This window comes from Paeniroseomonas aquatica, from assembly GCF_030409335.1.
Classification (GTDB): Bacteria; Pseudomonadota; Alphaproteobacteria; order Acetobacterales; family Acetobacteraceae; genus Belnapia; species Belnapia aquatica.
In genome coordinates, this window is record NZ_JAUFPN010000110.1 from 1 (window position 1) to 55,558 (window position 55,558).

The following is a 55,558-nucleotide window of genomic DNA, read 5'->3' on the forward strand; positions in this document are numbered from 1 at the left end:
GACCAGCAGCAGCAGCCGGCGCCGCCGGCCGAGCGCCGCCAGCCCCCGCAGCACCGCCGGCGCCAGGCCGCGGGCCACCACCGCGGCACCGGGCGGCAGGCGGCCCGCCGCCGCCCGCGGATCCGCCAGCCGGACCGGATCGCTGAACAGATACAGCCGCGGCAGCCCATCGCGCGGCTTGAGCCGGCGCGCCGCGGCCTCTAGCGTCCGCATGGCATGATGGAACGCCACTCCCCCTCCTCCGGCATCGCGGCCAACCTCGCCCGGATCAAGGCCAGGATCGCCGAAGCCGTCGCCCGCGCCAACCGGCCCCCCGATGCCGTCACCCTGGTGGCGGTGTCCAAGACCAACCCGGCCGAGGCGGTCGCCGCCGCCCTGGCCGTCGGCCAGATGGTCTTCGGCGAGAACCGGGTGCAGGAGGCGGCGGGGAAATTCCCGGGCCTGCGCGCCGACTGGCCGGCGCTCCGCCTGCACCTCATCGGCGGGCTGCAGACCAACAAGGCGCGGGACGCGGTCCGGGTGGCGGACGTGATCGAGAGCCTGGACCGGCCGAAGCTGGCGGTGGCGATCGCCGAGGCCATCGCCCGGGAAGGCCGCACGCCCGCCCTGCTGGTGCAGGTGAATACCGGGGACGAGCCGCAGAAGGCCGGGGTGCCGCAGGCCGAGGCCGAGGACTTCCTCCGCGCCTGCCGCGACGACTGGGGCCTGGCGGTGCAGGGCCTGATGTGCATCCCGCCGGCCGAGGCCGACCCCCGGCCGCATTTCCTCTATCTGGCCGAGCTCGCCGCCCGCCACGCGCTGCCGGTGCTGAGCATGGGCATGAGCGCCGACTTCGAGGCGGCGATCGGCTGCGGCGCCACCCATGTCCGGGTGGGCTCGGCCATCTTCGGCGCCCGCGGCTAGCCCGGGTCGGTCCCGGGCTGCTGCCCGGCCGGGCCCTGCCGGCTGGAGAGGACCATGATCAGCATGCCGGCCAGCATGAAGGCCGCCGCGCCGGGCGTGCCGAGCCCGGCGAGGGCCAGCGCGACGCCGATCAGGGCGAGCACCGCCACCGTCGCCCAGGGCCGGGCCAGGATGGTGTGGAAGAATTGGGTCATCGTCCGAGTCTCCCGCGGTCCCCGGTCGGGGCCGGGGCTTCTTGCTTGCGACGCCGCGGATCTTGGTCGGGATGGACGATTTATGTCCAGCAGGAAATCATTCGGCCACCTCGATGGCGGCGAGGCCGCCGGCCAGCAGCGCCCGCAGCGCGGATTCCGGCAGGGCGATGCACCCCTCGGTCGGCGCCAGCCCCGGCCGCGCCAGGTGCAGGAAGATCGCGCTGCCGCGGCCGCGGGCGATGGGCTCGCCCTCCAGCCCGTCGTTCCAGCCGAGCACGCCGATGATGTCGTAGACATGATCCTCGCGCCACAAGGCCTCGTGCCGCGCCTCATGCGGCAGGGTGACGTGGCGGTTGTAGTCGCGGTGGCCGGGGTCGTCGCACCAGCCGTCGCTGGCGGCGATCGGCTCCACCGGGACCCGGCATGCCGGCTGGGCGAGGCGGTCGGCGCGGTAGAAGACGCGGCGCAGCGGCAGCAGGCCGACCGGCGTGGCGCCGTCGCCCTCCCGCTTGTCGCGGCGGATGCCGCCCTTGCCGAGGGCGCAGCGCCAGACCTGGCCGGCGAAGCGCAGCAGCCCGTCCGGCCGCACCAGGGCAAGGCCGGCCGCAGGGTCGCCGCTCATGCGAGGAGGTGGCCGAAGCGGCGCGCCTTGGTCTCGAGGTAGTGGTCGTTCACGCCGTTCGGGGCGAAGGCATGCGCCTCCCGCCCCTCGACGCCGATGCCGCAGGCGGCCAACGCCGCCAGCTTGTCCGGGTTGTTGGTCAGCAGCCGGACGCGGGGGATGCCGAGCTGCTCCAGCATGGTGGCGGCGACCAGGAAGTTGCGCTCGTCGGCGCCCCATCCCAGGGCGCGGTTGGCATCCAGCGTGTCGAGCCCGGCATCCTGCAGCGCATAGGCCCGCAGCTTGTTCACCAGGCCGATGCCGCGGCCCTCCTGGGCCAGGTAGATCAGCACGCCGGCGCCGGCCTCGCCCATGCGCAGGAGCGCCCCGCGCAGCTGCGGGCCGCAGTCGCAGCGCAGCGAGCCGAGCAGGTCGCCGGTGAAGCATTCCGAATGGATCCTGGCCAGCGGGGCGCCGCCCCCGGCCGCCAGCGCCTCCGGCTGGCCGACCAGGATGGCCAGGTGCTCGATCCCGCCATCGGCGGCGCGGAAGGCGACGATGCGGCTGTCGGGCGCCCCGTCCAGCGGCACCTGGGCCTCGGCGACCTTGCGCAGGGCGGTGGCGGCGGCGGCGGGGTAGGCTAGCACGTCGGCGGCCTCGACCGACAGCAGGCCGTCCCGCGCCAGCAGGGCATGCGGCGCGGCGATGACGGCGGGCAGCAGCCGGGCCAGCTTGGCCAGCGCCAGGGCGGCGGCGGCCAGCGGCGGGACGGGCAGCCGCTCGGCGCGGGTGCCCTCGGGCAGCCGGTCCGCCGTGGGGTCGGCCAGGCTGCGGAGCAGGGCCGGATCCAGCAGGCTGGGCGGCAGCCGCAGGGCGACCGGCGCCTCCTCCGCCCCCGGGACGGGTCCCCCCAGGACCGGGCGCAGGGCCGGCAGCGGCGCCACCGCGGCGGCCCGGCTCGGCGCCAGCAGCAGCACCGCCGGGCCCTTGGCCAGGGCGGCGAGCTCGGCGAGGCCGGAGGCGCCCACCGACTCCGCCGCGGCGAGGACGAGCGCATGGTCTCCCCCCCGCAGCAGCACGGGGGTCCCGCGCCGCAGCTCCGAGGCGGCGCGGTGGACGGCGCGCAGGGCGAGGGTCGCCGCATCCGGAAGGCCGGCGGCGGTGCTGTCATGCGGGACGGGGGCAATCGAGAGGGGCATGGTCATCAATCTAGGTCCATCGTCGCCGCATGGCGCCCCATGAATGTGGCGCGGAAACGGCGGCGGACAGCGGGGCAACCGAATGTTGATCCGGGGCGGCACCGGTATCGCGCCGGTCGGCGGTATCGCTTGACAAGGCCGCCACAGCTTCGCCATCGACGGCGATTAATGTTAGCACGGTAAGAACGTCGACCCCTGGGAGATGGCATGGCCGGTCCGCGCCCACTGCTGATCGTGGATGACGATGTCGCCCTGCGGGCGACATTGGCGGAGCAGCTTTCGCTTGATGGCGAATTCGAACCCTCGGAAGCCGCGACGGCCGCCGAGGCCGAGGCGATGCTGGCGGCGGGAACCGCGCGGTTCGACGCGGTCCTGCTCGATATCGGCCTGCCCGACGGCGACGGGCGGGAGCTCTGCACCCGGCTGCGCCGGCAGGGCGTGAAGATTCCCATCATCATGCTGACAGGGGCGGATGCGGAGCAGGATGTCGTGCGCGGCCTCGATGCCGGGGCGAACGACTACATCGCCAAGCCCTTCCGGCTGAACGAGCTGCTGGCCCGGCTGCGGGCGCAGCTCCGGGTCTACGACAACTCCGAGGATGCCGTCTTCCCGATCGGGCCCTACAGCTTCCGGCCGTCGTCGAAGCTGCTGCTCGAGCCGCAGCGCAACCGCAAGATCCGGCTGACCGAGAAGGAATGCGCGATCCTGAAGTACCTCTACCGCGCCGGCAGTCGGCCGGTGGGCCGGCAGATCCTGCTGAACGAGGTCTGGGGCTACAACAGCGCCGTCACCACCCACACGCTCGAGACCCACATCTACCGGCTGCGGCAGAAGATCGAGCCCGATCCGACGAATTCGCGGCTGCTGCTGACCGAGGGCGGCGGCTACCGGCTGGACCCGGCGGCCGGCGTCGCCCAGGGCTGAGCGGCTATTCCAGGCGGGCGGCCTCGTCGAAGCTCAGCCGCGGGCTGCGCGGGAACAGGCCGCTCTCGTCGCCGTAGCCGAGGTTGACCAGGAAGTTGGACTTCCAGCCGCTGCCGGCGAAGAAGGCCTCGTCGACCTTGGCATTGTCGAAGCCGCTCATCGGCCCGGTGTCGAGGCCGACCGCGCGCGCCGCCATGATGAGATAGGCGCCCTGCAGGGTGCCGTTGCGGAAGGCCGTGACCTCGGCCAGCGCCGCGTTGCCGGCGAACCAGGAACGCGCATCCGCATGCGGGAAGAGCTTCGGCAGTTCGTCGTAGAAACGCGGGTCGTGGGCGACGATGACGATGACCGGGGCGGTCATGGTCTTGGCGATGTTGCCCTCGGAGAGCGCGTCCTTCAGCTTCGCCTTGCCTTCCGCGGTGCGGACGAAGACGAAGCGGGCAGGGGAGCTGTTGGCGCTGGTCGGGCCAAGCTTCAGCAGGTCATAGAGTTCCTGCAGCTTGGTGTCGGGGACCGTGCGGTCCTGCCAGGCATTGGCGGTGCGGGCGCTGCGGAACAGCTGGTCGAGGGCGGGGGCATCGAGGGTCATCGGGGGCTCCGGGTCGCGTTGGGCCACCGATATCGCGCCCCGGGCCGGGGCGCCAATGCCCTCCCCGGGATCGCCGCCATCACCGGTGGTGATGGCGGCGGGTCGGGTTCAGGCGTCGACCTGCTCGACGGCGACGACCTCGGGGACGTAGTGCTTCAGCATGTTCTCGACGCCGTGCTTGAGCGTGGCGCGCGAGGAGGGGCAGCCGGAGCAGGCGCCCTGGAGGTGCAGCTTCACCACGCCGTCGCGGAAGCCGCGGAAGACGATGTCGCCGCCATCGCCGGCGACCGCCGGGCGCACCCGCGTATCCAGCAGCTCCTTGATCTGGTCGACGATCTCGGTATCGGCGGGGTCGAATTCCTCGTCCTCCGCGTCGCCGTCGCTCTCGAGCACCGGCTGGCCGGCCATGAAGTGGTCCATGATGGCGCCGAGCACCTGCGGGCGCAGGGTGAACCATTCGGCGTCATCGGTCTGCGTCACGGTGATGAAGTCGCCGCCGAGGAAGACCCGGGCGACGCCGCCCAGGGCGAAGATGCGGGCCGCCAGCGGGCTGCGGGCGGCCGAGGTGGCGGAGGCGAAGTCGGCCGTGCCCTTCGGGCCCATGACTTCCCGCCCGGGCAGGAACTTCAGGGTCGCGGGGTTCGGGGTGCCTTCGGTTTCGATGAACATGGGTCAGGATCCTGCCAAAGCCGGCTGGGTGAATATATCCGTACTAACGTGGTCGGCTTTAGCTCGGGATGCAACCCGCCCACCTCATTCCGTTGGGTTCACTCGGCTGCGACGGCCGGGGTGCCGCCATGCTTGGCGCCGCGGGCCTTCTTGCCCTGCGGCGGCTCGTGCGCGATCTCGGCCATGGTCTGCTCGACGTGCCGGCTGAAGACGAAATCCGCCTTCCGCTGGTTCGAGAGGTCGATCTCGGGCGCCATCTCGCCGGTGGTCTTCGGCCCGCTGATCTGCCGGGCGATCGCCTTCCAGGGGTGCTTCACGCTGTCGATGACGGCGGTCGCCTCGAAGCCCGAATGGACCATGCAGTCGGCGCATTTCTCGTAGTTGCCGACGCCGTACTTGTCCCAGTCGGTCTCGTCCATCAGCTCGGCGAAGGTCTTGGCATAGCCCTCGCCCAGCAGGTAGCAGGGGCGCTGCCAGCCGAAGATGTTGCGCGTCGGGTTGCCCCAGGGCGTGCAGTGGTAGGTCTGGTTGCCGGCCAGGAAATCGACGAACAGCGGCGAGTTGCCGATCTTCCAGCCGCGGTCCTTGCCGCGGGAGAAGATGCCGCGGAACAGCTCCTTCGTCTTCTTGCGGTTGAGGAAGTGCTGCTGGTCCGGCGCCCGCTCGTAGGCGTAGCCCGGCGAGACCATGATGGCGTCGACGCCCATGGCGGTGACGTCGTCGAAGAACTTCGCCATGCGCTCGGGCTCGGCGTTGTCGAACAGCGTCGCGTTGATGGCGACGCGGAAGCCGCGGGCCTTGGCGTCCTTCAGCGCGGCGACGGCGCGCTCATAGACGCCCTTCTGGCTGACCGCCCAGTCGTGGTGGTCCTTGTCGCCGTCCAGGTGGATGTCCCAGGTGAAGTTCGGATGCGGCTTGTACTGCTCGATCCGCTTCTCCAGCAGCAGGGCATTGGTGCAGAGGATGACCACCTTGCCCTTGGCCAGGATGCCCTCGACGATCTGCGGCATCTCCTTGTGCAGCAGCGGCTCGCCGCCGGCGATGGCCACCACCGGCACGCCGGTCTGGTCGACCGCGTCCAGGCATTCCTCGACCGAGAGGCGCTTGTTCAGGATCGGGTCCGGATAGTCGATCTTGCCGCAGCCGGAACAGGCCAGGTTGCACTTGAACAACGGCTCCAGCATCAGCACCAGCGGGTAGCGCTTGCGCCCGGCCAGATGCTGCTTGACCACGTAGGCGCCGACCTTGATCTGCTGCCGCAGCGGGATACCCATAGTCGCTCTGCTCCTCAGCTCGCCGCGCTGGCTTCGGGCTCGACCAGAGCCGCGGGCAGCTTGAACGATATATCCTCGACGATGCCGGGCAGGGCCGAGACCTCGACGGGGCCGAGCCGGCCCAGCGCCGCGATCACGTCCTGCACCAGGCTTTCCGGGGCGGAGGCCCCGGCCGTGATTCCCACCGTCTCCGCCCCCCGCAGCCACTCCGGGCGGAGCGCCGCGGCATCCGGGATCAGGTAGCAGGGCACCCCCTGCTCCGCCCCGATCTCCTGGAGGCGGTTAGAGTTGGAACTGTTGGCGGCCCCTACAACCAGCAACAGGTCGACCCGCCCGGCCAATTCGCGAACCGCGGTCTGGCGGTTCTGCGTGGCATAGCAGATGTCCCGCGTATCAGGGCCGATGAGGTCCGTGAAGCGCCGGCGCAGCGCCTCGATCACCAGGCGGGTGTCATCGACGGAAAGTGTGGTCTGGGTGACATAGGCCAGCGGCCGGTCCGCCGGCAGCGGCAGGGCGGCGACGGCGGCGGCATCGCCGACCAGATACACCTCCCCGGCGATCTGCCCTAGGGTCCCTTCCACTTCCGGGTGTCCGGCATGGCCGATCAGGATGACGGTGCGGCCCTGGGCGACGTAGCGCCGGCCCTCGGCATGCACCTTGGACACCAGGGGGCAGGTCGCGTCCAGCACCGGCAGCCCGCGGCCGGCCGCCTCGGCCTCGACCCGGCGGGAGACGCCATGGGCGCTGAAGACGGTGACGGCGCCGGCCGGAATCTCCCCGAGCTCCTCGACGAAGCGGGCGCCCTTGGCCTGCAGCGTTTCCACCACCCGCTGGTTGTGGACGATCTCGTGCCGCACGTAGATCGGCGCCCCGTACTTCTCCAGCGCCCGCTCGACGATGTCGACCGCCCGCACGACGCCGGCACAGAAGCCCCTCGGCTGCGCCAGAATGATCCGCATCAGCACGCCCCCTGCTCGACCAGCCGCCCCGGCGCTGGTCTCCCCCGCATCGCAGCATCTTGCGCCCTCCAGGTTTTGCTGCACTTTGCCGCCACGTTGCAACCCGGGAGTGGGACCGCGCCCTTGCCGCGCCGGCCCCGCCCCGACCGGAGGCCCGCTTGCGCCACGCCCTGCGCCCGACCTTGCCGCCAGCCCTGCCCCTGCGGCGATTCCTGGCGGGGCTCCTGGGCCTTGCCCTGATGGCGCTCGCCGCCGGCCCCGCCGCCGCCCATGCCGTGGTCGTCACCTCGGACCCCGCCGCCGGGGCGGCCCTGGCCGCGGCACCGGCCGGCGTGACAATTCGTTTCAACAGCCGGCTGGATCATGGCCGCAGCCGGCTGCTGCTGATCGGCCCCGACGGGGCGCAGCAGCCGCTGCCGATCGCCGCCGACAGCGAGCCGACCGTGCTCGCGGCCCCCGTCGCCTCCGCCGGTCCGGGCCAGTGGCGGCTGCGCTGGCAGGTGCTGGCGGTCGATGGCCACATCACCCGCGGCGACATCCCCTTCAGCATCCGGGCCCGCTAGGTGGAGCAACTCCTCGACCTCTATGGCTTCGCCAGCGTGGTCCTGCATGCGGCGGAGCTGGTGGCGCGCACCGTGCTGCTCGGCAGCGTGGTCTTCTGGGTGCTCCTGGCGGTGCCGGCGGGGCGGCTGATGCCGCCCGGCGATGCCGACCGGCTGCACGGCATCGCCCGCCGCGCCGTGCGGCTGGCGGCCGTCGCCGCCCTCGTCACCACCCTGCTCGGCGGGCTGCTCGGGCTGGCGGCGCTGGCGGCGACGCTGGAGCTGCGGGCGGGCGCGCTGATCGGCGCCGATTTCATCGCCCTGATCGGGCTGGCGCTGCTGGCGATGCTGGCAGTGCTGGTCCTGGCCGCCCCGCCCGGGGTGCCGGGGCCGCGGCGCCGCTGGGCCTTGCTCGGCGCCGCGGCGGCGGTGCTGCTGGCGGTCACCTTCGGCAGCCATGCCATCGCCCGGACCGAGGAGCGGCCGATGCTGCTGCTGGCGACCGGGCTGCATCAGGCCGGCGCCGCCTTCTGGCTGGGCGGGCTGCCCTGCCTGCTGGCGGCGCTGCGGCTGACGCCGGCCTCGGCCCGGCTGGTCGGGCAGCGCTATTCATGGGCGGCGGCGGGCGGCGTCGGGCTGATCCTGCTCGGCAGCGCCGGCTTCTGGCTGGGCTACATCGGTGCGGTCGAGGCTGTGTATGGCACCGCCTATGGCTCGATGGCGGCGACCAAGCTCATCATGCTCGGGCTGCTGCTGCTGCTGGGCGCCGCCAATTTCCGGGCGCTGCATGGGGTGGCCCCGATGGGCCAGGGCCTGCCCCGGCTGCGCCGCTTCATCGAGGCGGAGATGGCGATCGGCATCGCGGTGCTGGCCGTCGCCGCCTCCCTCACCTCGGTCCCGCCAGCGGCCGACCTGCCGGACGACCGCGTCACCTGGGCCGAGATCACCGAGCGCTTCACGCCGCAGCTGCCGCGGCTGAGCAGCCCGGACCATGCCGACCTCGCCATCCCGGCCTTGCAGGCGCAGCTCGATGCCGAGTGGCAGCAGCGCCAGGCGGCGCAGCGGCCGCAGGCCTTCACCCCGGGCGAGGGGCTGCTGCCGCCGCGCAACGCCACCGACATCGCCTGGAGCGAGTACAACCACCACTGGGCCGGCATCATGGTGCTGCTGGTCGGGCTCGCGGCGCTGCTGGACGCGACCGGGCGGGTGCCGCTGGCGCGGCACTGGCCGCTGGTCTTCCTCGGCCTCGCCGGCTTCCTGCTGGTGCGCTCGGACCCGGAGGCCTGGCCGCTCGGCGACATCGGGCTGCTCGACAGCCTGCGGGACCCGGAGGTGGTGCAGCACAAGCTCGCCTCGCTGTTGGTGGTCGGCTTCGCGCTGTCCGAGTGGAGCGTGCGGCTGGGGCTGCTGCGGGGGCGCGTGCGCTTCGTCTTCCCGGTGGCGATGCTGGCGGGCGGCGTGCTGCTGCTGGCGCATACCCATGCCATCTCGAACATCAAGGAAGCCCAGCTCATCGAGCTGTCGCACCTGCCGCTGGCGGTCTTCGCCGTCATCGGCGGTTGCGCCCGCTGGACCGAGCTGCGCGGGCCGGAGGCGCTGGCGCGGGTGGCGCGCTGGCTCTGGCCGCTGTGCCTGGTGATGATCGGCCTCCTGCTGCTGCTCTACCGGGAATCCTGACCTTGGCCGAAGCGGCTGTCGGGGCGCTGGCGCGCGGTTGCGGCGCGCTGGCCGGGATCTGCGCCCGCTGGCCGCGGGTGGTGCTGGCGCTGGCCCTCGGCGTGGCGCTGCTGGCCGGGGCGGTGGTGTCCCAGCGCTTCGAGATGAACACCGACACCGATGCGCTGTTCCCGGCCGACCTGCCCTGGCGGCTGACCGAGGAGCGCATGGCGGCGGCCTTCCCGCAGCGCGAGCAGGTGATCGCCGTGGTGGTCGATGCCCCGACCGGCGATGCGGCGGACCGCGCGGCGGCCGGGCTGGCCGCGGCGCTGGGGCGTCGCCGCGACCTGTTCCGCAGCGTGCAGCGGCCGGATGCGCTGGAATTCTTCCGCCGCAACGGGCTGCTGTTCCTCGATGAGGCGGCGGTGCGGGAGACGACGGAGCGGGTGATCGCCGCCCAGCCGCTGCTCGGCACCCTGGCGGCGGACCCCAGCCTGCGCGGCATCGCCGCCGCCTTTGGCCTGGTGCTGACCGGGGTGGAGCGGGGCGAGGCGACGCTCGGCAGCATCGCCGCGCCGCTCGCCGCGCTGGCTGGCGCGGCGGAGGCCGCGGTGGCGGGGCAGGTGGCGCCGCCGGACTGGGGCCGGCTGTTCACCGGCCGCGCGCCGGAGCCGATGGAGCTGCGCCGCTTCGTGCTGGTGCAGCCGCATCTCGACTTCTCCGCCCTCAGCCCGGGGGCGACGGCCGCGGAGGCGATCCGCGAGGCCGCCCGCGACCTCGAGATCCCCGGCGTCCGCATCCGCATGACCGGCGAGGTGCCGATGGCGGACGAGGAATTCGCCAGCGTGGCGGATGGGGCGGTGCGGAACACGCTGCTCTCGCTCGGGCTGGTGGCGCTGCTGCTGTGGCTGGCGCTGCGGTCCTGGCGGCTGATCCTGCCGGTGCTGGCGACCCTGCTGCTCGGGCTGCTGGCGACGGCGGCCTTCGGCGCGGCGGCGATCGGCGCCTTCAACCCGCTGTCCATCGCCTTCGCGGTGCTGTTCATCGGGCTCGGGGTCGATTTCGGCATCCAGCTCGCGGTCTGCTACCGGGAGCAGCGGCAGCGCTTCGACGACCTCGCCGCCGCCATCGCCGCGGCCGGGGAGGTGGCGGGGCCGGGCATCGCCCTGGCGGCGCTGGCCATCGCCGGGGCCTTCCTCGCCTTCCTGCCGACCGAATACCGCGGCGTCTCCGAACTCGGCGCCATCGCCGGCTTCGGCATGCTGGTGGCGGCGCTGCTCTCGCTCACGGTGCTGCCGGCGCTGCTGCGGCTGACCTCCCCGCCGGCCGAGGCGGCGGAGGTGGGCTGGGCCCGGCTGGCGCCGCTCGAGGCCTGGCTGGCGCGGCGGGCCTGGCGGGTGACCGCCGGCCTCGCCCTCCTGGCGCTGGCCGCGGCGGCGGTGCTGCCGCTGCTGGTCTTCGACTTCAACCCGCTGAACCTGCGCGACCCCAGGTCCGAGGCGGTGGCGACCTTCCGCGACCTGATGGGCTCGGCCGAGACCACGCCGAACACGCTGAGCGTCCTGGCCCCCTCCCTCGAGGCGGCGCAGCCCCTGGCGGCGCGGCTGGAGGCGCTGCCCGAGGTCGCCCGGGTGATGACCCTGGCGAGCTTCGTCCCCGAGGGGCAGCCGGCGAAGCTGGCGCTGATCCAGGATGCGGCCGACCTGCTGGGCCTGACCCTGGCCCCGCCTGCGGTGGCGCCGGCACCCGACGATGCCGCGGTGGCGGCGGCGCTGGCCGGGCTCGCCGCCGCGCTGCGGCGGGAGGCGGGCGAGGCGGGGGATGCGCCCGCCGAGGATGCACGGCGGCTGGCCGCGGCACTGGCCGGCCTGGCGGCCGAGGGCCGCGGCCGCCTCGCCGAGGCGCTGCTGCCCGGGCTGGCCGGGACCCTGGCACAGCTGGCCGAGGCGCTGCAGGCCGGCCCCGTCACCCTGGCCGGGCTGCCGCCGGAGCTGGCGCGGGACTGGGTGGCGGCCGACGGCAGGGCGCGGATCGAGGCCTGGCCGTGCAACCTCTCGGACGACAACGCGGCGCTGCGGCGCTTCGCCGATGCGGTGCAGTCGGTGGTGCCGGGGGCGAACGGGATGGCGATCTCCATCCAGGCCTCCTCCGCCACCATCCGGCAGGCCTTCATCCTGGCCGGGGCGCTCGGCCTCGGCTGGACCATGCTGCTGCTGCTGGCGGCGCTGCGCAGCCTGCGGCTGGCGCTGCTGGCGCTGGCGCCGCTAGTGCTGGCGGGGCTGGTGACGCTGGCCGCCTGCGCCCTGTTCGGGCCGGCGCTGAACCTGGCGAATGTCATCGCCCTGCCGCTGCTCTTCGGCATCGGCGTCGCCTTCGACATCTACTTCGTGGTGGCCTGGCGGGCCGGGCAGCGGGCGCTGCTGCCGACCGCGCTGACCCGGGCGGTGCTGTTCAGCGCCCTGACCACCGGCGCCGCCTTCGGCACCCTGGCGCTGTCGTCGCATCCGGGCACCGCCAGCATGGGCGTGCTGCTGGCCATGTCCCTGGTGGCGACCCTGGCGGCGGTGCTGCTGGCCCTGCCGGCGCTGCTGCATGCGCTGGCGCCGGACCATGGCCGTTGCAGGCGTGATCCCGCCATGCGCGAATAACCATGCAATCGGCTCGGAAATCCGTCATGCTGCAGCGCAGCAAAACGCGATGGATCAAATCCTTATGTCCAACCTCATGCCGAGCCTGACCGCCGCGACCGATGTCCTGGCCTCCGCCAACCGCAATTCCAGCCAGACCGGCGAGCTGGCCCTGGCCGCCGCCGAGGTGGTGCTGCGGCGGATGACGCTCGGCGGCATCGCCATGGTCAACCCGGCCGGGGCCGACCATGCCGAATTCGCCCGCATGGTGCCGGAGAAGACCAGGGCCTTCGCCGATGCCGGCACCGCGCTGGCCAGCCAGTCGGCCCGGATGGGCGAGGCGATGGCGCGGTTCCTGGTCGAGGAATCCGCCTTCATGGCGAAGGCGGCCGGTTCGGTGATGGCCAGCGGCCATGCCGGCGGCATGATGGCGGCCCAGGCCCAGGCCACCATGGCCTGGTTCGGGCGGATGGCGGTGCAGTCGGGCGCCATGTGCCTGCTCGCGCTGGAAGCCCAGGGCGCCGCCCTGGCCCCGATCCATCGCGCCGCCACCGGCAATGCCACCCGCTTGCGCGCCTGAGGCCCTGGGTGCCTGATGCGCCGATGGAAAAGCAGCCGCCGGCGCTGAGCGGGGTGCCGGAGACCATGCTCTGGCCGCTCTATCACCGCGCCGTCGAGACCCGGCGGCCGGACGGCGTGCTGCACGACCCGGAGAGCCTCCGGATCATGCAGGCGCTGGACTACGACTTCGCCGGGCATTTCGGCCCGCCCGGCGGTTCGCTCGCGGTGCGGGCGGCGGGCATCGACCAGGCGCTGGGCGCCTGGCTGCGCGACCACCCCGATGGCCAGGTGGTCTCGCTCGGCGAGGGTCTCGAGACCCAGTCCCGCCGGGTGGACAACGGGACGGTGCGCTGGCTCTCGGTGGACCTGCCGGAATCCATCGCGCTCCGCGAGCGTTTCCTGCCGCCGACCCGGCGCTTCCGGCACCTGGCGATGAGCGCGCTCGACCCGGGCTGGATGGCTGGGGTGGACCGCGCCGCGCCGGTCTTCGTCGTGGCCCAGGGGCTGCTGATGTACCTGCCGCCGGAGGCGGTGCAGGGCCTGCTGGCCGCGATCGCCGCCGGCCTGCCCGGGGCCTGGCTGGTCTTCGACACCGTGCCGCCCTGGCTGTCCCGCCTCACCCTGCGGGGCTTCCAGCAGACGCCCCGCTACCGGCTGCCGCCGATGCCCTGGGGCATCGCCCGCGACGCGATCGGCCCGACCCTGCGGCGCTGGTGCCCGGGCATCGGCTTGGTCGAGCTGCTGCCCTATGCCCTGCCGCGCGGCGTGCCGGGGGTGCTCGGGCAGTTCATGGCGGCGGCGCCGGTGCTGCGGAACCAGCTGCCGAGCCTGGTGCGGACCCGCTTCGGCGGGATGCCAGCCAGTCCCGGTAGCGGGCCCCGATCTCCTCGAACAGGCGGAAATACACCGCGCGGCTGAAGTGCAGGTAGCTGCCGCTCTCGACGTCGTCGACGCTCCCGACCAGCGCCGATAGCTCCACGAAGGCCACGTTCGGATAGGGCTTCGCCGCCGCGCGGAAGACCGCGTTCAGGGTGACCTGCGGGGCATGGTCGAGGGCGACGCCGTCCAGGTTGATGGTCTTGTTCGGCAGGATGACGACGAACAGGGCATTGGCCGGGATGCTGGCGAGGATGCGGCTGTAGAGGGCGAAGTACCGCTCGGGGTCGTCGCAGGCGACCGGCGTGTAGTCGCGCTCCAGCAGGGCCGTCACCCGCTCGTACTCGGCCGCCTGGGCGGCGGTCCGGCCGGGGTGGCTCGGCAGCATCGGCTCGCGGAACCAGTGGTGGCATTCGAAGCCGGTCGCCTTGTGGCGATAGGGCAGGCGGGAGGCATCGCCGCTCGGGCTGTAGATGATCAGGGTGTCGTCGTCGCAGGCATCGAACAGGCGGGTCTCGTAGAAGTCCCGGTCCATGCCCAGGTCGCGGATCAGGCTGGCCGTCGCCTCATCCAGCCCGGCGGCGATCTGGCCCAGGATCAGACTGGCATGCCGCGGGATATAGAGATGCTCCCGCATGGCGATGAACTCGCCCACCACCGCCCTGGCCCGGGCGCGGAAGAAATGCTCGATCACTTCCAGCTCGCAGCCGCCGCGGATGCGCACCTCGCCGAAGGACTTGTCCGCCGCCGCGGCGGCCTGCGGCCCGGGCCCCGCCGTGATCCAGTCCACCGCGCCGGGCAGCTTCGACAGCGGCTCGCCCACCACGGTGATGTCGGGACGGCCCAGCAGGTCGTACACCCATTGCTCCACGCCCATGCCCAGGGTGCGGCATGAGAAGGCGAAATGCACCAGCCGCGGCCTGCCCCAGGCGGTGATTCCATGCACCAGGAAGATGCCGCAGATCCCGTAATCCCCGTACCGGTCCCGGACCTGGACCAGCCCGGCCCGGGCATGAAAGGGCGCGATCTCCTCCAGCAGCGCCGCCTTCGCCAGCGCCATGTCCTCGGGCAGCCGCCGCTTGGTGAAATTGAGCTGGTTGGTGCGGTTGACCAGCTCGACCGCGCGATCGAGGTGGTTCTCGATGTCGTAGAGGATCGAGACCTCGATCCGGCTCTGCCGCAGGAATTCGACGCCCTGGCCGCCGACCGCCCGCATGTCCTGGTGCCGGGACTCCAGCAGCTTGTAATGCCGCAGCCGCGACAGCCCGGGGTCGGGCCTGCCGGCGAAGGCCGGGTCCTGCAGGAAGCCGGCGATGGCGGTCTCGTCCACCACGTTCAGGGCCGGCAGCAGGGCCTTGGCCTGGGCGCGGTTGCCCGGATTGTCGTCGACGAAGAGCACCGTCTCCGGCCGCAGCTGCACCGCCGCCACGATCTCGGCGAGGCGCTCCGGCTTGCTGGACCAGTTGACGCTGGGGAAGATGAAGTAGTCCCAGATGCCGTGCTGGCGCAGGATCGGCTCGACCGCGGCCAGGTCGTTCCGGGAGCACAGGGAATTCAGGATGCCGCGATGGCTCAGGGCGACGACGATGTCGTGCCGTTCGGCATTGTAGGTGATGCCACCTTCGCAGAGCGTGCCGTCCCAGAAGGTCTCGTCCAGGTCCCAGATGACCAGTCGGATGTCATGCAGCATGGCGAACCACTTCAATGCAGGGTTGTATTAAAAGGCAATTCGGCCCTGCCCGCACCTCCTTATCTGGCTGGCCGGCGCGCCGGCCTCAGGCCTTCCTGCGCCGCCGGCGGAGCATCCCCCGCACTTCCCGCAGGTCCACCGCCCGCAGCAGGTGCGCGGCGACGAAGTAGGCGGCGCTGCCGCCGGCGACCAGCAGCCCGAGCGCCACGAAGCGCAGCCCCGGCGCCGCCGGGAAGAGCAGCGCCTGCAGCAGCCAGAGCACCACGCCCATCGCCGCGGCGGCCAGCAGCAGCCGCGGCAGCCGCTGCCGCAGCCGGCGGTCCGGGACGAACTGGCCGCGCCGCAGCAGCAGCACGCCGAGCGCCAGGGCGTTGAACCAGGCCGAGAGCGCGGTCGCCAGCGCCACCCCGACGTGGCTGAGGTACCGGGTCAGGATGAGGTTGAGCAGCAGGTTCAGCGCCACCGCGGCGAAGCCGACCTTCACCGGCGTCGCGGTGTCGCCGCGGGCGAAGAAGCCGGGGGCGAAGATCTTGACCAGCACATAGGCCGGCAGGCCGATGGCATAGGCGCCGAGCGCGGCGGCGGTGGCGGAGGCCTCGGCCGGGCCGAAGGCGCCGCGCTGGAACAGCACGCCGACGATGGGATAGGCGACCACCGCCTGGCCGACCGCGGCCGGCAGGCAGAGCAGCAGGGAGAGCTCGGCCGCCCGGTTCATGGTCCGGTGCGCCGAGAGGCTCTCCCCGGCGCGGACCTGGCGCGAGAGCAGCGGCAGCATGGCGGTGCCGACCGCGGCGCCGATGACGCCGAGCGGCAGCTGGCCGACCCGGTCGGCGTAGTAGAGGTAGGAAACGGCGCCGGCCGGCAGGAAGCTGGCGATGATGACGTCGATTGCGAGGTTGAGCTGGGTCACCCCGGCGCCGAGGATGCCGGGGACCATCCGCCGCAGCACCTGCCGCACCTCCGGCGCCAGGGACGGCAGCCGCAGGATCCGCAGCGCCATCCCCGCCCGGGCGCAGGCCCAGAGCACGAGGCCGAGCTGCACCGCGCCCGAGGCGACCACGCCCCAGGCCAGCGCATGCGCCGGCGTCGCCACATAGGGCGTGAGGACCAGCAGCGAGGCCATGGACAGCAGGTTGAAGAAGATCGGCGCGGCCGCGGCGGCGGCGAAGCGCTCCAGCCCGTTCAGCACGCCCGAGACCAGCGCGGTCAGGCAGATCAGCAGCAGGTAGGGGAAGGTGATCCGGGTCAGCTCGATGGCGAGCGTGAACTTGGCCGGGTCGTCGGAGAAGCCCGGCGCCAGCACCCGCATGAGCTGCGGCATGGTGATGATGCCGATCACCACCAGCAGCGACAGCCACAAGGTCATCAGCGCCGCCATCCGCTCGGCCAGCTGCTGCGCCACCTTCGGCCCCTGCACCGCCAGCGTGCCGGCGAAGGCGGGGACGAAGGCGGCGTTGAAGGCGCCTTCCCCGAACAGCCGGCGGAACAGGTTCGGCAGCTTCAGCGCGACGAAGAAGCAATCCGCGATCGGCCCGGCGCCGAGCCGGGCGGCGATGAACATGTCCCGGGCAAAGCCGAGCACGCGGCTGGCCATGGTCCAGCCGCCAACGGTGAGGACGCCTTTGAGCATGGCGCGCCCTCTAGCCTGGAATCGCGGCGGCGGCGAGGCGCCAGGCGGATCACGGCATGTGGCCGGATGCTTCCAGCAACCGGCGGGGTTCGGGCCGGGACGATTCTTCGCACCCGTCGCCGCCGCCGCCGGCTATGCTCGGCTCCTGGCGGCTGCCGCCCGGTGGCCGGCCATGACGGAGGATCCCGGCATGTCCGATGCGGTCATCGCCCCCCTGGTCCGCGACCTGGTCGCCTGGGTGGCGGCCGGCCCCCGCCCCTACCGGGAGGTGATCGAGGCCTGGCGCACCTCCTGCCCGCGGCTCACGGTCTGGGAGGATGCGGTGGATGGCGGCTTCGTCGCCGTCACCGGCGGCGCGGGCGGCTTGCTGGTCGAGGCGACGGAGCGCGGAAAAACGCTGCTTTCGGCCCGCTGACCGCCAGAAGTGTCTCGCCACCGCCGCGCCGCTGCGGCAATGACCATCCGGCATGCATACCTCCGATCTCCGGCGCCGGGTCCTGTTGCTGCGGCGCTGGTCGCGGCTGGCCGCGCAGCTGCGCGGCTGGGTCCGCGGCAGCGAGGTGGCGGTGGTGGTGCTGGCCGTGCTGGTCGGCGGCACCGTCGGCCTGCTGGCCTGGGGCATGGGCGCCCTGGCGCATGGCCTGCAGCGCCTGCTCTACGATCTCGAGCCGCATCTGCGGCTTTCCGCCGCGACCCGGCTGCCGGCCTGGCAGCTGCTGCTGATCCCGGCGCTGGGCGGGCTGGCCCTGGCCATGCTGAACCGCGCCATCGCCCGCTGGCGGCCCAAGGCGCCGATCGACCCGATCGAGGCCAATGCCATGCACGGCGGCCGGCTGTCCCTGACCGACGGCGTCGTGGTCGGGGCGCAGACGGTGCTCTCGAACGGCGTCGGCGCCTCGGTGGGGCTGGAGGCGGGCTATACCCAGGTGGGCGGCGGCATCGCCTCCCGGCTCGGCCAGGCCTTCTCGCTGCGGCGGGGGGACCTGCGGATCCTGGTCGGGGCCGGCACCGCGGCGGCGATCGGCGCCGCCTTCGACGCGCCGCTGACCGGCGCCTTCTATGCCTTCGAGCTGGTGATCGGCACCTACAGCATCGCCGCGCTGTTTCCGGTGGTGGCGGCCGCGGTGACCGCGGTGCTGGTCGCCCGCAGCCTGCAGGCCGGCACCTACATCGTCGAGAGCGCGGCGCCGAGCGTGGTCGACCTCGGCACCTATCCGTTGGCCCTGCTGATCGGGGCGCTCTGCGGCTTGGCCGGGATCGCCATGATGCGGGGCGTCGGCCTCACCGAGGCGCTGCTGGTGCGGAGCATCCCTTCCGCGACCCTGCGGCTGATGCTGGGCGGGCTGGCGGTGGGCGGGCTGGCGCTGATCTCGCCGGTGGCGCTCTCGGCCGGGCATGGCGCGCTGCACCTGGCCTTCATGACGGAAGCCCCGGCCTGGCCGGTGCTGGCGCTGCTGCTGGTGAAGGCGGCCTCCTCGATCCTGTCGCTCGGCAGCGGCTTCCGCGGCGGGCTGTTCTTCGCCTCGCTGCTGATCGGCGCCCTCGGCGGCAAGCTCTTCGCCGGGGTGCTGGCGCTGTGGCTGCCGCCGGGGCCGGACCCGCTGCTGATGGCGATCATCGGCATGAGCGCCTTCGGCACCGCGGTCATCGGCGCGCCGCTGGCCATGACCTTCCTGGCGCTGGAGACCACCGGCAGCCTGGCGGTGGCCGGGCCGGTGCTGGCGGCCGTCGCCGTCTCCGGCCTGATCGTGCGGCGGCTGTTCGGCTATTCCTTCGCCACCTGGCGCTTCCACCTGCGCGGCGAGACCATCCGCAGCGCGCACGACATCGGCTGGATCAACGACCTGACCGTCGGCAGCGTGATGCGGCGGGAGGTGCCGACCGCCGCCGCCACGCTGGACCTGGCGGCCTTCCGGCAGCGCTTCCCGCTCGGCGCGGCGACGCGGGTGGTGCTGCTGGACGAGGCCGGCCGCTACGCCGGGCTGGTCTCGGTCCCGGAGGCGCATGCGGCGCCGCTGGAGGGGGGCTCGCTGTCCGGCCTGATGCACCTGGACGACCGGGTGCTGCTGCCGAGCATGAACGCCCGGGTCGCCATGGCGGCCTTCGAGGCGGCCGAGGCCGAGGCCATGGCGGTGGTCGACGGGCCCGGCCGCAAGCCCATCGGGCTGGTGACCGAGGCCCATCTGCTGCGCCGCTACGGCGAGGAGATGGAGAAGCGGCGGCGCGAGGAAAGCGGGATCGCCTCGGCCTGACCCGGCGGGCCGCCGAGGCCGCCTTTCCTATTCCTCGGCGAGGCCGGCGCTGGAGCCCTGGCTGCCCTTGCCGGTCGCCTTGTCCTCGGTCACGCCGGCCGCGGCGGCGCCGCTCTCGGCGGTCTGGCCCTTGACCTTGATGTTCACCGGCCCGCCGGGGGCCTTGGCGTCGGTCCGGTTGTTGTTGTCACCGGGGGCCGGCTGGTACTGGTGCTCCGGCGACTTGTCCCGCTCCGGGGCATGCGGGCCGCGGCTGCTGGTCAGGTTCTCGTAGGGCTCGACGTTGGTCTTGGGGTCGGCTGGCATGGCGATCACTCCCGGTTCGGGAAGCCAACGCCGCGGCGCCATCCCGGGTTTGCGCCCTATTTCAGGAAGGACGGGCCGCTCAGCCCGGGTCAGCCGCGGCGCGGGGGGCGGCGGGGGCGCCGCCCTCGCCGGCCGGCGGCGCCAGGGCCGCCTCCATCGCATCCCGCAGGGTATGCAGCTTGCGCTCGTTCTCGACCTTCAGCCCGAAGACGTCCTTCACGTAGAAGACGTCCACCGCCCGCACCCCGTAGGTGGTGATATGCGCGCTGGCGATCTGCAGGCCCTGGTCGCTGATGGCGGCGGTCACGTCGTGCAGCAGGCCCGGGCGGTCGCGGCCGTTCACCTCGATGACCGTGTGGGTATTGCTGGCGTGGTTGTCGAAGACCACGCGCGGCGGCACCGTCACGGCCCGCAGCCGGGCCGGCTCGCGCCGCACCTTGCGGATCTCGTCGCGCAGCCGCAGCCGGCCCGACAGCGCCTGCTCGATCAGCACCGAAAGCCGCGCCAGCCGGTGCGGCTGCTCGAAGGCGCCGCCGGCGGCGTCCTGCACCCAGAAGGTGTCGAGCGCCATGCCGTTGGTGAGGGTGTGGATCCGGGCATCGACGATCGAGGCCCCGGCGACCGCGAGCGCCCCGGCGATGCGGCTGAACAGCCCCGGATGGTCGGCGGCATAGACGGTGATCTCGGTCACCGCGCGGGATTCGAGCACCCGGGTCCGCACCGTCAGCGGCGCGCCGACCGCCTCCGCGTCGAGGATCAGCGAGGCATGGCGGGCATGGGTCTCGGCATCGAAGGAGAGCCAGTAGCCGGGATAGCCCAGGGAGAGGAATTTCGCCCGGTCCGCCGCCGGCCAGGCCTCCAGCATGGCGCCGGCGGCGTCGCGGGCGCGGGCCACCCGCACGTCGCGCTCCGGCACCGAGAGCCCGCCGGCCAGCACCTCCGCCACCCGCCAGTAGACCTCGCGCAGCAGGGTCGCCTTCCAGCCGTTCCAGACCCGCGGGCCGACCGCCCGCATGTCGCAGACCGTCAGCACCAGCAGCAGCCGCAGGCGTTCCGGCGACTGCACCAGGTCGGCGATGTCGAGGATGGTCTTGGGGTCCTCGATGTCCCGCTTGAAGGCGGTCTGGCTCACCAGCAGGTGGTGCAGGACGAGCCAGGAGACGGTCTCCGTCTCCTCCGGGTTCAGGCCGAGCCGGGGACAGAGCTCGGTGGCGATGCGGGCGCCGAGCTCGGAATGGTCGCCGCCGCGGCCCTTGGCGATGTCGTGCAGCAGCGCCGCCATGTAGAGCGCCCGGCGGGACTGCAGCTGGCCGATCAGCTCGCTGGCGACCGGGGCGACCTCGGCGAGCTCGTTCCGCTCGATCTGCTGCAGGACGCCGATCGCCTCGATCGTGTGCTCATCGACGGTGAACACGTGGTAGGTGTCGAATTGCATGAGCCCGACGATGCGGGCCCAGTCGGGGATGAAGCGGGAGAGGAAGCCCGTCTCGTTCATCAGCCGCAGCCAGAGCGCGGCGTCGCGGCCGGTCAGGATGTCGAGGAACAGCGCATTCGCTTCCGGCTGCCCGCGCAGGTCGGCCGCATGGTAGGCGTTGCGGATCAGCGCCCGGATGGCGAGGGGATGGATCTCCAGCTTGCGGTCGCGCGCCGCCTTGACGATGCGGAGCATCAGCACCGGCTCGCGGGAGAAGTCCCGGTTCGGCGGCGCCGCCACCAGCTTGCCGTCGGCCAGCGCCAGCCCGGCCTCGGCCAGCGCCGCGTCACCCTGGCGGCGGACCGCGGGGGGGCCGAGCGCCGCCCGCTCGATCGCCGGCTCCAGCACCCGGGTCAGGCGGAGCACGTCGCGCACCGTCAGGAACAGGTGCTTCATGAAGCGCTCGACGCCATCCTGCCGGCCGCGCGGCGTATAGCCCATGCGGGCGCCGACCACCGGCTGGAAGTCGAAGGTCAGGCGTTCCTCGGCCCGGCCGGCGACGTAGTGCAGGTGGAAGCGGACGGTCCAGAGGAAGTTCCAGGCGCGGCGGATGGCGCGGGCCTCGTGCTCGGTCAGCAGGCCGCCGCCGGGGCTCTCGGCGCCGACCAGCTCCGGCATGCGCTGGGTGCCGAAGGCGTAGCGGGCCAGCCAGTAGAGGGTCTGCAGGTCGCGCAGCCCGCCGCGGCCTTCCTTGACGTTCGGCTCCACCAGGAAGGGGCTGTCGCCGTAGCGGGCGTGGCGGCCGGCCCGCTCGGTCCGCTTGGCCGAAAGGAAGGGGGCGAGGCCGCGGTCCTTCCTGGACCTGTCGAACACGACCAGGAAGCGCTCGAAGACCGGCTTCTCGCCGACCAGGAAGCGGGCATCGACCAGGGCGGTCAGCACGGTCGCGTCGCGGCCGGCCTCCTCCATGCAGTCGCGGATGCTGCGGGTCGCGTGCCCGACCTTCAGCCCGAGGTCCCAGAGCAGGTACAGGATGAACTCGACCACCCGCTGGGTGCGCGGCCCGGCCTGCTGGTCGGTCAGGAACAGCAGGTCGATGTCGGAATAGGGCGCCAGCACGCCGCGGCCGTAGCCGCCGGTGGCGACCAGGGCGAAGGGCGCTTCCGCTTCCTCGGCCGGGCTGCGCGGCGGGACCATGGCGAGGGCATAGCTCTGGATCGCCAGCATCACCCCGTCGGTCAGCGCCGCCAGCCAGCGGGCCGCCGGCAGGCCCGGCAGTTCCTGGGTCTCGAAGGCCTCCTGGACCCGGCCCTGGATCCGGCCGAGATGGCTGCGCAGCAGGTCGAGCGCCGCCTCGCGGCGGATCGGGCCCGCCAGGAGGTCGGCGATCAGGTCGGGGATTACCCCGGGTGCATCGGCCAACGCCGTGGGGCGTGGGGCCGAGCCCCGGGCGGGATAGGTCGCCGCGGCTGTCATATCTTCAAGCCTAACGCCACTCATGCGCCGTTGACAGCGCCATCCATGAGGCTGCGGAGACGATAAATCATCTCCTGTGCCTCCCGCGGCGACAAACTGTCCGGATCGAGGGCAGCCAGCGCCTCCAGGGCCGGGTGTTGCTCAACCGGAACGGGTGCCGGAGGCGTGGCCACACCGGCGGCGGGGCGCGAGAACAGCGGCAGCTCGTCCGACAGCGGGTCGAGGCCGCGCGCCCGGGCCTCGAGCGAGGCCAGCACCTGCCCGGCGCGGTGCAGCACCGCGCGGGGCACGCCGGCCAGCCTGGCGACATGGATGCCCCAGCTCTTCTCGGCGGTGCCGGGGCCGACCGCATGCAGGAAGACCACCTCCCCCTTCCATTCCCGCACCCGCATGGTGGCCGGCACCAGCTCGGGCAGCTTGCCGGCGAGTGCCGTCAGCTCATGGAAATGGGTGGCGAAGATGGTCCGGCAGCGGGTGCGGTCGTGCAGCGCCTCCAGCACCGCCCAGGCGATCGCCAGCCCGTCCCAGGTGGCGGTGCCGCGGCCGACCTCGTCCAGCACCACCAGCGATCGCGGGCCGGCGAGGTTCAGGATGGCGGCGGTCTCGGCCATCTCGACCATGAAGGTGGAGCGGCCGCCGGCGATGTCGTCGGCGGCGCCGACGCGGGAAAACAGCCGGTCGGTCAGCCCCAGCCGGGCCGCCTCGGCCGGGACGAAGAGCCCGGCCTGGGCCAGCACCACGAACAGCGCGTTCTGCCGCAGGAAGGTGGACTTGCCGGCCATGTTGGGGCCGGTCAGCAGGCAGATGCGGCGGCCGGGCGAGAGGTCGCAGTCGTTGGGCACGAAGGCGCCCGAGCGGTTGCGAGCCAAAGCGGCGGCGACCACGGGGTGGCGTCCGCCGGTGATGGCGAAATCCGGCCGCTCGGTCAGCTCCGGCCGGCACCAGCCGCCGCCGCTGGCCAGCTCGGCGCTGGCGGCGTGGATGTCCACCTCGGCCAGGGCCTCCGCCGCGCGGGTGATGCCGGCCGCCGCCGCCAGGCAGAGGTCGCGCAGGTGCCGGGTGACGAGCTTCTCCCGCCGGGCGGCCTGGTCGGCGGCCTCGGCCAGCCGGCGGTCGAGCCCGGCCAGCGCGGCGCAGGTGAAGCGGTGGCCGTTCGCCATGGTCTGGCGATGGATCGGGGCGAATTCGCCGCCTGCCCCGGCCGGGGCCTCGCGCAGCAGCTTCTCCCCGGCGGCGGCGGGCAGCTCGGCGAGGTAGCCGAACTGCTGGTGGTGGCGGATCTTCAGCGCGGCGACGCCCCAGGCCTGGCAGAGATCCAGCTGAAGGGCGGCGATGGCGCCGCGGGCGTCGTCGCGCAGCCGCCGCAGCCCGTCGAGCTGGCCGTCGTAGCCGGCGGCGACGATGCCGGCATCGTCGAGCCGGGCGGGCAGGCTCTCGGCCAGGGCGCTGGCCAGCTCGGGTCCCGGGTCGGGCGCCGGGCGCAGGGCCCGCGCGGCGTCGCGCAGCAGCGGCGGGATGGCGTCGAGCCCCCCCGGATGGTCCAGCGCCTCGGCGATCAGCCCGGCGCGGGCGAGGCCGTCGCGGATCGCGGCGAGGTCGCGCGGGGCGAAGCGGTCGAGCGCCAGCCGGGCCAGGGCGCGGGCCATGTCCGGGGCGCCCTTCAGGGTGCCGCGCAGCGAGGCGCGCAGCGCCGGGGCGGCGAGCAGGGCGGCGACCGCGTCGTGCCGGGCGAGGATGGGCGCCGGATCGGCCAGCGGGCAGGCGAGGCGGGCGGCGAGCAGGCGCCCGCCGGCCGCGGTCATGCTGCGGTCCACCGCGCCGAGCAGGCAGTCCCGCGCGCCGCCGCGCTCGGCCCGCAGGATCTCGAGGCTGCGGCGGGTGGCGGCATCCATCTGCAGCACGCCCTGGGTGCCGCGCGGCACCGGCCGGGAGAGGTGGGCCAGCGCCCCGGCCTTCTGGGTGGCCTTCACGTAGTCCAGCGCCATGGCGGCGGCGGCGATCTCGGCCGGGTGGTATTCGCCGAAGCCATCGAGCGTCGCCAGCCCATAGGCCTCCGCCACGCGGCGGGTGCCGTCGCGCGGCGGAGACGTCTCCACCGCGCCGGCAAGGCCGAGGCTGGCGGGGGCCAGAACCTCGGCGGGTTCGAGCCGGGCGATCAGGGCGTGCAGGTCGGCCAGCGCCAGGGCCTCGGTCTCGAAGGCGCCGGTCGAGAGGTCGAGCCAGGCGGCGCCCAGCTTGTCCTCCTGCGGGGCCAGGGCCAGCAGCCAGGCCGGGCGGGCGGCCTCGAGCAGGGTCTCCTCGGTGACCGTGCCGGGGGTGACGAGGCGGACCACCTGGCGATGCACCGCCGGGGCGCGGCGGCGCTTGGCCTCCTCCGGCGTCTCCATCTGCTCGCAGATGGCGACCCGGAAGCCGCGGCGGATCAGCCGGGCGAGGTAGCTCTCATGGCTATGGGCGGGGACGCCGCACATGGCGATGCGCCGGCCCTGGTGCTCGCCGCGGTGGGAGAGGGCGATGTCGAGGGCCTCCGCGGCCGCCTCGGCATCGGCGAAGAACATCTCGAAGAAGTCGCCCATGCGGAAGAACAGCAGCGCATCGGGGTTCTCCGCCTTGGCGGCGAACCACTGGGCCATGGCCGGGGAGGCGCCCTCGGCGGTCATGGCCCGGGGTGTGGCACCTTGGGAGGCATCTCGGGCGGGGTCGGGCAAGCTGTCCATCGGCCGCAAGCTAGCCCGGATCGGCCCGGCTTCCATCCGTCCTTCGCACCCGCAAACCCGCGGCCTTTCGCTATGGCCGCATGGCTGCGAGACTGAAGCCTTCCGCGAGGCGGCCGCAGCGCCGCCAGGACCGACTGAAGGGCGAGACGAGTATGGACGACGCGCACAAGGGCACCATGCCCCCCATTTCGCTGGCGGATGTGCGCACCGCGCGGGTCACCCCGGAGGAGGCGCTGGCGCTGCACGCGGAAGGCCGCCCGGGCAAGCTGGAGATCCGGCTGACCAAGCCGCTGATCACCGCCCGCGACCTGTCGCTGGCCTATTCCCCCGGCGTGGCCGAGCCCTGCCTGCACATCGCCCGCGACCCGGCGCTGGCCTACGACTACACCTCGAAGGGCAATTTCGTGGCCGTCGTGTCGAACGGCACGGCGGTGCTCGGCCTCGGCAACCTCGGCGCGCTGGCGAGCAAGCCGGTGATGGAGGGCAAGGTCGCGCTGTTCAAGCGCTTCGCCGACGTCGACGGCATCGACCTCTGCATCGACACCGAGGACGTCGATGCCTTCGTCAACGCGGTCCGCTACCTCGGCCCGAGCTTCGGCGGCATCAACCTCGAGGACATCAAGGCGCCCGAGTGCTTCGTCATCGAGCAGCGGCTGCGCGAGCTGATGGACATCCCGGTCTTCCACGACGACCAGCACGGCACCGCCATCGTCGCCGCCGCCGGCCTGCTGAACGCGGTGCACCTGACCGGGCGGGCCCTGAAGGACACCACCATCGTCATCAACGGCGCCGGGGCCGCGGCGGTCGCCTGCGCCGAGCTGATGAAGGCGATGGGCGTGACGCCGCGCAACGTCATCATGTGCGACACCAAGGGCGTGGTCTACCGCGGCCGCACCGAGGGCATGAACCAGTGGAAGTCGGCCCATGCGGTCGATACCGAGGCCCGCACCCTGTCCCAGGCGATGGCCGGCGCCGACTGCTTCTTCGGCCTCTCGGTGAAGGGGGCGGTCACGCCCGAGATGCTGCGGGCGATGGCGGATAAGCCCATCATCTTCGCCATGGCCAACCCCGACCCCGAGATCACGCCCGAGGAAGCCAAGGCGGTGCGGCCGGACTGTATCATCGCGACGGGCCGGTCCGACTACCCGAACCAGGTCAACAATGTCCTCGGCTTCCCCTTCATCTTCCGCGGGGCGCTCGACGTCCGGGCCAGCACCATCAACGACGCGATGAAGGTGGCGGCGGCCGAGGCGCTGGCCATGCTGGCCCGCGAGGACGTGCCGGAGGAGGTGAACACCGCCGGCGCCGGCGCCGGCACCTCGCTGCGCTTCGGGCCGGACTACATCATCCCCAATGCCTTCGACCCGCGGCTGATCTCCCGCGTGCCGGTCGCCGTGGCGCGCGCGGCCATCGCCAGCGGCGTCGCCCGCAAGCCGATCGCCGACCTCGGCAAGTATGCCCGCGCCCTGGCCGGGCGGCTGGACGCGACCGCCAATGCGATGGAGCTGATCACCGAGCGGGTGCGGGCCAACCCGCGCACCGTGGTCTTCGCCGAGGGCGAGGAGGAGAAGGTCATCCGCGCCGCCATCGCCTTCCACAACTCCGGCTACGGCTCGCCGGTGCTGGTCGGGCGGGAGGACCGGATCCGGGCGACCCTGCTGACCCTCGGCGTGCCGCTGCCGGAGGGGATCACCATCCGCAACGCGCGCAACTCGGACAGCAACCGCCGCTACGCCGAGTACCTCTATGCCCGCCGCCAGCGCGAGGGCTTCCTGCTGCGCGACTGCCAGCGGCTGGTGAACCAGGACCGCAACGTCTTCGCCGGCTGCATGCTGGCGCTCGGCGATGCCGATGCCGTCGTCACCGGCGTGACCCGCAGCTACGCGGTGGCGCTCGAGGGCATCGCCACCGCGATCGACCCGGCGCCCGGCGGGGTGATGTTCGGGCTGACGCTGCTGCTGGCCCGCGTCTCCGGCACCGTCTTCGTCGCCGATACCGCCATCCACGAGCGGCCGGACGCGGCGACCTTGGCCGAGATCGCGGTGCAGTCCGCCGCCGCCGCGCGCCGGCTGGGGCACGAGCCGCGGGTCGCCTTCCTGTCCTTCTCCACCTTCGGCGATCCCAAGGGCCATATCCCCGGCAGCCTGCGGGAGGCGGTGCGGCTGCTCGACGAGCGCAAGGTCGACTTCGAGTACGACGGCGAGATGGCGGCCGACGTGGCGCTCGACCCCGCGCTGCGGGCCCGGCTCTATCCCTTCTGCCGGCTGACCGGGCCGGCCAACGTGCTGGTGATGCCCGGGCTGCACGCGGCGCATATCCTGACCAAGGCAGTGCCGCGGCTGACCAGCGGCACGGCGATCGGGCCGCTGCTGATGGGGCTGTCGCGGCCGGTGCAGATCGTGCCGATGGATGCCAGCGTGACCCAGCTGCTCGACATGGCCTGCCTCGCCGCGCATGCCGCGATCGCGCGCTAGGCCCGGGGGTGCGGCCGATCCTGACCATCGGCTACGAGGGGGCGACGCCGGCGCGGCTGATCGGCGCGCTGCGCGAGGCCGGGGTGCGGACGCTGGTCGACGTGCGGGCGCTGGCCAACAGCCGGCGGCCGGGCTTCGCCAAGACCGCGCTCGCCGCCGCCCTGGCCGAGGCCGGCATCGGCTACGAGCACCTGCGGGCGCTGGGCACGCCGGCGGCCGGGCGGGCGGCGGTGCGGGCCGGTCGCCCGGCCGAGATGCGGCGGATCTTCGGGGCGCACCTGGCCGGGGTGGAAGCCCAGGCGGCGCTGGCCGGGCTGACCCGGCGCGCGGGGCAGGAGACGATCTGCCTGCTATGCCTCGAGGCTGATCCGCTGCACTGTCACCGGACCCTGGTCGCCGAGGCGGTGGCGGCGGCCGGCGGCGCCACGGTGGGCCACCTGCACCCGGTCTGAGGAGCCTTTGTCGCGATGTCGCTTTGCCTCGTCCTGCATGACCTCGGCGCTGCGCCGGCGGCGGCGGAGAAAGTATTCTTCGAGGCGATCTTCGAGATTGCGCCCGAGCACTGGCCCGTCACGCCTCGGGCCACCCTGGTGGCCACCGGCGTCTCCCCGGCCTATCTACGCGACCACCTGCTGCGGGCGCTGAAGAAGGAAGGGGCGGAGGACGTGGTCCTGACCATCACCCGCGTGTCGCCGGATGCCGCCTGGCACAACCTGCCGGCGGCGGGCGAGGCTTGGCTGCGCGAGGTGCTGGAGGACTGAGCCCGGCCGGCCCCGGGTCAGCCGTGGCCGCGCATGTAGCGGCGTTCCGGCCGGTAGGAGAGCCAACGGCGGAGGCGGGTGACGAGGAACTGGAGCATGGAACAGGCTTCCGGCGCGGAGGCTGCGGGCGGGGTGCGAGGGGGGTTAACCACCTAGGTGGAAATCGCTCCCTCGCTGAAGACATCCTCGCGTAAAAGTGTTTCCTGTTCCTTGCGCCGCAGCAGTCTGAGACGTCTTGAGACGAATCAATTCACGCCAGGGTTGTGGCGATGCGCTCGGCGAGCCTGGCCGCCACCGCCGCCTTCGGCATCTCCGGCCAGTCCTCGACCCCGTCCGCGGTGACCAGGTGGATGCGGTTGGCGTCGCCGCCCATGACATCGCCCGAGACGTCGTTGGCCAGGATCCAGTCGCAGCCCTTGCGCTGCCGCTTGGCGACCGCGTGCTCCACCACCCGCTCGGTCTCCGCGGCGAAGCCGATGACCAGGCCGGGGCGCCGCGCATGGCGCGACAGGGTGGCGAGGATGTCGGGGTTCAGCGCCATGGTCAGGGTCGGCGCATCGGCGCCCGGCGCCTTCTTCAGCTTCTGCGTCGCCGCCTCCGCCACCCGCCAGTCCGCCACCGCGGCGGCCATGACGGCGATGTCGGCCGGCAGCGCGGCCTCGCAGGCAGCCAGCATCTCGCGGGCCGATTCGACGCGGCGGAGGGTGACCCCCGGCGGGTCCGGCACGGCGACCGGGCCGGAGACCAGGGTGACCCGGGCCCCGAGCGCGGCGAGCGCGGCGGCGATGGCATGGCCCTGCTTGCCGCTGCTCCGGTTGGCGATGTAGCGCACCGGGTCGATCGGCTCATGCGTCGGGCCGGAGGTCACCAGCGCGTGGCGGCCGGCGAGGGCACGGGACGCGGGGGCCAGCAGCCCGGCGACGGCGGCGAGGATCTCATCCGGTTCCGCCAGCCGGCCGGGGCCGCTTTCCGGTTCGGCCATGGCGCCCACGCCGGGGCCGACGACGCCGATGCCACGCGCGCGGAGCGTGGCGATGTTGGCCCGGGTCGCCGGATGGTCCCACATGGCGGGGTTCATCGCCGGCGCCACCAGCACCGGGGCGCGGGTCGCCAGCAGGATGGTGCTGGCCAGGTCGTCGGCCAGCCCGTTCGCCATCTTGGCCAGCAGGTCGGCCGAGGCGGGGGCGACCACCACCGCGTCCGGCGCCCGGGCCAGGCGGATATGGCCGATCTCGGCCTCGGCCGCCCAGAGGTCGTCGTGCACCCGCTGGCCGGTGATGCCGGCCAGGGCCTCCCGCGTCACGAAGCGGGCGCCGCCGGCGGTCAGCACGCCGGTGACGGCGGCGCCGGCCTTGCGCAGCAGCCGGGTCAGCTCCAGCGCCTTGTAGGCGCTGATGCTGCCGGAGACGATCAGCAGGATGCGGCGATCCGTGAGCCCAGGCGGGGTCAGCATAGCTGGGTCAGACCGGCCGGGCGCCCTTCACCGTGACGCGGTTGCCGTAGCGGCGATGCGGCCAGTAGTCCCACATCGCCCGGTGCTGGGCGCAGCGGTTGTCCCAGAAGGCCACCGAATTGGCCTGCCAGCGGAAGCGGCACTGGAACAGCGGGTTCTCCATGTGCTCGTACAGGTACCGCAGGATGCCCTCGCTCTCGTCGACCGGGATGCCGAGGATGCGGGTGGTGAAGCCCTTGTTCACGTAAAGCGCCTTCCGGCCGGTGACCGGATGGGTGCGGATCACCGGATGCTCGGCCCGCGGGTAGCGCGCCTTGTCCGCCACGCCGTCGTTGGCGAACATGCCGCGATAGACATGCTCCCCGTCGTGGATGGCGGTGAGGCCGGCGAGGTAGGCCTTCATCCGGTCCGACAGCGCCTCGTAGGCGGCGTACATGCTGGCGAACAGCGTGTCGCCGCCGGCCGGCGGGCATTCCTTGATGTAGAGGATGGAGCCCAGCGGCGGCTCCTCGTCGCAGGAGACGTCGGAATGCCAGCCCTCGCCATTGGCGCGGACCGACTGGGCATCCGCCTTGATGATCATCAGCTCGGGATGGCCGGGCTCGCTCGGCGCGGCCGGGTGCAGGTGGAGCGGGCCGAATTGGCGGCCGAAGTCGAGGTGTTGCTCCTGGCTCATGTGCTGGTCGCGGAAGAAGATGACCAAGTTCTCGGCCAGGGCGCGGTGGATCTCGTCCATCTGCCGGTTGGAGATGGGCCCGCCGAGGTCGACGCCGCTGATCTCGGCACCGATGACCGGGGTCAGCTTGTCGAGCCGGATGGTCTCGTAGGGCGCGCCGGCATCGCCGGCCTGCTTGATGCGGGGCCCGCTGAGGGCATTGAGGGACATTGGCGGTCTTTCCTTCCCTGGGCTTTGCCGGAAGCTAGACCCGCCGCGACCCGGGCGCCAAGCCCCGCGCGGGAGGGCGGCGCCTCAGGTGACCCGCTCCATCTCCTTGTCGTCGAGGTTCCCCGGGACGATGGTCATCGGCACCCGGACGCGGGAGGCGTAGCGCCCGGTCAGCGCCGAGATCAGCGGACCCGGCCCGCTGCTGTCCCCGGCCGAGGCCAGCACCAGGATCGAGATCCGCGGGTCCTCCTCGAGCAGGGCGAGCAGCTCGTCGCGCGGCTGGCCCTCGCGGATCATCAATATGGGCAGGCCGCCGGTGATCTCGTTCACCTGCGCGGCCAGGCCCGAGAGCAGCTTCTCCGCCTCGTCCCGCCGTTCCTCGGCCATCATGGCGCCGACGCCGGCCCATTCGGTCATGCCCTCGAGCTCGATGACCCGCAGCAGCATCAGCCGGCCGCCGCCGTTGCGGGCGCGCAGGCAGGCGTAGCGGAGCGCCACGGCGCGTTCCGGGCTGTCGTCCACCATCACCAGGAAGACGCGGTCCCGCTTGCTTGCCGCTTCCTGCTGTTCCCTGGTCTCGCCCATCAACCCCTCCGGAACAGGATGCTGCCGAGCCAGCCGGCGAGCGCCGCGAATATGATGCAGGCAAGCCCATAGATGAAAGGCTGGTCTTCGGCGACCGTCGCGATGCGGTCGGCGGTGCCGACGCGGTCCACCCGGAAGGCCAGCTCCTGCCGCGCCACGATCCGGCGGGAGCGGACCAGCAGCACCTCGACCCGGTAGTCGCCGGTCGGGACCGCGGCCGGTAGCGGCAGCCGGGCGTGGAACAGCCGGCTGCCGGCGATCTCGATGGCGGTCGTGTCCTCGACCCACATGCCGCTGCTGCTCTCGAGCCCGAGCAGCGCGGCGCGGAAGGCCGGGGAGCGGGCGCCGGTGCTGGTCAGCGGCAGGCTGTCGAGGCCGAGGCTGTTCCGCTGCCGCTCCTCCTCCGGCAGCAGCTGCCAGGCGGGCCGGGTGCCGGCGATGAAGTAGAAGCCGGGCACCCCGGCGAAGCGGGCCGAGGGGCCGTTGACCCAGAGGATGCCGAGCGCCGGCACCTTGCGGCGGACCACCACCGGCCGGGTCGGGCCGCGGGCGACCACCAGGATCTCGTCGCCGCCCGGGCCGATCGGCGTCTCGGTGCTGCCGAAGACCATGAGCGAGGCGCCGGTGAAGCCGGTGGTGACCTCGACCGCGGTCTGCGACAGCGCCACCACCAGCGGCGCGTCCTGCGCCGCCGCGCGGCCGGCCGGCAGCAGCAGCAGGAGCAGCAGCAGGACGGCGCGGCGGATCAAAGCGCCGGGCCGCTGCTGAACAGGTTGTCGGGCGTCCGCAGCAGCCCCCACAGCAGGCTCAGCGCGACCGAGAGCACCAGCAGGCCGAGCAGCGCCCGGGTCTCCTCGCCGCGCAGCCGGGTGCCCATGGCGGCGCCGAACTGCGCCCCGGCGACGCCGCCCAGCAGCAGCAGCATGGTCAGCAGGATGTCGACGGTGCCGAGCTGGACCGCCTGCAGCAGGGTGACGTTGGCGGCGACGAAGACGACCTGGAACAGCGAGGTGCCGATGACCACCGAGGTCGGCATGCCCAGCAGGTAGATCATCGCCGGCACCAGCATGAAGCCGCCGCCGACGCCCATCACCGCCGAGAGCACGCCGATGGCGAAGCCGACCACGAAGGGCGGGATGACCGAGATGTAGAGCCGGGACTTGCGGAACCGCATCTTGAGCGGCAGGCCGTGCATCCAGAAGTGGTCGTGCAGCTTGCGCTTCACGGCGCTGCGGCGGCGGCGGATGGCCCGCAGGCTCTCCATGACCATCAGGGCGCCGACGGTGCCGAGCACGACCACGTAGAACAGCGAGACCGCGAGGTCGACCTGGCCGATCCGCCGCAGCAGCGCGAAGAGCTGCACCCCCGCGAGCGAGCCGAGCACGCCGCCGACCAGCAGCACGCCGCCCATCTTGGCGTCGACGTTGCTCCGCCGCCACTGCGCGATGAGGCCGGAGACCGAGGCGCCGAGCGTCTGGTTGGCGCCGGAGGCGACCGCCACCGGGGCGGGAATGCCGATCAGGATCAGCAGCGGCGTGAGCAGGAAGCCGCCGCCGACGCCGAACAGCCCCGAGAGCCAGCCCACGCCGAAACCGATGCCCACCAGCAGCAGGGCATCCACCGACATTTCGGCGATGGGCAGGTAGACCTGCATCGCGGGATCCGCATCAGACGAAGGGCCGGTGAAGGCCGGGAAAGGGCAAGGCGAGGGATGCGCGGACCGCGGCCGGAACCACGGCGCGAGCCGGGTTTGGCCCGGGGGTGTGGCGGGAGCAAGGCACAAACACGCCCCGCCCCGCATTGCCCGGCGCAGTGTGCCCGGCGCGCAGCAAGCGATGCCCCGGCCATGCCGGCGCCGGGCCCGCGGGCAGCCCGGCGGACGGGCACCGGGCCCGTTGCCGGACCCGCGGTGGAGGCGGCCCCGCCTGGCGGGGGCCGGCCTCGATCAGTGCAGGCGGGCGCTGCGCGGCCGGGTTGGCGCCGCCGGATGCGGCGTGGCGGGGGTGGCGGCGGAGGGCATGAGCGAGGCGGCGAGCGCCGCGTGCCGCGCGGCCTCCGTGGCGCCGATGCGCAGGCACTCGGCCTCGACATAGGAGAGCATCAGGCGGAGCGCCGAATGGTCCGGAGTTTCAGGGTCAGCCTCAGCCTCGAAGGGCTCGATAGCGACGCGCATCCTGCAGGCTCCGGCTCACGTGATTGCTCGACACACATACTATTGACAGCACCAGACAGCAACACGGGATTCGTTCGGCGGTTGCGATGGATCTAGCGCTTGCCTGCGTTTAAGCTGGGTTTTATCAAGCACACGGTTACGTGAGCTTTCATGCTTGGGTTGATATTTGAACTACTGGTTGGGCGCTAACGCTGAAACATAAGATTCTGGTTGAGGCACCGCTGCCGCTCGCCGTTATTTGAAACTTGATTAAAATCTCTCAACCCAAGGGCGAAGTTCCAGCTCCGAACTCCAGGCGCTCCGCGGCTGGCGGATCAGCTGCAGGTAGCTCTCGGCGATCGCATCCGGGTCGAGCAGGCTCTGGTCGCCGCCGTCCGGCCGCCGGGCGCTGCGGATGCCGCCGTCGATGACGACATGCGCGACATGCACGCCCTGCGGGTGCAGCTCCCGCGCCGCGGATTGCGCCAGGCCGCGCAGCGCGAATTTCCCCATGGCGAAGGGGGCGCTGAGCGGGAAGCCCTTCACCCCGGCGCTGGCGCCGGTCAGCAGGATGGTGCCGCGGCCGGCCGCCAGCATGCGCCGCGCGGCCTGCTGCACCGCCAGGAAGGCGCCGAAGGCGCAGACCTGCAGGCTCTTCTGCACCTCGGCCGGATCGAGCCCGGCGATCGGCCCGCGGGTGCGGTAGCTGGGATTGTAGACCACCACCTCGGCATCGCCCTCGGCCGCGAACAGCGCGGCCATGGCGGCAGGATCCGCCGCATCGGTCGCGTGCCGGCTGGCGCCGGTCTCGGCCGCCAGGGCGGCCAGCTTGGCGATGTCGCGCGCCGCCAGCGCCACGGCATAGCCCTCCCGCGCCAGCCGCCGCGCCAGGGCTGCGGACAGGCCGTCGCCGGCACCGATGATCAGGGCTTTCGACATGGGTCACCTCCGGCCCGCAGCCTGGAGCCTGGCCGCCGCCCTGGCTATGCCCCGGCGGGCTGCCGCCTCAGCCCAGCGTCTCCAGCAGCTCGCACAGGGTCGCGCAGCGCGGCGCCAGGTCGGCCCAGCGGATGTGCTCCTCCGGCGCATGCGCCCCGGCGCCGGTGCAGCCGAGGCCGTCCAGGGTCGGGATGCCCATGACGGCGGTGAAATTGCCGTCCGAGCCGCCGCCGCGGTGCTGCTTCGGCAGCCGGTAGCCCTGGCGGGCGGCGATCTCCCGCGCCGTCTCGAACAGCGCCAGGCCGGCCGGGGTCTCGGGGAAGGGGGGTCGGTTCAGGCCGCCCTCGAGGGTGATGCGGATGCCGTCCTCCTCGATGCCGAGCGCCCTGATGGCGGTGACCACCTCCTCGGCCGCCTCCAGGCTCGGCGCCCGGAAGTCGATCCGGCAGCCGGCCTCGGGCGGGATGACATTGGGCCGGGTGCCGCCCCAGACCGGGGCGATGTTGGTGGTGATGCCGCGGTCGAGGTCGGTCAGCGCATGCACCGCCAGCACCAGCCGGGACATGGCCACCACGGCGCTGCGGCCCTCCGACCAATTGCCGCCGGCATGGGCGCTGCGGCCCTCGACGGAGACGCGGAAGCCGCCGGTGCCCTTGCGGCCGGTGACGCAGGCGCCCTGCGGCCCGCCCGCCGGCTCGGGGATCAGCACGGCGCAGGCGTCCCGGGCCGCGGCCTCGATCGGGGCGCGGCTGGTCGGGCTGCCGACCTCCTCGTCGGGCGTCAGCAGCAGGGTGATCGGGCGCTTCGTCCGCGTGCCCTGGCGCAGGATCTCCCGCACCGCGTGGAAGGCGAAGAAGCTGCCGGCCTTCATGTCGTAGATGCCGGGGCCATGGGCGCGGTCGCCCTCGACCCGCCAGGGCATGGATTTAGCGAGTGTCCCATGGTCCCAGACCGTATCCACGTGCCCGGCGACGACCAGCGGCGCGCCTTCCCCCGGGGTGCGGGCGATCAGCGTGTCGCCGTAGCCGTCGCGGCCGGCCAGCCGCTCGATCGCCGCGCCGACCCCGGCCAGCTCCGCCTGGCAGCGGTCCAGCAGGCCGTTGACCGCGCCGGCATCGGTGGTCGGCGTCTCATGCTCCACCCAGCCGCGAAGCTCGGCGAGGATGCGGTCGGAGGTGCCGATATCGGTCTGGGGCATGGTCGGGTCCTGCGGATGATCTTGCACTGTGGCCCCGCAGCGGCGCTTGTCCACCCGCGGCCCGGCCATTAGACCGGCCGGCGGCGGAACGGGAGCGGCAAGCTGATGTCGGACGGCATGTGTTTCGAGGACCTGACGGTCGGGCTGAAGGCCAGCTTCGGCAAGACCATCACCGAAGCCGACGTGGTGCTGTTCGCCGCGGTCACCGGGGATACCAACCCGATGCACCTCAACGCCGAATACGCCAAGACCACGGTCTTCGGCGAGCGCATCGCCCATGGGATGCTGGCGGCCGGGCTGATCACCAAGGTGCTCGGCACCCAGCTGCCCGGCCCCGGCACCATCTACATGTCGCAGACCCTGAAATTCCGCGCGCCCGTCCGCATCGGGGAGACGGTGACGGCGACCGTCGAGGTCATGGCGCTGCACCCAGAGAAGAACCGGGCCACCTTGCGCACGGTCTGCACGGTGCGGGGCGAGCCGGTGCTGGAAGGCGAGGCCTTCGTCTCCGTCCCCAGCCGCGCCAGCCGGCCCGCGACCGCCGGATGACCCAGCCCGTCGTCGTCACCCACCCCGGCCAGATCCCGGCCGGGCTGCGCGGCGCCACCGTGGCGCTGGGCAACATGGACGGGGTGCACCTGGGCCACCGGGCGGTGCTGGCCGCGGCGCATGCCGCCCGGCCCGAGGCGCCGCTGGCGGTGCTGACCTTCGAGCCGCATCCGCGCGAGCATTTCCGCCCCGATGACCCGCCGTTCCGGCTGACCCTGCTGCCCGCCAAGGCGGCGGCGTTGGGCGAGCTGGGTGCGGCCCTGGTCGTCGCGCTACCCTTCGATGCGGAGCTCGCCGCGATGCCGGCGGAGCGCTTCTTCCGAGACGTGCTGCGCGAAGGGCTGGGCGCGGTGCACCTCTCCTGCGGCCAGGACTTCGCCTTCGGCCACCGCCGTGGCGGCGATGCCGGCACCCTGACCCGGCTGGCCGAGGCGGCCGGGATCGGGCTGACCGTGGTGCCGCCGCTGGTCGATGGCCAAGGTCCGATCTCCTCCACCCGCATCCGCCGCGCCCTGCAGGATGGCTACCCCGAGCGGGCCACGGCCATGCTGGGCCGGCCCTGGGAGATCCGCGGCGAGGTGGTGCATGGCGACAAGCTCGGCCGGGTGCTGGGCTGGCCGACCGCCAACCTCTGGATGGGGCGCTACCTGGAGCCGGCGCGCGGGGTCTATGCCGTGACGGTGGTGCTGCCGGATGGGCAGGAGGTGAAGGGCGTCTCCAACATCGGCCGCCGCCCGACCCTCGGCGGCGACCCGCAGACCCGGCTGGAGACCTATATCTTCGACTGGTCCGGCGACCTCTATGGCCAGGAGATCGGCATCCGGCTGCGGCACTTCCTGCGGGCCGACGCGAAGTTCGATGGGCTGGAGGCGCTGAAGGCCGCCATCGCCCGGGATGCGGCGGATGCGCGGGCGGTGCTGGGCTAGCCGGCGTGCTTGACCCGCCGGCCCTCTCCTCCGCATAAGCCTGCCATGTTTCTCCCGCAGGCCATGCCGCGAATTACTGGCCCGGCCCTCCCCTGAGGGCCGGGACCCCGCGCGCCTGCCCCCCCGACTTGCCCCCGCTGACCCGCCCCGCACCGCCGGCGGCCGGAGATCACCCGATGACCGACACCCCCGCAGAAGCCCCGACCCGCGACTACCGGGGCACCGTATTCCTGCCGCAGACCCCCTTCCCGATGAAAGGCGACCTGCCGAAGCGGGAGCCGCAATGGCTGGAGCGCTGGCAGAGGCTGGACCTCTGGGCGACGCTGCGGGCGCGCTCCGCCGGCCGGCCGCCCTTCATCCTGCACGACGGCCCGCCCTATGCGAACGGGCCGCTGCACATCGGCCACGCGCTCAACAAGATCCTGAAGGACGTCATCAACCGCGCCGCCCAGATGTCGGGCTTCGACGCGGACTACGTCCCGGGCTGGGACTGCCACGGCCTGCCGATCGAATGGAAGGTCGAGGAGGAGTACCGCAACCCCAAGGGCAAGTACCAGGGCGGCCGCGGCAAGGATGCGGTGCCGGTGCTGGAATTCCGCGCCGAGTGCCGCGCCTATGCGGCGCAGTGGCTCGACGTGCAGCGCGAGGAGTTCATCCGCCTCGGCGTGGCCGGCGACTGGGCGCGGCGCTACGCGACCATGGACTTTCCCTCCGAAGCGCTGATCGCCGGCGAGATCGGCAAGTTCCTGATGAACGGCTCGCTCTATCGCGGGCTGCGGCCGGTGATGTGGAGCCCGGTCGAGAAGACCGCATTGGCCGAGGCCGAGATCGAGTATCACGACCATGTCTCGCCGACGTTGTGGGCGCGGTTCCGCCTGGTCGCGGCACCTTCGGATCTGCTCGGCGCCAGCGTGGTGATCTGGACCACCACGCCCTGGACCATCCCGGCCAACCGCGCCGTCGCCTATGGGCCGGAGATCGACTACGCGCTGGTGCATGTCGAGGCCGTCGGCGAGGGCAGCCACCTCGTGCCCGGCGAGACCCTGCTGGTCGCGCTGCCGCTGCTGCCGCAGTTCGAGAAGGACGCGAAGCTCGGCGCCCACAGCATCCGGCGCGTGGTCAAGGGCGCCGAGCTGGAAGGCGCGATCGCCGCCCATCCGCTGCGCGGCGCCGGCTACGACTTCGACGTGCCGCTGCTGCCCGGCGACTTCGTCACCACCGAGGCCGGCACCGGCTTCGTCCATATCGCCCCCAGCCATGGCGAGGACGACTTCAACCTCGGCCGCGCGCACAACTTGCCGGTGCCGGAGACGGTGGCCGACGACGGCACCTTCACCCATTGGGCGCCGGGCTTCGAGGGGCTGCACGTCTTCAAGGCCCACGACGCCATCTACGCCGCCTGCGAGGCGGCCGGGACGCTGGTGGCGAAGGCGAAGCTGAACCACAGCTACCCCCATAGCTGGCGCTCGAAGAAGCCGGTGATCTTTCGCGCCACGCCGCAGTGGTTCATCGCCATGGACGACGCGAACGCCATCCGCGCCAAGGCGCTGGCGGCCATCGACGCGACGCATTTCGTCCCCGACCAGGGCCGCAACCGCATCGGCAGCATGGTCGCGGCGCGGCCCGACTGGTGCATCAGCCGGCAGCGCGCCTGGGGCGTGCCGATCACGGTCTTCGTCGACCGCCAGACCGGCGAGCCGCTGCGCGACCCGGCGGTGATGGAGCGCGTGCTCGCCGCCTTCGCCGCGGAAGGCGCCGATGCCTGGTACCAGCCCGGCGCCGCCGCGCGGTTCCTCGGCGAGGACCGCGACCCCGCGGCCTACGAGCAGGTGATGGACATCGTCGACGTGTGGTTCGAGAGCGGCTCGACCCATGCCTTCGTGCTGCGCGCCCGCGGCATGCCCTTCCCGGCCGACCTTTATCTTGAAGGCTCGGACCAGCATCGCGGCTGGTTCCATTCCTCGCTGCTCGAGAGCATCGGCGCCAATGGCGTGCCGCCCTTCAAGGCGATCCTGACGCATGGCTTCGTGCTGGACGAGGCCGGGCGGAAGATGTCGAAGTCGCTCGGCAACGTCACCGCCCCGCAGGAGGTGACGAAGCAGTACGGCGCCGACATCCTGCGGCTCTGGGTGATGAACGCCGATACCGCCGACGACCTCCGCATCGGCAAGGAGATCCTGAAGCAGCAGGCCGAGCTGTACCGGCGGCTGCGCAACACCCTGCGCTGGCTGCTCGGCAACCTCGATGGCTTTGATGCGGCGGAGACGGTGCCCCATGCCGAGCTGCCGGAGCTGGAGCGCTGGGTGCTGCACCGGCTGACCGAGCTGGACGCGCGGCTGCGCAAGGCGGTGCGGGACTACGACTGGACCGGCGTCTACCCGGACATCCACGGCTTCTGCAGCACCGACCTCTCGGCCTTCTACTTCGACATCCGCAAGGACGCGCTGTACTGCGACGCGGCCGACAGCCACCGCCGCCGCAGCGCCCGGACGGTGCTCGACGTGCTGCACCGCTGCCTCTGCGCCTGGCTGGCGCCGGTGCTGGCCTTCACCGCCGAGGAAGCCTGGCTGTCCCGCTTCCCGAGCGAGACCGACAGCGTGCACCTGCACGACTTCCCGGTGCTGCCGGCGGAATGGCGGGACGAGGCGCTGGCCGGGCGCTGGGCCGCGCTGCGCGCGACCCGCGCCACCGCGACCGGCATGCTGGAGGAGCTGCGCCGCTCCGGCGAGATCGGCTCCTCGCTGCAGGCCAAGGTCACGGTCGCGGCGGATGCCGGCTACGACCGGGCCTTCTGGGAGGAGATCCTCATCGTCTCCCAGGTGGAGCGGGCCGCCGCCGATGGCTTCGCGGTGGAAAAGGCCCCCGGCGCCAAATGCGACCGCTGCTGGCGCGTCCTGCCGGAGGTCGGCGCCTCCGCCGCCCACCCGACGCTCTGCCGCCGCTGCGAAGCCGTGGTCGGCGCATGATGCGGCTCGGCCTGCTGCTGGCCGCGCTGCTGCTGGCGGCCGACCAGGCCAGCAAGTACTGGGTGCTGGAGGTCCTCGATCTGCCCAACCTGCGCTCGGTGCCGCTGTTCGAGGCCGGGCCGGTCGGGCTCAACCTCACCATGGTCTGGAACCGCGGGGTCACCTTCGGCCTGCTCTCGGGCGAGGGGCCGCTGAACCACATCATCCTGGCCCTGGTCGCCGCCGTCATCGCCGGCTTCCTGCTGCGCTGGCTGGCCAAGGCGGAGACCCGCGCGGTCGCCGCCGCCCTGGGCGCGGTCATCGGCGGGGCGATCGGCAACGTCATCGACCGCCTGCGCTTCGGCGCGGTGGTGGACTTCGTCGATGCCTATGGCTGGGGCTGGCACTGGTACGTGTTCAACATCGCCGATGCCGGGATCGTCTGCGGCGTCGGGGTGCTGCTGGCGGATGCCTTGTTCCGCCGCGCGCCCCCGGCTAAGGAAGCGGCATGAGGATGCGCCGCTTCCCAGGCTTCGCCCTGGTCCTGTCCAGCCTGCTCGTCGCCACCCTGGCGGGTTGCGGGGGCGATACCGCGCGGACCTTCGGCTTCACCCGGGACGCCCCGGATGAGTTTCAGGTGACCACCCGGGCCCCGCTGTCGATGCCGCCCGCGCTCGGCGGCAGCCTGCCGGTGCCGCGCCCCGGCGCCGACCGGCCGCAGGAGGTCTCGACCCGCGCCGCGGCCGAAGCCGCGCTGGTGCCGGGCTCGGTGCTCGGCGGCCCGGCCAGCGCGCCGCGCTCCTCGGGCGAGAGCGCGCTGCTCTCCCAGGCCGGCCGGCCGGTGGGGGACGACATCCGCCGCCGGGTGGACGAGGAAAGCCTGCGGCTGGACCAGCCGGAGCGGAGCCTGGTCGACCGCCTGATGTTCTGGCGCGGCCCGGACCAGCCCGGCGTCACCCTCGACCCCCGCCGCGAATCCCAGCGGCTGCGGGAGAATTCGGCGCTCGGCCGCGACGTGACCGAGGGCGAGACCCCGATCATCCAGCGCAGCCGCAGCAGCAACCCGATCACCAGCCTGTTCGAAAGCATCTTCTGAGGCGCCTGCGCCGCCGGGCCCGGTCGGGCCGGCGGCCGGCATGGCATTCCGGCGCCGAAACCGGCAGAGAGGGAATCGATCGCGGATCGCAAGCGGTGCTGGCGGGCAACCCCAGGCATCCCCACATCGGAGCAATGCCCAGCGTGACCCGCCGAACCGCCCTCCGCTCCGCCGCCGCCCTGCCGGTGGCCATCGCCGCCCCGCCGGCGCTGGCCCAGGTGGCCGCCCCCACCCCCGCCCCTGCCATCGTCCCGCCGCCGGACCGTCCGGTGGACCGGCCGCTGTTCGGCGCCACCAGCTGGACCATGCCCAACGGGCTGCGGGTGGTGCTGGCGGAAAGCCGGCGGGTGCCGGTGGTCTCGCACTACCTGTTCTATGCCGCCGGCGCCGGGGAGGATCCGGCCGGCCGGTCCGGCACCGCGCATTTCCTCGAGCACATGATGTTCAAGGGCAGCCGCAACGTGGCCCCCGGGGCGATGTCCCTGGTGGTGGCGCGGGAGGGCGGCCAGGACAACGCCTTCACCTCCCGCGATGTCACCGCCTACCACCAGACCGTCGAGGCCTCCCGCCTGCCGCTGGTGATGCGGATGGAGGCGGACCGCTTCGCCTTCCCGCTGCTGCCGGAGGCGACCGTGGACCCGGAACGCGCCGTGGTGCTCGAGGAGCGCGGCCAGCGCACTGGCAGCAACCCGCGCGCCCGCTTCTGGGAGGGCTTCGAGGCGGCGATGTGGGGGCCGCAGCACTGGCGCGGCCGCCCCATCATCGGCTGGGAGGAGGAGATCCGCGCCATCACCCTCGGCGACCTGCGCAGCTTCTTCGACACCCGCTACGCCCCCTCCAACGCCGTGCTGGTGGTCACCGGCGACGCCCGGGAGGCCCAGGTCAAGGCGCTGGCCGAGGAGCTCTACGGCGCCGTGCCGGCCCGCGCCGCCACCTTGCGCGACCGCGCCGCCCCCGGCCCGGTCGGCCAGCCCCGCTTCATCCAGCACGACCCGGCGGTGCGGGAGGCGAATTTCATGCGCGCCGCCCAGGCGCCCAGCCTGACCTGGGGCGAGACCCAGCACGCCTGGCCGCTCGAGGTGCTGGCGCATCTGCTCGGCAGCGGCCCGGGCAGCCGGCTGCACCATGCGCTGGTCGAGGGCGGCCTGGCCACCAGCGCCAGCGCCTCCTACGACAGCGAGACCATGGGGGTCGGCACCTTCAGCCTCTCGGCCACCTGCCGCGCCGGCGTCACCCCCGAGCAGCTCGAGGCGAAGGTGGATGCCACCATCGCCGCGCTGCTGCAGGACGGGCCGAGCGAGGCGGAATGCGCCCGCTCGATCCGCCAGCTCACCGCCGGGGCGCTGCTCTCGCTCGATGGCATCGGCGCCGCGCCGCGGATGCTGGGCGGCGTGCTGGCCATCGGCCTGCCGCTGGAGACGGTGGAATTCTGGCCACGCTACCTCCGGGCGGTGACCCGGCAGCAGATCACGGAGGCGGCCCGCGCGGTGCTCGGCAGCCCGGTGGGCACCACCGGCTGGCTGCTGCCGGGGGCGCCGGCATGACCGACCAGGCGACCGCGCCGCGGGAGGCCAAGGGCTTCTCCCTGCCGATCCAGGCCATCGAGGTCGAGGGCATCTCCGCCTGGCTGGTCGAGGACCAGTCGGTGCCGGTCGTCTCCATCGCCTGGTCCTGGGCGGGCGGGGCCGCGCTCGACCCGGAGGGCCAGGAAGGCGCCGCCGCCATGGCCGCGGCGCTGCTGACCGAGGGCGCCGGCCCGCTGCGCGCCACCGATTTCGCCGATGCCCTGCGCAACGAGGCGATCAGCCTGAATTTCTCCGCCGACCGGGACAGCCTCGAGGGCAGCTTCCGCAGCCTGGCCGATGCCCTGCCGGAGGCGCTGCGCCTCGCCCGGCTGGCCATGGTCGAGCCGCGGCTCGACGCCGATGCGATCGAGCGGGTGCGGGCCCGCGCCGTCGCCGGCGCCCGCCGCGCGCTGGAGACGCCGCGCGGCCAGGCCGGGCGCGCCTTCTGGGCCGCCGGCTTCCCCGGCCATTCCGCCGGCCGGCCCAGCGGCGGCACCGCCGACAGCCTGGCGGCGCTGCCGGCCGCGGCGATCCGCGCCGCGCTCGACCGGCAGGTCCGGCGGGACGGGCTGCTGGTCGCGGTCAGCGGCGCCATCACCGCCGATCAGTTGAAGGCGATACTGCCGCCGCTCTTCGCCGGGCTGCCGCCGGGCGCCCCGGCGGCGGTGCCGCCGCTGCCCGGCTTCCGCCATTTCGGCCAGCAGGTGCTGCCGGTGGCCTCGCCGCAATCCGCCGTGGTCTTCGGCCAGGACGGGCTGGCGGCGACCGACCCGGATTGGGAAGCCTCCCAGGTCATGCTGCGCATCCTGGCCGGCGGCGGCTTCACCTCCCGCCTCATGCAGGCGGTGCGGGAGCAGCGCGGCCTGGCCTATGGCATCGGCGCCGGGCTCGACCTGCTGTTCCACCACGGCGTCATCGTCGGCAGCGTCGCCACCGAGAATGCCCGGGTGGCGGAAACCCTCGCCGTCACCCGCGAGGAATGGGCCCGCATGGCCGCGGCCGGGCCGACCGCCGAGGAGCTGGCCGATGCGGTCGCCTTCCTCACCGGCTCCATGCCGCTCGCCTTCACCGACAGCCGCCGCGTCGCCAATACCCTGCTCACCCTGCGGCAGAACGACCGGCCGACCGACTGGCTGGCCAACCGCCCGGCCCGGCTGCAGGCGCTGACCCGGGACAAGCTGGCCCAGGTCGCGGCGCGGGTCCTGGCGCCGCGCGACCTCTCGGTGATCATCGCCGGGCAACCGGCGGGGCTCTGACCTCGTTTCGGCGGGGAACGGGAGGGCCGGTGATGGCACAGCATGGAACGAGCGCCTGGTCCGCGGTGATGGCGCTGGCCCGGGCCGAGCGGCCCGACGGCAGCGCCGCCGCCTCGATCCGGCCGCTCTTCGCGGCCGACCCAGAGCGCTTCGCGCGCTTCTCCTGGGCGGCGGACGGGCTGCTGCTCGACCTCTCCAAGACCTCGCTCAGCCCGGCCGTGCTGGCGGCGCTGCTCGACCTCGCGCGCGCCATGGACCTGCCGGGACGGCGCGACGCCATGGCGGCGGGCGCGGCGGTCAACGTCACCGAGGGGAGGGCGGCGCTGCACCTGGCGCTGCGGGCGCCGGCCAGGGCCGGCTTCCGGGTGGGGGCCGAGGACGCCTCGGCCGAGGTGCACGCGACCCTCGCCCGGATGCGCGAATTCGCCGTCGCGGTGCAGGACGGCCGCCTGCGCGGGGCGACCGGGGAGCGCTTCACCGACGTGCTGAACATCGGCATCGGCGGCTCCGACCTCGGCCCGGCCATGGTGGCGCGGGCGCTGTGGACGCCGGCGGCGCCGCTCCGGGCGCATTACCTCGGCAATGTCGACGCTCATGCCTGGGAGGAGATCCGGCCGCGGCTCGACCCCCGCCGGACCCTGGTGCTGGTGGCGAGCAAGACCTTCACCACCCAGGAGACCATGACCAATGCCGCGCTGGTGCGCGGCTGGCTGGCGGCGGCGGTGGGGGAGGCCGGGGTCGGCGGCCACCTCGCCGCGCTCTCGACCAACCTCGCTGCGACGGCCGCCTTCGGCATCGCCCCCGAGCGCGTCTTCCCCTTCCGCGACTGGGTCGGCGGGCGCTTCTCGCTCTGGTCCTCGATCGGCCTGTCACTGGCGATCGCCCTGGGCTGGGAGGCCTTCGACCGGCTGCTGGCCGGGGCGCGGGCGATGGACGCGCATTTCCTGGGGGCGCCGCTCGAGGCCAACCTGCCGGTGCTGCTGGCCCTGGCCGAGGTCTGGCACGTCGATGGCCTCGGGCTCGGCGCCCGGGCGGTGCTGCCCTACGACGAGCGGCTGGCGCGGCTGCCGGCGCATCTCCAGCAGGTGGAGATGGAGAGCCTCGGCAAGCAGGTGACGCTGGCGGGGGCGCCGGTGGCGCAGCGCACCGGCCCGGTCGTCTTCGGCGAGCCCGGGACCAATTCGCAGCACAGCTTCATGCAGCTGCTGCACCAGGGCACGACGCCGGTGCCGGCCGACATCATCCTGGTCGCCAACCCCGCCCACCCGCATGCCGACAGCCATCGCAAGCTGCTGGCCAATGGGCTGGCGCAGGCCGCCGCGCTGATGCGCGGCAAGACCCTGGCCGAGGTCCGCGCCGAGATGGCGGCGGCCGGCACCGCCGAGGCCGAGATCGCCCGGCTCGCGCCGCACCGGGTCTTCCCCGGCGACCGGCCGACCACGACGCTGCTGCTGCCGCGGCTCGACGCCTTCACTCTGGGCCAGCTGGTGGCCCTCTACGAGAACAAGGTGGCCTGCCTCGGCATCCTCTGGGACATCAACGCCTTCGACCAATGGGGGGTCGAACTGGGCAAGCAGCTCACCGGGCCGATCCTGCGGGCGCTGGAGGGCGCGCCGCAGAAGGCGCAGGATGGCTCGACCGCCGGGCTGCTGGCAGCCATAGGTCGGGCGCAATCCGGGGGCTGACATGCGCATCGCCGTGCTGGCCGATATCCACGGCAACCTGCGGGCGCTGGAGGCGGTGCTGGCCGACCTGCCGCGGCGCGGCGCCGATCTGGCGGTGAACCTCGGCGACTGCCTGTCCGGGCCGCTGCAGCCGGCCGCCGTCGCGGACCGGCTGATGGCGCTCGGCCTGCCGACGGTGCGGGGCAACCACGACCGTCAGCTGCTGGATGGGCCGGTGGCCGACATGGGCTTCTCCGATGCCTTCGCCGCCGCCCGGCTGACCGCGGCGCAGCGCGACTGGCTGGCCACGCTGCCGCCGGTGCTCACCCCGGCGGAGGGGGTCCTCGCCTGCCACGGCACCCCGGCCGACGACCTGACCTATGCCCTCGAGGTGGTCGCCGCGCCGCAGCTGCTGCGCCCCGCCACCGCCGCCGAGGCCGCCGCCCGCATCGGCCCGACGCCGGGGGCCGGGCTGGTGCTCTGCGCCCATTCGCACCTGGCGCGGATGGTGCGGCTGCCGGATGGCCGGGTGGCGGTGAACCCCGGCAGCATCGGCCAGCCCGGCTATACCGATATTCTGCCCTACCCCCATGTGGTCTGCGCCGGCACCCCGCATGCCCGCTACGCCGTGGTCGAGCGCGGCGCCGCCGGCTGGTCGGTGGAATTCCTCGCCATCCCCTACGACTGGGACGCCGCCGCCGCCGAGGCCCTGGCGGCCGGCCGCGCCGATTGGGCGGAGGCCCTGGCGACCGGGCAATTGGGACCGGCCTGAGCATGGCCATCCGCCTGCTGCCGGAGACCACCGCCAACCGCATCGCCGCCGGCGAGGTGGTGGAACGGCCCGCCGCCGTGGTGAAGGAGCTGGTCGAGAACGCGCTGGATGCCGGCGCCACCCGCATCGCGGTGACGCTGGAGGAAGGCGGCATCGGCCGGGTGGTGGTCGAGGACGACGGCTCGGGCATGGGCGCCGCCGACCTCGCGCTGGCGGTCGAGCGCCATGCCACCTCCAAGCTGCCGGAGGAGGCGATGCTCTTCCGCATCGCCACGCTGGGCTTCCGCGGCGAGGCGCTGCCCAGCATCGGCGCCGTCGCCCGGCTGAGCATCACCAGCCGCCCGGCCGGCGGCGACGCCCATGCGCTGCTGGTCGAGGGCGGCCGCAAGGGGCCGGTGGTCCCGGCCTCCGGCGCCCCCGGCACCCGGATCGAGGTGCGGGACCTCTTCTATGCCGTCCCCGCCCGGCGCAAATTCCTGAAGACCCCGCGCTCCGAGGCGGATCACGCCACCGAGGCGGTCCGCCGGCTGGCGCTGGCCTGGCCCGAGGTCGGCTTCCGGGTGACCCAGGACGGGCGGGAGGTGCTGAACCTGGCCCCCGCCGGGCGGGAGGCGCGGATCGCCGACCTGCTCGGGCCGGATTTCGCCGCCGCCGCCCTGCCGGTCGCGGCCGAGGGCGGCGGGCTGCTGCTCGCCGGCCTCGCCGCCCAGCCGGCCTTCACCCGCGCCACCGGCACCGAGCAGCATCTGGTGGTCAACCGCCGCCCGGTGCGGGACCAGCTGCTGCGGACCGCGCTGCGGGTCGCCTACCGCGACCTGATCGCCGCCGGCCGGCATCCGGTGGCGGCATTGTTCCTCGAGATCCCGCCCGAGGCGGTCGACGTCAACGTCCACCCGATGAAGACCGAGCTGCGCTTCCGCGACGAGGCCGGGGTGCGGGGGATGCTGATCGCGGCGTTGCGCCGGACGCTCTCGGCCGGGGCCGGCGTCGCCGCCCCGGCCCCGGCGCTGACCGCCTATGCGCCGCGCGGCGGCTGGTCGGCCGGCGGGTCGATGGGCGCCTGGCGGACGCCGGCGCCGGCGCCGCTGCCGGACCATGTCGGCCTGGCCGAGATGCAGCTCGCGCTTGCCGCGCCGCCCACCGCGCCGGCCAGCACGGGCTCATTGGCGCTCGGCTTCGCCCCGCCCCGCCATGCCGCGCCGGCCGCCGAACGGCCGCCGGAGGCGCATCCGCTCGGCCGCGCCCTGGCCCAGCTGCTCGATACCTACATCCTCGCCGAGGCCCCGGACGGGGCGCTGGTGCTGGTCGACCAGCACGCGGCGCACGAGCGGCTGACGCATGAGGCGCTGCGGACCCAGCTCATCGCCGGCGGCGTCCGCGCCCAGCCGCTGCTGCTGCCCGCGGTGGTCGACCTGCCGCCGGCCGATGCCGCCCGGCTGCTGGGCTTCGCCGCGGACCTCGCCCGGCTGGGCCTCGAGATCGAGGGCTTCGGCCCCGGCGCGGTGCTGGTCCGCGCCCTGCCGGCGCTGCTCGGCGCGGCCGACCCGGCGCCGCTGCTGCGCGACCTGGCCGAGGAGCTGGCCGCCTTCGCCGAGACCACCGCGCTGGATCGCCGGCTGGATGCGGCGGTGGCGCGGCTGGCCTGCCACGGCTCGGTCCGCGCCGGGCGGCGGCTGCTGCCGGCCGAGATGGATGCGCTGCTGCGGCAGATGGAGGCGACGCCGCGCGCCGCCACCTGCAGCCATGGCCGCCCGACCTTCCTGCGGCTCGGCCCGGCCGAGCTGGAGAAGCTGTTCGGCCGGCGCTAGAGCAACCGGCCAGAGCGGGCTCCGTGAACCGGTGCGAACGGAACCGTTCTAGGCCGCCGGCGGCCGCAGGGCCGCCGCCAGCCGCCGGGCCTCGCCCGTCCAGAGCGCCGCCCCCGCCGCCGCGTCCGGGGATTCCCGCAGCACCTGGCCGACCGCCTGGGGCAGCAGCGCGACCAGCGCCGCCAGCATCCGGCGGTCCCGCGCATCGGGCAGCTGCTGCGCCAGCCCGGCGGCGAGGTCGGCCTCGCGCAGCAGCAGGAAGGGGCCCCAGGCATCGGCCTCGGTGCCGGGCCAGGCGGCGAAGACGCCGGGCCAGTCGGGCCGGTTGCGGAACTCGATCGCCGGGCCCTCGCCGCGCAGGGCGAATTTGAAGCGCAGCCGGGGCCAGTGCTGCGCCCCGGCGCGGACGTCCTCCAGCCAGATGTCGAGGTGGCGGTAGCCGCCATCCGGCGTGGCGTAATGCTCCTGCAGCCGGGCCAGCGCCATCCGGGCCGCGGCGGCCTCCGGCGCGGGCGGCGCGGCGGGGGCCGGGGGAGATGGCGCCGGGGATGGCGGGGGCGATGGCGGGGGCGATGGTGGGGGCGATGGCGGCGGCGCCAGCGGCTGCACCGCGGCCGCCATCACCGGCGGCAGCGGCCGGCGGGCCGGCGGGCGCGGCGGCGGGCAATGGCCGCGGATCCCGACCAGCTCGGACCATTCCACCCGCAGCGGCGGGGCCGGCGCCGTCCCGGCATGGCGCAGCACCAGCACCACCGCGACGCGGCGCGGCCCGTGCAGGGGCAGCGCCAGCGGCAGCAACAGGCGGCCGCCCTCCTCCGGCCAGGGGCGGCGCCAGCCGCTCCAGCGCGCCTCGGGCGGGTCCAGCGCCGGCTCGGCCCCGGCCGCCACCGTCCCGTCGTCCGGCTGCAGCCAGAGCGCGGCCTCCAGCTGCGCCGGGTCGCCGCGGCCGACGGTCAGCGTCGCCTGCAGCAGGTCGAGCCCGTTCACCGGGATGCCCGGCAGCACCAGGGTGACCTGGCGGCCGGCGCCGAAGCTGGCCAGCAGCCGCGGCGCCTCGGTGCCCAGCGCCACCCATTCGACCTGGCCGAGCGGGAAGCGGGCGGCCTCCCAGAGCTGGGCGGGCAGCCGCACCGGCACCACGGGCGCGGTGCCGGAGGGGGCCAGCGGCAGGTCGACCGCCTCGGCATCCCAGTGCCGGGCGATGACAAAGCGGCGGCCGAAGGGGGCGGTCCAGACCCGCAGCGCCAGGGCATGGCCCGGGGCCTCATTACCCCGGGCCTCCTCCCCGCCGCCGGGATCCTCCGCCACCGCCACCGCCCGGTCCGGGCTGCACCGCCGCTGCTCCAGCGACAGCGCCAGGGCATCGCCGCGCTCGAGCTCGGCGGCCAGGTCGAGGCAGGCGGTCTCGCGCAGCGGCCCGATCGGGGTCGGCAGGTCGAGCGTCAGCCAGCCCGGCAGCAGCGCCTCCCCCGGCACCAGCCAAGCGCCCAGGATGCGGCCGCTCTCGGCGCCGTAGAGCCGGACCCGCAGCATGGCGGCGGGGGCGGCGGCGGCCTCGGCCAGGTGCAGCGCCAGGCCGGACAGCCCCTCCAGCGGCAGGCCGAGGCATTGCCCGGCGGCGAGCCGGCCGTCCCGGCTCCGCAGCACCGGCCCGGCGGCGGCGGGCTGCAGCGCCAGGACCTGCAGCGGCGCGGGCGGCGGGCCGGCCTGGGCGCCGTGCTGGATCAGCGAGACCATGGCCTCGCGGCTGGCCTCGGCATCCTCGCGCGCGGCGACCAGGGCGCGGTGCAGCCCGGCGGCGCTGCGGGCCTGCGCCGCCATCGCCCCGGCCAGGAGCCGGGCCAGCCCCGGCAGCGCCGCCGCCGCCGTCGCCGCTTCCCGCAGCGGCGGCAGGTCGGGGCCCGCGGCCGACCACCAGGCGAGCAGCGGCGCGGCGGCGGCGGCGTCCGGGGTGACGATGGCGAGCACCTGGGCGGGCGGCAGCGGCAGCGGCAGGGTGGCGTCCGCGGCCGGGGTGCCCGGCCGGTGCAGCCGCAGCGCCCCGTCCTGCGCGGTGACCAGCCACAGCAGCAGGCCGGGCAGCTCGAGCGCCGCCGCGTCCTCGCCGTGCAGCAGCAGCACCATGGGCCGGCCGGCATGGAGCTCGGCCAGCTCGGCCGCGGCGACCAGCAGGGTCATGGCGGCATCCCCGGCCGCGCGGGGGGCGGCACCAGCGCGTCGAGGTGGTCGAGGAAGGGGCGCATGGCCGCGGCCCAGCCGCCGCCGGCGAGCCGCGCCGCCGCCCGGGCGCCGAGCGCGGCCATGGCGGGACGGTCGGCGGCGAGCTGCTCCAGCCGGGCGACGAAGCCGCCGATGATGCCCTCCTCCGGCTGCCGGTGCGGGACCAGGAAGCCGTCCTCGCCGTCGCGGATGATCTCGGCGATGGCGCCGACATCGGTGGCGATCACCGCGCAGCCCATGCGCTGGGCCTCCAGCACCACCAGCGGCACGCCCTCGAAGCGGGAGGGCAGCACCAGCACGTCCGCCCAGGCATAGGCGGCGTCCAGCTCCTCCGGCCGGAAGACCGGCGGCTCGACCGGCACCTCCAGCGCGGTCTCCGCGGCATCCGCCAGCACCGCGCGGCCGATCACCCGCCAGGCGATGCCCTCGCCGCGGGTGCGGGCGATCATGCCGGCGAGCCGGTCGAGGCCCTTCTGCCGGTCCAGCCGGCCGAGGTAGAGCACCCGCAGCGGCCGGCGCCCGGGCCGCTGCCGGGCGGCCAGCGCGGCGGCGATCCGGGCCGGCGGGCTCGGGTAGCCGGGCGCGTTGCGGATCAGGTGGACCTTCTCCGCCGGCACCCCGGCGCCGATGCACCAGTCCTGCAGCTGCTCCGAGATCACCATGATGCCGTCATAGGCGTGCTCGTAGGCGACCTGGACATTCGGGGTGCCGCGCGGCTCGCCGTGCGGGCCGCGCTCCAGCAGGTGCAGCCCGCCGAAGCTCCGCACGCCGAGCCGGCGCAGCGGCGCCATCAGCGCCTGGGCCGCCAGGGAATGCACGTTGACCACCACGTCCAGCGCCGCCAGCACCCCGAGCACGTCGCGCGCCGCCGCGCCCTCGCCGAATTGGGAATGGCCGGCGCCGAAGTAGCCGCCCTCCCAGGCGATCGCCTCCTCCCCCAGCCCCTCGATCAGCATGACGGTATCGAAGGAGGCGGGGAATTCCTCGCCCCGGTCGATCGCAGCGCTGCCGAGCACGATGAGATGGGTGCGCCAGCCGTGGCCCCGCAGCACGGCGGCCTGGTTCAGCAGGACCTTCTCCAGCCCGGCGAAGGAGAACAGCGGGACCACGAAGCCGATGTCCCGGCGGCCCGGCACCGGCAGCCGCGGCAGGATCGGGCCGATGCCCAGCAGGGCCGCCGCATCGGCCGCGGCGCGGTGGCGCGGCGGCCGATACTCCTGCTTCCAGCCGGCCGGGATGGGGCTGCGCCCCGCCCGGATGCGGGCCAGGGCGCCGACCTCGAGCAGCAGCAGCCGCAGCGCGACGGGGCTGGCCCCGACTGGGCCGGCAACAGGACCGCCGAGGGGCAGGTGCAGCCGCAGCAGGGCGGTGGCCGGCTGCGGCGCGGCGGTCTGCAGGCTTTCGATCCAGCGCGGCGAGGGGTCGCCCGCGGCTTCCCAGAGCAGGCGGCCCCGGACCAGCAGCAGGGGCGCCTCGGCCACCCTGCCGCCGGCGCTGCCGGGGCGTTCCAGGGCCAGGACCGGCCGCGCCGCCGGGACGATCTGCAGCGCGACCACGGCCACCTCCCGCAGCAGCCGCTCGCCCCACCAGAGGATCATCGCCAGCACGCCGAACCGGCCCAGCAGCTCGAGGGTGGCGGCCTCGGTGAAGCAGAGGCAGTCCGGATGATGCGCCGCGCCCGGCCGCTCCATGGCCTCGGCCATCGCCGCCCGCGCGGCGCCGGGGGCGAGGCTGGCCGTGGCGGCGGCGGCGGGGTCCAGCACCAGCCGGATGGCGCCGTCGTCCGGCGTGTGCAGGGCGAAGCGCGGCGCCTCCCCGGCCTCCAGCGCCAGCAGGCGCCGGGGCGTCAGCAGCGCCGCATGCTTGCGGTGCAGCTGGCCGAGCAGCAGGGGGCGGAGCCGCTCGGAGGCCGAGAGCATGCTCTCCGGCCGGCGGCGGTAGCGGAAGCCCGCCATGGGCAGGTGCTGGCCGCGCCAGCCGCGGCCGGCGGCGGTCAGCCAGAAGTCCCAGTCCTCGAAGCCCTGGCGCAGGGATTCGTCGAAGCGCAGCCCGTGGTCCAGCATCCGCCGCCGCACGACGCTGCCGGCGTCGCAGTAGTTGGTGCCCAGCAGCTGCAGCAGGGAGAAGCCGCCGGCCGTGGTCCAGTCGCGGCGGCCGCCGAATTCGTCGATGTCCGGATAGACCCAGCCGACCGCCTCCGGCGCCGCGTCGAGCGCGGCGAGCGCCCGCGCCAGGACATGCGGGTGCAGCCGGTTGTCGGCATCGAGGAAATGCACCGCGCGGCAGGCGGGGAAGGCCCGCAGCACGAAGTCGATGCCGGTGTTCCGGGCGGCCGAGAGCCCGCCGTTCGGCCGCCGCAGCAGGAAGACCCGGCCGGGGTGGGCGGCGGCGAAGTCGAGGGCGGTGCGGGCGCCGGATGGGAAGGGGCAGCCGTCGTCGACCACGACGACCGCCACCGGCGGCACCCCCACTTGGCCGAGCGCCGAGGCGATCGCCTCGGCCAGCAGCCCCGGCTGCTGGAAGGAGGGGATGACGACGCAGGCCTCGATGTCGGCGGCGGCCCAGGCAGCCGGCGGGCTCCTCGCCATCTCCCGCTCGGTCGCCATCCACTGCATGATCGGCTTGGCTTTCCTCGGTCGAGGGGATCAGGCGGCGTGGCATGCCCGAAGCAGGCTGCGGTAGCGCCCCAGCATGGCGGCTTGGTCGAACAGCCGCTGATGGGCCTGCGCCGCGGCAACCGAAGCGCGAGCGCCACCCCTCTCCGTTAACATCACGCCGATGTGCGTTGTCAAGGCAACGACCGTCGGCGGGTCGGCGATGCGGGCGAAACCGGCGGCCTCGGCGCCGAAGCACTCGAGCGCGGCGGCGGTCGCCACGACCGGGCAGCCCAGCGCCGTGGCCTCGAGGAAGATGAGCGGGCAGCCCTCCAGCCGCGAGGGCAGCACCAGGACATCGGCCGCCAGCAGCCAGTCCGCCACATCCGCCACCTGCCCCGGCAGCCGCAGCGGCGCCTGGAGCGGGCCTGTCCCCTGGCTGGCCGGGTGCCCGGCCAGCCGCGATCGCAGCGGACCTTCCCCCAGCGCGACCAGGGTGGCGCCGCTGGCCTGCCGCAGGCGCTCGGCCAGGGCGGGCAGCAGGTCGGCGCCCTTCTTCTCCTCCAGCCGGCCGGCAAACAGCACCAGCGGCGCGTCCGGGCCGAGGCCGAGGGCGGCGCGGCGGTCCTGCCGCCGGGCGGCGCGGCGGGCCGGATCGGCGGGCGCCGCCGCCACCGCATTCGGCACCACCGCGACGCCGCCGGGCGGCAGGCCGAAGGTCGCGGCCAGCCGCCGCGCCACTGGCGCGGAGACGGCGGCCCAGGTGACGGCGGCATCGGCCAGGCCGTCGCGCTGCGCCGCCGGCACCGGCGCGGCCTCGGGCGGGGCGAGGTGGGCGATCGCCAGCTGCGGAACGCCGGCCCGCGCCAGGGCCCGCTGCAGGCCGAGGCCATGGTCCGGCCAGGGCAGCGGCACCAGCGCCGCATCCGGGCGCAGGTCCCGGATCAGCGCCTCGGCGGCCCGGGCCTGGCGGGCGGCATTGGCGCCGGGGTCCTCGGCCTCCCGCCAGTCGACCGGGGCCGGGTGCAGCGCGGCCGCCTCGCCCAGCATCCGGGCCAGCCCTGCCGCCAGCCCGGGCGCGGCGGCGACGGCGACGGCGACGCCGCTGGCGGCCAGGGCGCGGGCCAGGGTCGCGGTATGGGCTTCCGCCCCGCCCAGCCCGGCCGAGGGCAGCAGCACCAGCAGCCGCTGCAGCCGGCGGACCGGCCGGGTCACCCCGGCGCGTCCCCTGGCGGGCCCCCTGGCGGGCCCCCTGGCGGCTCCCAGCGGAGGATGAGGAGATGCGCGGCGCCATGGGCGCGCTCGGCCAGCGGGGTGAAGGCGGGCGGCGGGGCGGCGGGCGCGCCGGTGGCGTATTCGGCGCAGACCAGCGCCCCGGCGGCGATCCAGCCGGCCGCGGCCAGCGCCGCCAGCGCCGCGTCCATCACCCCTTCCCGGTAGGGCGGGTCGAGGAAGACGAGGTCGCAGGGCCCCTGGGCGCGCGGCGGCTTCAGCGCATCGGCGGCCAGCGCGTTGCAGCGCGCCTCCTCCTTGCAGCCGGCGATGTTGGCCCGCAGCGCGGCCAGGGCGGCGCGGTCGTTCTCGATGAAATTCGCCTGGGCGGCGCCGCGCGACAGCGCCTCGAGGCCCAGCGCGCCGGTGCCGGCGAAGGCGTCCAGCACCCGGGCGCCCTCGATCCGCTCGCGCCCCGCCCAGGGGGCGTGCCAGAGCATGTCGAACAGCGCCTGCCGGACGCGGTCGGCGGTGGGGCGGGTGCGGTCGCCCTCGGGGGCGATAAGCCGCCGCCCGCGGTGCAGGCCGGCGATGATCCTCAAGCCGGCGATCCCGCCGGGGGCGCCCGGTGGCGGCCCTGGCCCGGCACGTCGTTCTTCATGCCGAGCTGCTCGCGCATCACCTTCGGATTCACCTCCTCGACCGCCCCGCGGGGCAGGGCGCCGAGCTGGAAGGGGCCGTAGGAGACGCGGATCAGCCGGTTCACCACCAGCCCGAGGAACTCCATCACCCGGCGGATCTCCCGGTTGCGGCCTTCCTGCAGGCCGACCGTGAGCCAGGCATTGGCGCCCTTGCGGCTGTCCAGCCCGGCCTCGATCGGCGCGTAGCGGACGCCGTCGACCACCAGCCCCTGGCCCAGCTCGGCGAGGGCGAATTCATCGACGTTGCCGTTCACCCGCACCCGGTAGCGGCGGATCCAGCCGTTCGAGGGCAGCTCGAGCTTGCGGGCCAGCTCGCCGTCGTTGGTCAGCAGCAGCAGGCCTTCGGAATTCAGGTCGAGCCGGCCGATGGAGACGAGCCGGGGCAGGCCGGGGGGCAGGGCGTCGAAGACCGTCTGGCGGCCCTTCTCGTCCTTGTGGGTGGTCACCAGCCCATCCGGCTTGTGGTAGCGGAACAGCCGGGTGCGCTGGGCGCCGGCCACCACCTTGTTGTCCACCATCACGCTCATGCCCGGCAGGATGAAGGTCGCCGGCTTGCCGATGACCTTGCCGTCCACCTTCACCCGGCCCTCGGCGATCATCTTCTCCGCGTCGCGGCGGCTGGCGACGCCGGCGCGGGCGAGCCACTTGGCGATGCGCTCGCCGCGCGCGGCGTCCTCCTCGTCGTCGGGGAGGTTCGGTTCGGCGTTCATCGGCAGGCCGCCACGAAGGCGGCGAAGATCAGC

General features: G+C 73.9%; 47 protein-coding genes and 1 pseudogene (1 of these 48 cut by a window edge). 22 read left to right on the forward strand and 26 right to left on the reverse strand.

The genetic code is table 11. From position 1 onward, the window contains the following. Positions 1-231: pseudogene (locus QWZ14_RS10320) on the reverse strand (hypothetical protein); the annotation flags it as partial. On the opposite strand from QWZ14_RS10320, the gene QWZ14_RS10325 reads away from it, so the two are divergent. Next, complete coding sequence (locus QWZ14_RS10325) at positions 220-903, forward strand: YggS family pyridoxal phosphate-dependent enzyme (protein WP_290316568.1); 684 nt, start codon at positions 220-222, stop codon at positions 901-903. The pseudogene QWZ14_RS10320 and the gene QWZ14_RS10325 sit on opposite strands and share 12 nt — an antisense overlap. On the opposite strand, the gene QWZ14_RS10330 is transcribed toward QWZ14_RS10325, so the two are convergent. The 3 genes from QWZ14_RS10330 to QWZ14_RS10340 all read right to left on the reverse strand — a co-directional run bounded on the left by QWZ14_RS10330 (position 900) and on the right by QWZ14_RS10340 (position 2,903). Beyond that, complete coding sequence (locus QWZ14_RS10330; protein ID WP_290316569.1) at positions 900-1,097, reverse strand: hypothetical protein; 198 nt, start codon at positions 1,095-1,097, stop codon at positions 900-902. The genes QWZ14_RS10325 and QWZ14_RS10330 overlap by 4 nt on opposite strands. A 97-nt stretch (positions 1,098-1,194) precedes the next feature. Next, positions 1,195-1,719 (reverse strand): L,D-transpeptidase family protein, encoded by a 525-nt coding sequence (locus QWZ14_RS10335; RefSeq protein WP_290316570.1) that lies wholly within the window; start codon positions 1,717-1,719, stop codon positions 1,195-1,197. Then, the gene (locus QWZ14_RS10340; RefSeq protein WP_408903662.1) at positions 1,716-2,903 is read right to left on the reverse strand and encodes a GTP cyclohydrolase II; all 1,188 of its coding nucleotides are present in this window, start codon (positions 2,901-2,903) and stop codon (positions 1,716-1,718) included. Before QWZ14_RS10340 ends, QWZ14_RS10335 begins: the two co-directional genes overlap by 4 nt. A 201-nt stretch (positions 2,904-3,104) precedes the next feature. On the opposite strand from QWZ14_RS10340, the gene QWZ14_RS10345 reads away from it, so the two are divergent. Then, on the forward strand, positions 3,105-3,821 hold the full coding sequence (locus QWZ14_RS10345) for a response regulator transcription factor (protein WP_290316572.1): 717 nt from the start codon (positions 3,105-3,107) through the stop codon (positions 3,819-3,821). A 4-nt stretch (positions 3,822-3,825) separates the two neighbouring features. Here the strand turns inward: QWZ14_RS10345 and QWZ14_RS10350 are convergent, their stop codons facing one another. The 4 genes from QWZ14_RS10350 to ispH form a co-directional block, all read right to left on the reverse strand. Next, the gene (locus QWZ14_RS10350) at positions 3,826-4,410 is read right to left on the reverse strand and encodes a malonic semialdehyde reductase (RefSeq protein ID WP_290316573.1); all 585 of its coding nucleotides are present in this window, start codon (positions 4,408-4,410) and stop codon (positions 3,826-3,828) included. Positions 4,411-4,518: 108 nt separating this feature from the next. After that, entirely contained in the window at positions 4,519-5,079 is a 561-nt protein-coding gene (locus QWZ14_RS10355) for a NifU family protein (RefSeq protein ID WP_290316574.1), read from the reverse strand. Between the two features lie 98 nt (positions 5,080-5,177). Then, on the reverse strand, positions 5,178-6,353 hold the full coding sequence (hpnH, locus tag QWZ14_RS10360; RefSeq protein WP_290316575.1) for an adenosyl-hopene transferase HpnH: 1,176 nt from the start codon (positions 6,351-6,353) through the stop codon (positions 5,178-5,180). Positions 6,354-6,367: 14 nt separating this feature from the next. After that, the gene (gene ispH / locus QWZ14_RS10365) at positions 6,368-7,312 is read right to left on the reverse strand and encodes a 4-hydroxy-3-methylbut-2-enyl diphosphate reductase (protein WP_290316576.1); all 945 of its coding nucleotides are present in this window, start codon (positions 7,310-7,312) and stop codon (positions 6,368-6,370) included. Between the two features lie 158 nt (positions 7,313-7,470). Here ispH and QWZ14_RS10370 point away from each other — a divergent pair, with 158 nt between their 5' ends. From QWZ14_RS10370 to QWZ14_RS10390, 5 genes are read left to right on the forward strand one after another with little or no spacing between them, the layout of a single operon-like run. Then, positions 7,471-7,875: a copper resistance CopC family protein gene (locus tag QWZ14_RS10370; RefSeq protein WP_290316577.1), complete on the forward strand. Its 405-nt coding sequence runs from the start codon at positions 7,471-7,473 to the stop codon at positions 7,873-7,875. Continuing rightward, on the forward strand, positions 7,876-9,531 hold the full coding sequence (locus QWZ14_RS10375; RefSeq protein WP_290316578.1) for a copper resistance D family protein: 1,656 nt from the start codon (positions 7,876-7,878) through the stop codon (positions 9,529-9,531). A 2-nt stretch (positions 9,532-9,533) separates the two neighbouring features. Beyond that, the gene (locus QWZ14_RS10380; RefSeq protein ID WP_290316579.1) at positions 9,534-12,158 is read left to right on the forward strand and encodes an MMPL family transporter; all 2,625 of its coding nucleotides are present in this window, start codon (positions 9,534-9,536) and stop codon (positions 12,156-12,158) included. 49 nt (positions 12,159-12,207) lie between these two features. Next, a complete protein-coding gene (locus tag QWZ14_RS10385) occupies positions 12,208-12,717 on the forward strand; it encodes a hypothetical protein (RefSeq protein ID WP_290316580.1) in 510 nt (169 codons plus the stop codon). A gap of 23 nt (positions 12,718-12,740) precedes the next feature. Further along, positions 12,741-13,616: a class I SAM-dependent methyltransferase gene (locus tag QWZ14_RS10390; protein ID WP_290316581.1), complete on the forward strand. Its 876-nt coding sequence runs from the start codon at positions 12,741-12,743 to the stop codon at positions 13,614-13,616. 1,733 nt (positions 13,617-15,349) lie between these two features. Here the strand turns inward: QWZ14_RS10390 and murJ are convergent. Then, a complete protein-coding gene (gene murJ, locus QWZ14_RS10395) occupies positions 15,350-16,894 on the reverse strand; it encodes a murein biosynthesis integral membrane protein MurJ (protein WP_290316582.1) in 1,545 nt (514 codons plus the stop codon). Positions 16,895-17,084: 190 nt separating this feature from the next. Between murJ and QWZ14_RS10400 the strand changes: the two genes are divergently transcribed. Next, positions 17,085-17,309: a hypothetical protein gene (locus QWZ14_RS10400; RefSeq protein WP_290316583.1), complete on the forward strand. Its 225-nt coding sequence runs from the start codon at positions 17,085-17,087 to the stop codon at positions 17,307-17,309. A 52-nt stretch (positions 17,310-17,361) separates the two neighbouring features. Further along, the gene (locus QWZ14_RS10405; protein WP_290316584.1) at positions 17,362-19,146 is read left to right on the forward strand and encodes a chloride channel protein; all 1,785 of its coding nucleotides are present in this window, start codon (positions 17,362-17,364) and stop codon (positions 19,144-19,146) included. A gap of 27 nt (positions 19,147-19,173) precedes the next feature. Here the strand turns inward: QWZ14_RS10405 and QWZ14_RS10410 are convergent, their stop codons facing one another. From QWZ14_RS10410 to mutS, 3 genes are all read right to left on the reverse strand, one after another. Beyond that, positions 19,174-19,452, reverse strand: a complete 279-nt coding sequence (locus QWZ14_RS10410; RefSeq protein ID WP_290316585.1) for a hypothetical protein — start codon at positions 19,450-19,452, stop codon at positions 19,174-19,176. 79 nt (positions 19,453-19,531) lie between these two features. Further along, complete coding sequence (locus QWZ14_RS10415) at positions 19,532-22,342, reverse strand: [protein-PII] uridylyltransferase (protein WP_290316586.1); 2,811 nt, start codon at positions 22,340-22,342, stop codon at positions 19,532-19,534. Positions 22,343-22,362: 20 nt separating this feature from the next. Beyond that, entirely contained in the window at positions 22,363-25,002 is a 2,640-nt protein-coding gene (gene mutS, locus QWZ14_RS10420; protein ID WP_290316587.1) for a DNA mismatch repair protein MutS, read from the reverse strand. A gap of 209 nt (positions 25,003-25,211) precedes the next feature. Here mutS and QWZ14_RS10425 point away from each other — a divergent pair, with 209 nt between their 5' ends. The 3 genes from QWZ14_RS10425 to QWZ14_RS10435 are packed head-to-tail and all read left to right on the forward strand — an operon-like array spanning position 25,212 to position 28,294. Next, on the forward strand, positions 25,212-27,533 hold the full coding sequence (locus QWZ14_RS10425) for an NADP-dependent malic enzyme (RefSeq protein ID WP_290316588.1): 2,322 nt from the start codon (positions 25,212-25,214) through the stop codon (positions 27,531-27,533). Between the two features lie 8 nt (positions 27,534-27,541). Continuing rightward, positions 27,542-27,985, forward strand: a complete 444-nt coding sequence (locus QWZ14_RS10430) for a DUF488 domain-containing protein (RefSeq protein ID WP_290316589.1) — start codon at positions 27,542-27,544, stop codon at positions 27,983-27,985. Positions 27,986-28,000: 15 nt separating this feature from the next. Beyond that, positions 28,001-28,294 (forward strand): hypothetical protein, encoded by a 294-nt coding sequence (locus tag QWZ14_RS10435; RefSeq protein WP_290316590.1) that lies wholly within the window; start codon positions 28,001-28,003, stop codon positions 28,292-28,294. A gap of 250 nt (positions 28,295-28,544) precedes the next feature. Here QWZ14_RS10435 and coaBC read toward each other — a convergent pair whose 3' ends face one another. From coaBC to QWZ14_RS10475, 8 genes are all read right to left on the reverse strand, one after another. Further along, positions 28,545-29,747, reverse strand: coding sequence for a bifunctional phosphopantothenoylcysteine decarboxylase/phosphopantothenate--cysteine ligase CoaBC (gene coaBC, locus QWZ14_RS10440; protein ID WP_290316591.1), 1,203 nt, complete (start codon positions 29,745-29,747; stop codon positions 28,545-28,547). Positions 29,748-29,754: 7 nt separating this feature from the next. Continuing rightward, positions 29,755-30,633, reverse strand: a complete 879-nt coding sequence (locus QWZ14_RS10445) for a TauD/TfdA dioxygenase family protein (protein ID WP_290316592.1) — start codon at positions 30,631-30,633, stop codon at positions 29,755-29,757. A gap of 84 nt (positions 30,634-30,717) precedes the next feature. Then, on the reverse strand, positions 30,718-31,218 hold the full coding sequence (locus tag QWZ14_RS10450; protein WP_290316593.1) for a universal stress protein: 501 nt from the start codon (positions 31,216-31,218) through the stop codon (positions 30,718-30,720). Then, positions 31,218-31,967 carry a TIGR02186 family protein gene (locus QWZ14_RS10455; RefSeq protein WP_290316594.1) on the reverse strand — a complete coding sequence of 250 codons (750 nt, stop codon included), beginning with the start codon at positions 31,965-31,967 and terminating at the stop codon, positions 31,218-31,220. Before QWZ14_RS10455 ends, QWZ14_RS10450 begins: the two co-directional genes overlap by 1 nt. Further along, positions 31,964-32,872 (reverse strand): sulfite exporter TauE/SafE family protein, encoded by a 909-nt coding sequence (locus QWZ14_RS10460; protein WP_290316595.1) that lies wholly within the window; start codon positions 32,870-32,872, stop codon positions 31,964-31,966. Before QWZ14_RS10460 ends, QWZ14_RS10455 begins: the two co-directional genes overlap by 4 nt. Before the next feature lie 291 nt (positions 32,873-33,163). Further along, positions 33,164-33,391 (reverse strand): hypothetical protein, encoded by a 228-nt coding sequence (locus QWZ14_RS10465; RefSeq protein ID WP_290316596.1) that lies wholly within the window; start codon positions 33,389-33,391, stop codon positions 33,164-33,166. Between the two features lie 249 nt (positions 33,392-33,640). Further along, positions 33,641-34,309, reverse strand: a complete 669-nt coding sequence (locus QWZ14_RS10470; RefSeq protein WP_290316597.1) for an SDR family NAD(P)-dependent oxidoreductase — start codon at positions 34,307-34,309, stop codon at positions 33,641-33,643. A gap of 67 nt (positions 34,310-34,376) precedes the next feature. Continuing rightward, positions 34,377-35,507: a M20 family metallopeptidase gene (locus QWZ14_RS10475; RefSeq protein WP_290316598.1), complete on the reverse strand. Its 1,131-nt coding sequence runs from the start codon at positions 35,505-35,507 to the stop codon at positions 34,377-34,379. Between the two features lie 105 nt (positions 35,508-35,612). On the opposite strand from QWZ14_RS10475, the gene QWZ14_RS10480 reads away from it, so the two are divergent. The 10 genes from QWZ14_RS10480 (at position 35,613) to mutL (ending at position 48,088) form a co-directional block, all read left to right on the forward strand. Further along, positions 35,613-36,056: a MaoC family dehydratase gene (locus QWZ14_RS10480; RefSeq protein ID WP_290316599.1), complete on the forward strand. Its 444-nt coding sequence runs from the start codon at positions 35,613-35,615 to the stop codon at positions 36,054-36,056. Further along, the gene (locus QWZ14_RS10485) at positions 36,053-36,982 is read left to right on the forward strand and encodes a bifunctional riboflavin kinase/FAD synthetase (protein ID WP_290316600.1); all 930 of its coding nucleotides are present in this window, start codon (positions 36,053-36,055) and stop codon (positions 36,980-36,982) included. Before QWZ14_RS10480 ends, QWZ14_RS10485 begins: the two co-directional genes overlap by 4 nt. Before the next feature lie 176 nt (positions 36,983-37,158). After that, complete coding sequence (gene ileS / locus QWZ14_RS10490; RefSeq protein ID WP_290316601.1) at positions 37,159-39,948, forward strand: isoleucine--tRNA ligase; 2,790 nt, start codon at positions 37,159-37,161, stop codon at positions 39,946-39,948. Then, positions 39,945-40,439, forward strand: coding sequence for a signal peptidase II (gene lspA / locus QWZ14_RS10495; protein WP_290316602.1), 495 nt, complete (start codon positions 39,945-39,947; stop codon positions 40,437-40,439). The genes ileS and lspA overlap by 4 nt, the downstream gene beginning before the upstream one ends. Beyond that, positions 40,436-41,023 (forward strand): DUF3035 domain-containing protein, encoded by a 588-nt coding sequence (locus QWZ14_RS10500; protein WP_290316603.1) that lies wholly within the window; start codon positions 40,436-40,438, stop codon positions 41,021-41,023. Before lspA ends, QWZ14_RS10500 begins: the two co-directional genes overlap by 4 nt. Positions 41,024-41,157: 134 nt before the next feature. Beyond that, positions 41,158-42,567, forward strand: a complete 1,410-nt coding sequence (locus tag QWZ14_RS10505) for a M16 family metallopeptidase (protein ID WP_290316605.1) — start codon at positions 41,158-41,160, stop codon at positions 42,565-42,567. Beyond that, positions 42,564-43,844: a M16 family metallopeptidase gene (locus QWZ14_RS10510; RefSeq protein ID WP_290316607.1), complete on the forward strand. Its 1,281-nt coding sequence runs from the start codon at positions 42,564-42,566 to the stop codon at positions 43,842-43,844. The genes QWZ14_RS10505 and QWZ14_RS10510 overlap by 4 nt, the downstream gene beginning before the upstream one ends. Positions 43,845-43,876: 32 nt before the next feature. Beyond that, positions 43,877-45,529, forward strand: a complete 1,653-nt coding sequence (gene pgi / locus QWZ14_RS10515; protein ID WP_290316608.1) for a glucose-6-phosphate isomerase — start codon at positions 43,877-43,879, stop codon at positions 45,527-45,529. Between the two features lies 1 nt (position 45,530). Then, on the forward strand, positions 45,531-46,280 hold the full coding sequence (locus QWZ14_RS10520) for a metallophosphoesterase family protein (RefSeq protein ID WP_290316609.1): 750 nt from the start codon (positions 45,531-45,533) through the stop codon (positions 46,278-46,280). A gap of 2 nt (positions 46,281-46,282) precedes the next feature. Beyond that, complete coding sequence (gene mutL, locus QWZ14_RS10525) at positions 46,283-48,088, forward strand: DNA mismatch repair endonuclease MutL (protein WP_290316610.1); 1,806 nt, start codon at positions 46,283-46,285, stop codon at positions 48,086-48,088. Between the two features lie 48 nt (positions 48,089-48,136). Here the strand turns inward: mutL and QWZ14_RS10530 are convergent, their stop codons facing one another. The 6 genes in view from QWZ14_RS10530 to QWZ14_RS10555 are tightly spaced (at most 30 nt apart) and all read right to left on the reverse strand, a layout consistent with a single transcriptional unit that may run on beyond the window. Next, complete coding sequence (locus tag QWZ14_RS10530; protein ID WP_290316611.1) at positions 48,137-50,266, reverse strand: DUF6212 domain-containing protein; 2,130 nt, start codon at positions 50,264-50,266, stop codon at positions 48,137-48,139. Then, entirely contained in the window at positions 50,263-52,923 is a 2,661-nt protein-coding gene (locus QWZ14_RS10535; RefSeq protein WP_290316613.1) for a glycosyltransferase, read from the reverse strand. The genes QWZ14_RS10530 and QWZ14_RS10535 overlap by 4 nt, the downstream gene beginning before the upstream one ends. A 30-nt stretch (positions 52,924-52,953) precedes the next feature. Further along, complete coding sequence (locus QWZ14_RS10540) at positions 52,954-54,117, reverse strand: glycosyltransferase (protein ID WP_290316614.1); 1,164 nt, start codon at positions 54,115-54,117, stop codon at positions 52,954-52,956. Further along, positions 54,114-54,716: a 16S rRNA (guanine(966)-N(2))-methyltransferase RsmD gene (gene rsmD / locus QWZ14_RS10545; protein WP_290316615.1), complete on the reverse strand. Its 603-nt coding sequence runs from the start codon at positions 54,714-54,716 to the stop codon at positions 54,114-54,116. Before rsmD ends, QWZ14_RS10540 begins: the two co-directional genes overlap by 4 nt. Continuing rightward, entirely contained in the window at positions 54,713-55,525 is an 813-nt protein-coding gene (locus QWZ14_RS10550) for a pseudouridine synthase (protein WP_290316616.1), read from the reverse strand. The genes rsmD and QWZ14_RS10550 overlap by 4 nt, the downstream gene beginning before the upstream one ends. Continuing rightward, a protein-coding gene (locus QWZ14_RS10555) for a gamma-glutamyl-gamma-aminobutyrate hydrolase family protein (RefSeq protein ID WP_290316617.1) crosses the window boundary here: on the reverse strand, positions 55,522-55,558 show its 3' portion. Its footprint extends 677 nt past the window's final position; only the last 37 of its 714 coding nucleotides appear in the window; its start codon lies beyond the right edge, outside the window; it ends in the stop codon at positions 55,522-55,524. The genes QWZ14_RS10550 and QWZ14_RS10555 overlap by 4 nt, the downstream gene beginning before the upstream one ends.

Coding starts and splice junctions, on each gene's coding strand:
- QWZ14_RS10325 (WP_290316568.1), top strand. CDS start 220: ATGGAACGCCACTCCCCCTCCTCCGGCATCGCGGCCAACCTCGCCCGG.
- QWZ14_RS10330 (WP_290316569.1), bottom strand. CDS start 1,097: ATGACCCAATTCTTCCACACCATCCTGGCCCGGCCCTGGGCGACGGTG.
- QWZ14_RS10335 (WP_290316570.1), bottom strand. CDS start 1,719: ATGAGCGGCGACCCTGCGGCCGGCCTTGCCCTGGTGCGGCCGGACGGG.
- QWZ14_RS10340 (WP_408903662.1), bottom strand. CDS start 2,903: ATGACCATGCCCCTCTCGATTGCCCCCGTCCCGCATGACAGCACCGCC.
- QWZ14_RS10345 (WP_290316572.1), top strand. CDS start 3,105: ATGGCCGGTCCGCGCCCACTGCTGATCGTGGATGACGATGTCGCCCTG.
- QWZ14_RS10350 (WP_290316573.1), bottom strand. CDS start 4,410: ATGACCCTCGATGCCCCCGCCCTCGACCAGCTGTTCCGCAGCGCCCGC.
- QWZ14_RS10355 (WP_290316574.1), bottom strand. CDS start 5,079: ATGTTCATCGAAACCGAAGGCACCCCGAACCCCGCGACCCTGAAGTTC.
- hpnH (WP_290316575.1), bottom strand. CDS start 6,353: ATGGGTATCCCGCTGCGGCAGCAGATCAAGGTCGGCGCCTACGTGGTC.
- ispH (WP_290316576.1), bottom strand. CDS start 7,312: ATGCGGATCATTCTGGCGCAGCCGAGGGGCTTCTGTGCCGGCGTCGTG.
- QWZ14_RS10385 (WP_290316580.1), top strand. CDS start 12,208: ATGGATCAAATCCTTATGTCCAACCTCATGCCGAGCCTGACCGCCGCG.
- QWZ14_RS10390 (WP_290316581.1), top strand. CDS start 12,741: ATGGAAAAGCAGCCGCCGGCGCTGAGCGGGGTGCCGGAGACCATGCTC.
- murJ (WP_290316582.1), bottom strand. CDS start 16,894: ATGCTCAAAGGCGTCCTCACCGTTGGCGGCTGGACCATGGCCAGCCGC.
- QWZ14_RS10400 (WP_290316583.1), top strand. CDS start 17,085: ATGTCCGATGCGGTCATCGCCCCCCTGGTCCGCGACCTGGTCGCCTGG.
- QWZ14_RS10405 (WP_290316584.1), top strand. CDS start 17,362: ATGCATACCTCCGATCTCCGGCGCCGGGTCCTGTTGCTGCGGCGCTGG.
- QWZ14_RS10410 (WP_290316585.1), bottom strand. CDS start 19,452: ATGCCAGCCGACCCCAAGACCAACGTCGAGCCCTACGAGAACCTGACC.
- QWZ14_RS10415 (WP_290316586.1), bottom strand. CDS start 22,342: ATGACAGCCGCGGCGACCTATCCCGCCCGGGGCTCGGCCCCACGCCCC.
- mutS (WP_290316587.1), bottom strand. CDS start 25,002: ATGACCGCCGAGGGCGCCTCCCCGGCCATGGCCCAGTGGTTCGCCGCC.
- QWZ14_RS10425 (WP_290316588.1), top strand. CDS start 25,212: ATGGACGACGCGCACAAGGGCACCATGCCCCCCATTTCGCTGGCGGAT.
- QWZ14_RS10435 (WP_290316590.1), top strand. CDS start 28,001: ATGTCGCTTTGCCTCGTCCTGCATGACCTCGGCGCTGCGCCGGCGGCG.
- coaBC (WP_290316591.1), bottom strand. CDS start 29,747: ATGCTGACCCCGCCTGGGCTCACGGATCGCCGCATCCTGCTGATCGTC.
- QWZ14_RS10445 (WP_290316592.1), bottom strand. CDS start 30,633: ATGTCCCTCAATGCCCTCAGCGGGCCCCGCATCAAGCAGGCCGGCGAT.
- QWZ14_RS10450 (WP_290316593.1), bottom strand. CDS start 31,218: ATGGGCGAGACCAGGGAACAGCAGGAAGCGGCAAGCAAGCGGGACCGC.
- QWZ14_RS10460 (WP_290316595.1), bottom strand. CDS start 32,872: ATGCAGGTCTACCTGCCCATCGCCGAAATGTCGGTGGATGCCCTGCTG.
- QWZ14_RS10465 (WP_290316596.1), bottom strand. CDS start 33,391: ATGCGCGTCGCTATCGAGCCCTTCGAGGCTGAGGCTGACCCTGAAACT.
- QWZ14_RS10470 (WP_290316597.1), bottom strand. CDS start 34,309: ATGTCGAAAGCCCTGATCATCGGTGCCGGCGACGGCCTGTCCGCAGCC.
- QWZ14_RS10475 (WP_290316598.1), bottom strand. CDS start 35,507: ATGCCCCAGACCGATATCGGCACCTCCGACCGCATCCTCGCCGAGCTT.
- QWZ14_RS10480 (WP_290316599.1), top strand. CDS start 35,613: ATGTCGGACGGCATGTGTTTCGAGGACCTGACGGTCGGGCTGAAGGCC.
- QWZ14_RS10485 (WP_290316600.1), top strand. CDS start 36,053: ATGACCCAGCCCGTCGTCGTCACCCACCCCGGCCAGATCCCGGCCGGG.
- ileS (WP_290316601.1), top strand. CDS start 37,159: ATGACCGACACCCCCGCAGAAGCCCCGACCCGCGACTACCGGGGCACC.
- lspA (WP_290316602.1), top strand. CDS start 39,945: ATGATGCGGCTCGGCCTGCTGCTGGCCGCGCTGCTGCTGGCGGCCGAC.
- QWZ14_RS10500 (WP_290316603.1), top strand. CDS start 40,436: ATGAGGATGCGCCGCTTCCCAGGCTTCGCCCTGGTCCTGTCCAGCCTG.
- QWZ14_RS10505 (WP_290316605.1), top strand. CDS start 41,158: ATGCCCAGCGTGACCCGCCGAACCGCCCTCCGCTCCGCCGCCGCCCTG.
- QWZ14_RS10510 (WP_290316607.1), top strand. CDS start 42,564: ATGACCGACCAGGCGACCGCGCCGCGGGAGGCCAAGGGCTTCTCCCTG.
- pgi (WP_290316608.1), top strand. CDS start 43,877: ATGGCACAGCATGGAACGAGCGCCTGGTCCGCGGTGATGGCGCTGGCC.
- QWZ14_RS10520 (WP_290316609.1), top strand. CDS start 45,531: ATGCGCATCGCCGTGCTGGCCGATATCCACGGCAACCTGCGGGCGCTG.
- mutL (WP_290316610.1), top strand. CDS start 46,283: ATGGCCATCCGCCTGCTGCCGGAGACCACCGCCAACCGCATCGCCGCC.
- QWZ14_RS10530 (WP_290316611.1), bottom strand. CDS start 50,266: ATGACCCTGCTGGTCGCCGCGGCCGAGCTGGCCGAGCTCCATGCCGGC.
- QWZ14_RS10535 (WP_290316613.1), bottom strand. CDS start 52,923: ATGCAGTGGATGGCGACCGAGCGGGAGATGGCGAGGAGCCCGCCGGCT.
- QWZ14_RS10550 (WP_290316616.1), bottom strand. CDS start 55,525: ATGAACGCCGAACCGAACCTCCCCGACGACGAGGAGGACGCCGCGCGC.